53 protein-coding genes and 2 pseudogenes (2 of these 55 only partly in view) are annotated in these 56,529 nt (G+C 57.7%); 26 read left to right on the forward strand and 29 right to left on the reverse strand.

The genetic code is table 11. From position 1 onward, the window contains the following. On the reverse strand, nt 1–101 hold the start of the coding sequence (locus tag WJM78_RS19580; protein WP_339011175.1) for a ribonuclease T2 family protein. The gene continues 550 nt to the left of window position 1, outside the view; the window shows 101 of its 651 coding nt (coding positions 1–101); it begins with the start codon at nt 99–101; the stop codon falls past the left edge of the window. A gap of 235 nt (nt 102–336) precedes the next feature. Here WJM78_RS19580 and WJM78_RS19585 point away from each other — a divergent pair, with 235 nt between their 5' ends. Next, complete coding sequence (locus tag WJM78_RS19585) at nt 337–897, forward strand: carbonate dehydratase (protein WP_042038913.1); 561 nt, start codon at nt 337–339, stop codon at nt 895–897. A gap of 80 nt (nt 898–977) precedes the next feature. Here WJM78_RS19585 and WJM78_RS19590 read toward each other — a convergent pair whose 3' ends face one another. Beyond that, nucleotides 978–1,886 (reverse strand): S-adenosyl-l-methionine hydroxide adenosyltransferase family protein, encoded by a 909-nt coding sequence (locus WJM78_RS19590; protein ID WP_339011178.1) that lies wholly within the window; start codon nt 1,884–1,886, stop codon nt 978–980. Between the two features lie 448 nt (nt 1,887–2,334). Here WJM78_RS19590 and WJM78_RS19595 point away from each other — a divergent pair, with 448 nt between their 5' ends. From WJM78_RS19595 to WJM78_RS19610, 4 genes are all read left to right on the forward strand, one after another. Continuing rightward, nucleotides 2,335–2,490: a hypothetical protein gene (locus WJM78_RS19595; RefSeq protein WP_339011180.1), complete on the forward strand. Its 156-nt coding sequence runs from the start codon at nt 2,335–2,337 to the stop codon at nt 2,488–2,490. Between the two features lie 191 nt (nt 2,491–2,681). Further along, nucleotides 2,682–4,154, forward strand: a complete 1,473-nt coding sequence (locus WJM78_RS19600; protein ID WP_339011181.1) for a GGDEF domain-containing protein — start codon at nt 2,682–2,684, stop codon at nt 4,152–4,154. Between the two features lie 98 nt (nt 4,155–4,252). Beyond that, nucleotides 4,253–5,497: a DEAD/DEAH box helicase gene (locus WJM78_RS19605; protein ID WP_339011183.1), complete on the forward strand. Its 1,245-nt coding sequence runs from the start codon at nt 4,253–4,255 to the stop codon at nt 5,495–5,497. 441 nt (nt 5,498–5,938) lie between these two features. After that, a complete protein-coding gene (locus tag WJM78_RS19610) occupies nt 5,939–7,363 on the forward strand; it encodes a DASS family sodium-coupled anion symporter (protein WP_287147010.1) in 1,425 nt (474 codons plus the stop codon). Nucleotides 7,364–7,405: 42 nt separating this feature from the next. Here WJM78_RS19610 and WJM78_RS19615 read toward each other — a convergent pair whose 3' ends face one another. Further along, nucleotides 7,406–7,600 carry a hypothetical protein gene (locus WJM78_RS19615; protein WP_339011186.1) on the reverse strand — a complete coding sequence of 65 codons (195 nt, stop codon included), beginning with the start codon at nt 7,598–7,600 and terminating at the stop codon, nt 7,406–7,408. 809 nt (nt 7,601–8,409) lie between these two features. Between WJM78_RS19615 and WJM78_RS19620 the strand changes: the two genes are divergently transcribed. Next, the gene (locus WJM78_RS19620) at nt 8,410–9,558 is read left to right on the forward strand and encodes an AAA family ATPase (protein WP_339011188.1); all 1,149 of its coding nucleotides are present in this window, start codon (nt 8,410–8,412) and stop codon (nt 9,556–9,558) included. Next, complete coding sequence (locus WJM78_RS19625) at nt 9,555–10,046, forward strand: hypothetical protein (protein WP_339011190.1); 492 nt, start codon at nt 9,555–9,557, stop codon at nt 10,044–10,046. Before WJM78_RS19620 ends, WJM78_RS19625 begins: the two co-directional genes overlap by 4 nt. Nucleotides 10,047–10,307: 261 nt before the next feature. Here the strand turns inward: WJM78_RS19625 and WJM78_RS19630 are convergent, their stop codons facing one another. Together WJM78_RS19630 and aguA are read right to left on the reverse strand one after the other, a co-directional pair. Further along, on the reverse strand, nt 10,308–12,011 hold the full coding sequence (locus WJM78_RS19630; protein WP_339011192.1) for an amidase: 1,704 nt from the start codon (nt 12,009–12,011) through the stop codon (nt 10,308–10,310). Between the two features lie 269 nt (nt 12,012–12,280). Beyond that, on the reverse strand, nt 12,281–13,378 hold the full coding sequence (gene aguA / locus WJM78_RS19635) for an agmatine deiminase (RefSeq protein WP_339011194.1): 1,098 nt from the start codon (nt 13,376–13,378) through the stop codon (nt 12,281–12,283). Nucleotides 13,379–13,580: 202 nt separating this feature from the next. Between aguA and WJM78_RS19640 the strand changes: the two genes are divergently transcribed. Next, nucleotides 13,581–14,534: a LysR family transcriptional regulator gene (locus tag WJM78_RS19640; RefSeq protein WP_339011196.1), complete on the forward strand. Its 954-nt coding sequence runs from the start codon at nt 13,581–13,583 to the stop codon at nt 14,532–14,534. 203 nt (nt 14,535–14,737) lie between these two features. Here the strand turns inward: WJM78_RS19640 and WJM78_RS19645 are convergent, their stop codons facing one another. Then, nucleotides 14,738–15,304, reverse strand: a complete 567-nt coding sequence (locus WJM78_RS19645; protein WP_042038898.1) for a TetR/AcrR family transcriptional regulator — start codon at nt 15,302–15,304, stop codon at nt 14,738–14,740. A 187-nt stretch (nt 15,305–15,491) separates the two neighbouring features. Here WJM78_RS19645 and WJM78_RS19650 point away from each other — a divergent pair, with 187 nt between their 5' ends. Then, nucleotides 15,492–16,529, forward strand: a complete 1,038-nt coding sequence (locus tag WJM78_RS19650; RefSeq protein ID WP_339011200.1) for an alkene reductase — start codon at nt 15,492–15,494, stop codon at nt 16,527–16,529. A 141-nt stretch (nt 16,530–16,670) separates the two neighbouring features. Then, on the forward strand, nt 16,671–17,582 hold the full coding sequence (locus WJM78_RS19655) for a bifunctional helix-turn-helix transcriptional regulator/GNAT family N-acetyltransferase (protein ID WP_108537156.1): 912 nt from the start codon (nt 16,671–16,673) through the stop codon (nt 17,580–17,582). Nucleotides 17,583–17,629: 47 nt separating this feature from the next. On the opposite strand, the gene WJM78_RS19660 is transcribed toward WJM78_RS19655, so the two are convergent. The 3 genes from WJM78_RS19660 to WJM78_RS19670 all read right to left on the reverse strand — a co-directional run bounded on the left by WJM78_RS19660 (nt 17,630) and on the right by WJM78_RS19670 (nt 22,019). Further along, a complete protein-coding gene (locus WJM78_RS19660; RefSeq protein WP_108537155.1) occupies nt 17,630–18,073 on the reverse strand; it encodes a GNAT family N-acetyltransferase in 444 nt (147 codons plus the stop codon). A 178-nt stretch (nt 18,074–18,251) separates the two neighbouring features. Continuing rightward, a complete protein-coding gene (gene prfC, locus WJM78_RS19665; RefSeq protein ID WP_375134765.1) occupies nt 18,252–19,838 on the reverse strand; it encodes a peptide chain release factor 3 in 1,587 nt (528 codons plus the stop codon). Between the two features lie 300 nt (nt 19,839–20,138). After that, nucleotides 20,139–22,019 (reverse strand): diguanylate cyclase, encoded by a 1,881-nt coding sequence (locus WJM78_RS19670; RefSeq protein ID WP_339011205.1) that lies wholly within the window; start codon nt 22,017–22,019, stop codon nt 20,139–20,141. A gap of 225 nt (nt 22,020–22,244) precedes the next feature. On the opposite strand from WJM78_RS19670, the pseudogene WJM78_RS19675 reads away from it, so the two are divergent. Continuing rightward, a pseudogene (locus WJM78_RS19675) lies at nt 22,245–22,502 on the forward strand (hypothetical protein); the annotation flags it as partial. A 92-nt stretch (nt 22,503–22,594) separates the two neighbouring features. Here the strand turns inward: WJM78_RS19675 and viaA are convergent. Together viaA and WJM78_RS19685 are read right to left on the reverse strand one after the other, a co-directional pair. Further along, nucleotides 22,595–24,049, reverse strand: a complete 1,455-nt coding sequence (viaA, locus tag WJM78_RS19680; protein ID WP_212513385.1) for an ATPase RavA stimulator ViaA — start codon at nt 24,047–24,049, stop codon at nt 22,595–22,597. Beyond that, nucleotides 24,050–25,675: an ATPase RavA domain-containing protein gene (locus tag WJM78_RS19685; RefSeq protein WP_108535507.1), complete on the reverse strand. Its 1,626-nt coding sequence runs from the start codon at nt 25,673–25,675 to the stop codon at nt 24,050–24,052. Nucleotides 25,676–25,913: 238 nt separating this feature from the next. Between WJM78_RS19685 and WJM78_RS19690 the strand changes: the two genes are divergently transcribed. Then, nucleotides 25,914–26,402, forward strand: a complete 489-nt coding sequence (locus WJM78_RS19690) for a DNA polymerase III subunit psi (RefSeq protein WP_108535508.1) — start codon at nt 25,914–25,916, stop codon at nt 26,400–26,402. Between the two features lie 62 nt (nt 26,403–26,464). Next, nucleotides 26,465–26,914 carry a ribosomal protein S18-alanine N-acetyltransferase gene (gene rimI / locus WJM78_RS19695; protein WP_339011213.1) on the forward strand — a complete coding sequence of 150 codons (450 nt, stop codon included), beginning with the start codon at nt 26,465–26,467 and terminating at the stop codon, nt 26,912–26,914. A 7-nt stretch (nt 26,915–26,921) separates the two neighbouring features. On the opposite strand, the gene WJM78_RS19700 is transcribed toward rimI, so the two are convergent. Further along, the gene (locus WJM78_RS19700) at nt 26,922–27,467 is read right to left on the reverse strand and encodes a hypothetical protein (RefSeq protein ID WP_339015935.1); all 546 of its coding nucleotides are present in this window, start codon (nt 27,465–27,467) and stop codon (nt 26,922–26,924) included. 183 nt (nt 27,468–27,650) lie between these two features. Here WJM78_RS19700 and WJM78_RS19705 point away from each other — a divergent pair, with 183 nt between their 5' ends. After that, nucleotides 27,651–29,441 (forward strand): AMP-dependent synthetase/ligase, encoded by a 1,791-nt coding sequence (locus WJM78_RS19705; RefSeq protein WP_108535510.1) that lies wholly within the window; start codon nt 27,651–27,653, stop codon nt 29,439–29,441. An 85-nt stretch (nt 29,442–29,526) separates the two neighbouring features. Here the strand turns inward: WJM78_RS19705 and gshA are convergent, their stop codons facing one another. The 4 genes from gshA to WJM78_RS19725 are packed head-to-tail and all read right to left on the reverse strand — an operon-like array spanning nt 29,527 to nt 35,449. Beyond that, the gene (gene gshA, locus WJM78_RS19710; protein ID WP_042038877.1) at nt 29,527–31,125 is read right to left on the reverse strand and encodes a glutamate--cysteine ligase; all 1,599 of its coding nucleotides are present in this window, start codon (nt 31,123–31,125) and stop codon (nt 29,527–29,529) included. Between the two features lie 60 nt (nt 31,126–31,185). Further along, nucleotides 31,186–33,999, reverse strand: a complete 2,814-nt coding sequence (locus tag WJM78_RS19715; protein WP_339011219.1) for a pitrilysin family protein — start codon at nt 33,997–33,999, stop codon at nt 31,186–31,188. Between the two features lie 26 nt (nt 34,000–34,025). Beyond that, entirely contained in the window at nt 34,026–34,463 is a 438-nt protein-coding gene (locus tag WJM78_RS19720) for a YqaA family protein (protein WP_042038875.1), read from the reverse strand. Continuing rightward, entirely contained in the window at nt 34,460–35,449 is a 990-nt protein-coding gene (locus WJM78_RS19725; protein WP_339011222.1) for an NADP-dependent oxidoreductase, read from the reverse strand. The genes WJM78_RS19720 and WJM78_RS19725 overlap by 4 nt, the downstream gene beginning before the upstream one ends. A gap of 44 nt (nt 35,450–35,493) precedes the next feature. On the opposite strand from WJM78_RS19725, the gene WJM78_RS19730 reads away from it, so the two are divergent. Beyond that, nucleotides 35,494–35,661 carry a hypothetical protein gene (locus WJM78_RS19730; RefSeq protein ID WP_162265158.1) on the forward strand — a complete coding sequence of 56 codons (168 nt, stop codon included), beginning with the start codon at nt 35,494–35,496 and terminating at the stop codon, nt 35,659–35,661. Nucleotides 35,662–35,709: 48 nt separating this feature from the next. Here WJM78_RS19730 and WJM78_RS19735 read toward each other — a convergent pair. Then, nucleotides 35,710–36,691: pseudogene (locus tag WJM78_RS19735) on the reverse strand (Preprotein translocase subunit SecY). Between the two features lie 255 nt (nt 36,692–36,946). Here WJM78_RS19735 and WJM78_RS19740 point away from each other — a divergent pair. Both WJM78_RS19740 and WJM78_RS19745 read left to right on the forward strand, forming a co-directional pair. Further along, nucleotides 36,947–37,243, forward strand: coding sequence for a hypothetical protein (locus tag WJM78_RS19740; protein WP_339011225.1), 297 nt, complete (start codon nt 36,947–36,949; stop codon nt 37,241–37,243). Nucleotides 37,244–37,262: 19 nt separating this feature from the next. Continuing rightward, nucleotides 37,263–37,613: a hypothetical protein gene (locus WJM78_RS19745; RefSeq protein WP_339011228.1), complete on the forward strand. Its 351-nt coding sequence runs from the start codon at nt 37,263–37,265 to the stop codon at nt 37,611–37,613. A gap of 53 nt (nt 37,614–37,666) precedes the next feature. Here the strand turns inward: WJM78_RS19745 and WJM78_RS19750 are convergent, their stop codons facing one another. From WJM78_RS19750 to rpsF, 4 genes are all read right to left on the reverse strand, one after another. After that, nucleotides 37,667–38,410, reverse strand: coding sequence for a ferredoxin--NADP reductase (locus tag WJM78_RS19750; RefSeq protein WP_339011231.1), 744 nt, complete (start codon nt 38,408–38,410; stop codon nt 37,667–37,669). A gap of 100 nt (nt 38,411–38,510) precedes the next feature. Beyond that, nucleotides 38,511–38,957: a 50S ribosomal protein L9 gene (gene rplI, locus WJM78_RS19755; protein WP_042038867.1), complete on the reverse strand. Its 447-nt coding sequence runs from the start codon at nt 38,955–38,957 to the stop codon at nt 38,511–38,513. A 49-nt stretch (nt 38,958–39,006) separates the two neighbouring features. Then, entirely contained in the window at nt 39,007–39,237 is a 231-nt protein-coding gene (gene rpsR / locus WJM78_RS19760; RefSeq protein WP_005313392.1) for a 30S ribosomal protein S18, read from the reverse strand. 30 nt (nt 39,238–39,267) lie between these two features. Then, a complete protein-coding gene (gene rpsF, locus WJM78_RS19765) occupies nt 39,268–39,657 on the reverse strand; it encodes a 30S ribosomal protein S6 (protein ID WP_005313395.1) in 390 nt (129 codons plus the stop codon). Between the two features lie 222 nt (nt 39,658–39,879). Here rpsF and WJM78_RS19770 point away from each other — a divergent pair, with 222 nt between their 5' ends. Next, nucleotides 39,880–41,115 carry an Nramp family divalent metal transporter gene (locus WJM78_RS19770; protein WP_339011236.1) on the forward strand — a complete coding sequence of 412 codons (1,236 nt, stop codon included), beginning with the start codon at nt 39,880–39,882 and terminating at the stop codon, nt 41,113–41,115. A 110-nt stretch (nt 41,116–41,225) separates the two neighbouring features. Continuing rightward, a complete protein-coding gene (locus WJM78_RS19775) occupies nt 41,226–42,074 on the forward strand; it encodes a hypothetical protein (RefSeq protein ID WP_339011239.1) in 849 nt (282 codons plus the stop codon). A 45-nt stretch (nt 42,075–42,119) separates the two neighbouring features. On the opposite strand, the gene WJM78_RS19780 is transcribed toward WJM78_RS19775, so the two are convergent. The 5 genes from WJM78_RS19780 to rlmB form a co-directional block, all read right to left on the reverse strand. Further along, nucleotides 42,120–42,956 carry a DMT family transporter gene (locus WJM78_RS19780; protein WP_339011242.1) on the reverse strand — a complete coding sequence of 279 codons (837 nt, stop codon included), beginning with the start codon at nt 42,954–42,956 and terminating at the stop codon, nt 42,120–42,122. Between the two features lie 132 nt (nt 42,957–43,088). Further along, entirely contained in the window at nt 43,089–43,949 is an 861-nt protein-coding gene (locus tag WJM78_RS19785) for a DMT family transporter (protein WP_339011244.1), read from the reverse strand. A 217-nt stretch (nt 43,950–44,166) separates the two neighbouring features. Next, nucleotides 44,167–44,616 carry a GNAT family N-acetyltransferase gene (locus WJM78_RS19790; RefSeq protein WP_108535397.1) on the reverse strand — a complete coding sequence of 150 codons (450 nt, stop codon included), beginning with the start codon at nt 44,614–44,616 and terminating at the stop codon, nt 44,167–44,169. 57 nt (nt 44,617–44,673) lie between these two features. Then, on the reverse strand, nt 44,674–45,240 hold the full coding sequence (locus WJM78_RS19795; RefSeq protein ID WP_042038855.1) for a Crp/Fnr family transcriptional regulator: 567 nt from the start codon (nt 45,238–45,240) through the stop codon (nt 44,674–44,676). A 10-nt stretch (nt 45,241–45,250) separates the two neighbouring features. Next, entirely contained in the window at nt 45,251–46,000 is a 750-nt protein-coding gene (gene rlmB, locus WJM78_RS19800; protein WP_339011249.1) for a 23S rRNA (guanosine(2251)-2'-O)-methyltransferase RlmB, read from the reverse strand. A gap of 871 nt (nt 46,001–46,871) precedes the next feature. On the opposite strand from rlmB, the gene WJM78_RS19805 reads away from it, so the two are divergent. The 6 genes from WJM78_RS19805 (at nt 46,872) to WJM78_RS19830 (ending at nt 51,278) form a co-directional block, all read left to right on the forward strand. Further along, nucleotides 46,872–47,414, forward strand: a complete 543-nt coding sequence (locus WJM78_RS19805) for a hypothetical protein (RefSeq protein WP_339011253.1) — start codon at nt 46,872–46,874, stop codon at nt 47,412–47,414. Nucleotides 47,415–47,561: 147 nt separating this feature from the next. Next, entirely contained in the window at nt 47,562–48,596 is a 1,035-nt protein-coding gene (locus tag WJM78_RS19810) for a hypothetical protein (protein WP_339011256.1), read from the forward strand. A gap of 74 nt (nt 48,597–48,670) precedes the next feature. After that, nucleotides 48,671–48,913, forward strand: coding sequence for a hypothetical protein (locus WJM78_RS19815; protein WP_339011259.1), 243 nt, complete (start codon nt 48,671–48,673; stop codon nt 48,911–48,913). A gap of 138 nt (nt 48,914–49,051) precedes the next feature. Then, nucleotides 49,052–50,059 carry a hypothetical protein gene (locus tag WJM78_RS19820; protein ID WP_339011262.1) on the forward strand — a complete coding sequence of 336 codons (1,008 nt, stop codon included), beginning with the start codon at nt 49,052–49,054 and terminating at the stop codon, nt 50,057–50,059. Nucleotides 50,060–50,589: 530 nt separating this feature from the next. After that, entirely contained in the window at nt 50,590–50,922 is a 333-nt protein-coding gene (locus WJM78_RS19825; RefSeq protein ID WP_339011265.1) for a hypothetical protein, read from the forward strand. Between the two features lie 20 nt (nt 50,923–50,942). Then, on the forward strand, nt 50,943–51,278 hold the full coding sequence (locus tag WJM78_RS19830) for a hypothetical protein (protein ID WP_339011268.1): 336 nt from the start codon (nt 50,943–50,945) through the stop codon (nt 51,276–51,278). Between the two features lie 607 nt (nt 51,279–51,885). On the opposite strand, the gene rnr is transcribed toward WJM78_RS19830, so the two are convergent. Further along, nucleotides 51,886–54,252 carry a ribonuclease R gene (rnr, locus tag WJM78_RS19835; protein ID WP_339011271.1) on the reverse strand — a complete coding sequence of 789 codons (2,367 nt, stop codon included), beginning with the start codon at nt 54,250–54,252 and terminating at the stop codon, nt 51,886–51,888. A gap of 134 nt (nt 54,253–54,386) precedes the next feature. Here rnr and WJM78_RS19840 point away from each other — a divergent pair, with 134 nt between their 5' ends. Next, nucleotides 54,387–55,409, forward strand: a complete 1,023-nt coding sequence (locus WJM78_RS19840) for a GGDEF domain-containing protein (protein WP_339011274.1) — start codon at nt 54,387–54,389, stop codon at nt 55,407–55,409. A gap of 62 nt (nt 55,410–55,471) precedes the next feature. On the opposite strand, the gene luxS is transcribed toward WJM78_RS19840, so the two are convergent. Together luxS and WJM78_RS19850 are read right to left on the reverse strand one after the other, a co-directional pair. After that, on the reverse strand, nt 55,472–55,981 hold the full coding sequence (gene luxS, locus WJM78_RS19845) for an S-ribosylhomocysteine lyase (protein WP_042038845.1): 510 nt from the start codon (nt 55,979–55,981) through the stop codon (nt 55,472–55,474). A gap of 18 nt (nt 55,982–55,999) precedes the next feature. After that, a protein-coding gene (locus tag WJM78_RS19850) for a transglycosylase SLT domain-containing protein (RefSeq protein ID WP_339015937.1) crosses the window boundary here: on the reverse strand, nt 56,000–56,529 show its 3' portion. Its footprint extends 64 nt past the window's final position; the window shows 530 of its 594 coding nt (coding positions 65–594); its start codon lies off the right edge, out of view — the gene reads right to left on this strand; the stop codon is at nt 56,000–56,002.

Below are 56,529 nucleotides of genomic sequence, written 5' to 3' on the forward strand. Positions count from 1 at the left end.
GCATAATAGTCAAACTCGCCCGCCTCCCCCTTGGCCTGCACGGCAGAAGAGAACAAGGGGGAGAAAAGCAGGGTGCCGAGCAGGACAACAATCTTCTTCATCTTGGGTATCCAGCGTTATATCAACAGAGTACCAGGCGGGCCACACGGCCCGTTCGGCAGAAATCATGCTCCCATAATTTGCGCGTCGGGAACACCCCGACAAAATACGTGCACGACCCCTAGGGTCAGACCAGTCAGGGGTTCCCCCTCCCCGCCCACAGGCGTAAGCTGACCCACCGGCAGGCCTGTGGCCTCGCCCTTTCCCCATCCGATTTCATCTTCAACAGGATGCAACATGATCCGCAAGAATCCTTCCGGCCACCTGCCGGTCATCGACGAATCAGCCTATATCGACAAGACTGCCATCATCTGTGGCAAGGTGATCATCAAGGAAAATGTGTTTGTCGGCCCCTATGCGGTGATCCGCGCCGACGAGGTGGATGCCAACGGCGAGATGGAACCCATCGTCATAGGCGCCAACTCCAACATTCAGGACGGGGTGGTGATCCACTCCAAGTCCGGTGCCGCCGTCACCATCGGCGAGTACACCTCCATCGCCCATCGCTCAATCGTGCACGGCCCGTGCGAAGTCGGTAACCGGGTCTTCATCGGCTTCAACAGCGTACTGTTCAACTGTCACATAGGTGAAGGTTCAGTGGTACGCCACAACTCGGTGGTGGATGGTTGCGATCTGCCGCCCGGCTTCTATGTGCCCTCCACCACCCGCATCAACCAGCAGAGCGATCTGGCCGAGATCCCCAGAGTCACAGTGGATGCCACCGAGTTCTCCGAGGACGTGGCCCACACCAATATCGATCTGGTCAAAGGGTACAAGGCACTCTCGAACGAGTTCTGATCCGTTTCTTTATTATCAGACAACCAAACGGGCGCCGAAGCGCCCGTTGCTATTTCTATCTCTGCTTATATCTGTACGGATCAGGAGCACTTCTTCAGGCTGATATGCCAGTTGGCGCCCGACTGCACCTGATGCTTGGCGGCGAAGCTATCCATATTGAGAGCAACCGACACCTGCAGCAGGCTGTTGAGGTAGATCAGCGGCTGGCCTTCTGCTACATCGCCAAAGCTGCTGACATAGGGCGCCTTGCCGTCGAACTTGACCACATCCCCTTCGCTGATCTTGATGCAGGCGCTGTCTCCCTTGTTGATCCCCGCCTGGGTCAGCAGGGCATCATCGATATTGGTCCAGACATTGCCGTACTGCACATCGAGGATCGGGATGGTGCCCTTGAGGGTGCCATCCTTGTCAGCAACTGCTGGCTGATAGGGGATCTTCACCACTTCGGAGGGCAGTTTCGGGCCAACCTGCTCGTAGCTGATGGCACCGGAGGCAAGCCGTGCACCTGTGTAGGCATACACATCGCGGCCATGGAAGGTATAGGACTTCTCGGAGCCCTTGAGGCGATTGAGTTTCTCATCGATCTGGCGCACCGCCTCGATGCCAAAGTGCTCGGCCACCAGCGTCAAGGTGCCGTTATCCGGGGTGACGATGTAGTGGCCGCTCTTGGTCTTGAGCACCACCGAGTGGCGGTCGGTGCCCACACCAGGATCCACCACGCTGACAAACACAGTGCCTTTGGGCCAATACTGCAAGGTCTGGTAGAGACGGTAAGAGGCTTCCCAAATGTTGTAGGCCGGGATCTCGTGGGTCAGGTCATAGAGCGGCAAGTTGCGATCCACTCCGAAGGCGACTCCCTTCATAGCCGATACGGCGCCATCCTTGAGACCGAAATCGGTCTGGATCACCAGCGCTTCGTTGGCGGCGGCAATGCCGCTGGCCAGCATGAGGGCGAGCGCGATGGCGCGGGGAGCGGTGCGAATATCCATATCTGAACTCCTGAATCATCTGAGGATAGCGAAACGGCATCCGCCATTTGGACATCCAGACTGCCATCTGTGGATTTTTTTGCAAGGGGTTTGCATCAAAGTGAGCTGTGACGCGCAGAAAATGTGCTCACCCAACGGCAACGGCAACGGCAACGGCAACGGCAACGGCAACGGCAACGGCAACGGCAACGGCAACGGCAGAAGTATCAAGGGCAGAATGAGAACAGGTTTACAACACAGGAGCTCAGCATCATGGCACAGCCGCACCCGAGACGAGGACCCCGCTGCTGGAGATTGGTGAACAGAGCAGCCAAGTCTGGCTGAATCAGCCTGATACCGCCCTGTTACCATTCCAGCTGGCCTTCGGCACTCACGCCATCCAGCCCGGACCGTTTCGCAACGCGCAGCCAGCCGTCATTGGCCGAAGTGCTGGGGCAGCCGGGATCTGGTGGAGCAGGCCTTCGGCCAGCTGGCCGCCATGGAGGAAGGGGATCCCCTCGCCGCCAGCCAGTTGCCCCGCGACGAGCACTTCGCCGCCGTGCTGCGGATCGTCAGGGAGTGGCTGCCCCCTCTTGCGAGCGAGAGCGTGCTGATCGTCGAGTAGCTGGCCGCGCCATGGCTAATCAGGTCATGGCCCTCGGGAATAAGCGTCCGCCCATTGCCAGTGACAGACCCGGGTGTTGGCAATGACCGATGCCTGCCGATTCTCCCGGACTTGCTTTGACGTATACTCCAGCTAGTCTGGCGACCTACCAACCATATCCCCCCACGTTCACTCCGGAGACTCCCCTGAGAATGGCTTGGCATAAGGTTCGAATCGAACATCCCAAACTGACGCTGCTGGGGGCAACTCTGCTAATACTGACCGGATTGGGCGCCGTGTTCTATTACACCTATCAGAGTCTCCGGCACGATATGAATCTCATCACCGCCAAGCAGAAGAACGTGTTCGACGTTTTCTACCAGCGGGCCAAGATCCTTGAAGTGGAGAACATGATCCGCTACGCCGATCTGCACCTAGAGCAGGATATCCCCGCCCCGGTGAGCGGGCCAGACACCGACTACCTCTATGGCTTCGACCTGAAAACCCAACAGCGTTTTGCCAATATTCCGCTGCAATATCCGGCCGCCAACCTGCTCAATACCTTCCGTTATGCCCTCTCCGACCCGGAGGTAGACAACATCTATACCCTCTGGAATGACTATCGTTTGATCGGCATGGTGGGCAATGAACCGCTGATCCCGGATGAATTGCCGCCGATGAAGATTAATCTGATGACGATTCCGGCCTGGTACCATTATTTTGGCTGCATCAGCTTTGAGATTAAACGCACCCTTTGCAGCCAAGATGAGGCATTTGTTTCCGATATCAAGGTCAACAATTTCAGCAGGCGCCATACCATTGCAATGTTCTTTCCCTTTCTCTATCCATCAGGGCAAGGTGACTATAAATACGGGCTACTCGGGATCAACATCGTCGTCAACGAAGCGTTCGAAGATGTACTGTTACCCTTCACCAATATCAACCCGACCCGCACCGCCGTTTCATTCAACGTTGCCGAACCCTGTCGTCCCTTCCATCTCTGCCTGCAAAAGCCACTGATGCGCACCAAGACGGGGACAGATCTCTATCTGAAGTGGTCCTACTCCTGGCTCGACTTCATCAAACTGACACTGCACAGCGTCGCCTTCGATATCTATCTTATCGTCCTGCTGTTGCTGATGGTCACCTGGAAACAGCTCTACCTGCGGCTGCGCACTCTGGCTCACACCGACCACCTGACCCGACTGCCACGGCGAGACATCCTCAACCAGAGGCTGCTGCACGAGCACGACTACCTGATGATCCTCGATATTGACAACTTCAAGTCGATCAACGATCTGCATGGCCATAGCATCGGCGATGCCGCGCTCACCGCCTTTGCGCGTTACCTCAAGGGCAACATTCGCAAGATCGATACCGCCATTCGCTGGGGAGGGGAGGAGTTTATCGTGCTGTTTCGGGGGATGGGGAATGACGACATGATGAGCCAATCGGCCAAACGCTTGCTAACAAGGCCCCTGCAGATCCCCGAACTGCCTGATCCCATCACCTTTTCTGCCGGGGTGATCCGCATCCGCGACTACCTGACGGTCACAGAAGCGGTCCATCTGGCCGACGAACTGCTCTATCACGTCAAACAGCACGGCAAGCACAACATCGCCTGCTACGAGGGCACAACGATCCGGCTGATCCGCCCGTTGCCGGACGAAGCCGAGTCTGCATAGCCACCTTCTGCCGATCCCCCTGCATCTGTTACCATCGCGGCCACGATGACTGTTTCTGTCGTGGCCGATGGCCGCGATAACCCCACACTGGTGCCCCTATGTCCATTGCCTCCTTTGCCGAACTGGCCCTCTCCCCCCGTCTGCAGCAGACCCTGAGCGAGCTCGGCTATGCCGCGCCCACCCCCATTCAGGCCCGCGCTATTCCCACTATTTTGGCGGGGCGGGATCTGATGGCAGGTGCCCAGACCGGCACCGGCAAAACCGCCGCCTTTGTGCTGCCGCTGCTGGAACAGTTGCTGCAACAACCGCAAGAGGGATCCCCCCGCCCGATCCGCGCGCTGATACTGGTGCCGACCCGCGAGCTGGCGGTGCAGGTCTTTGATAGCGTGGCGCGCTACGGTCAGGGCACCAGCCTCACCAGCACCCTGGTCTACGGCGGGGTGAGCATTGCCGCCCAAGTGGAGGCGCTTCAACAAGGCGTGGATATCCTGATCGCCACCCCGGGGCGGCTGCTTGACCATCTGCGGCAAGGAGCCTTGAGCCTTGGGAGCCTCAGCCATCTGGTGTTTGACGAGGCGGATCGCATGCTCGACATGGGCTTTATGGACGAGATCAAGGCACTGCTGAAACAGATCCCGGCGGATCGCCAGACCCTGCTGTTTTCGGCCACCTGCGATGACAACCTGTTTGCCCTCTGCAAGGTGCTGCTGCGCGACCCTGAGCTGATTGAAGTGGCACCGCGCAACACCACGGCGGCCGAGGTGGAGCAGCGGGTCTATGCGGTGGATGGCGAGCGCAAGGTGGCGTTGGTGGAGCACCTGATCAAGGTGAAAGGGTGGGCGCCGGTGCTGATCTTCAGCCGCACCCGTCAGGGGGCCGACAAGCTGGCCCAGCAGCTCGGCAAGGCGGGCATCAATGCGCTCGCCTTCCACGGCGATTTGTCGCAAAGGGCGCGGGAAAAGGTGCTGCTGGCGTTTCGCGCCGGCACCCTGCAGGCGCTGGTGGCCACCGACGTGGCGGCCCGCGGCCTCGATATCTTGGATCTCAACTATGTGATTAACCTCGAATTCCCCTTTGTGGCCGAGGATTACGTCCATCGCATCGGTCGCACCGGCCGCGCCGGCAACAAAGGGCTCGCCATCACCTTGTTCAGCCCGGAAGATACGCCGCTGTTGGAGAAGGTGGAAGCGGTGCTCGACACTCGCCTGCCCCAGCAATGGTTCCCGGGCTTTGAGCCAGATCTGACCCGCTTTGAGCCCGAGCCGCGCCGCAACGGCAAGGCCGCCCAGAAGCAGCGCGCCAGAAAGCAAGCGCTCTCTGGCAACAAGGGTGGCAAGCGTTAAGCCGCATCAATACCCCCGACAAAAACGCCCGCACGGGCGTTTTTTGTTATTCGATACAAGCCAACTCCCCCTTGGCGACCCACTGCGCCAGCCACACCTTGAAGGCGAAACCGATAACGATGCTGACCAGCTAGGCCCACATCCCGGTGATAAAGGCCTGCTTCAGCCGAACGAGGGATTTATATTGCATATCAATTGCTTATTACTACAACGCCAGAGAGGAAAAGATCTTATGGGAGGATCCGCATTGATAACACCCCTCTTTAGGTCAGCCATCAAGCGCCCTCACATCGCTATTTATCAGGGCCACCCCCACCCTCTATGTCACCAGCAACTCCTTTGGCATGATTGTTACATTAGGAATCTTTCAACTCCCCTTTTATAGTGTGGGTTCAAATGCAACTTCAATCGCTAACCTCGATACATCAAATAAGAGATCTCATGAAAAAAATCACGCCCCCCCGGTTAGCCGCACTCTGCATAGTGTTGCTAGCGGCCCTCTGTTGGTCACTCCCCACTCCGACCGGGCTCGCTCCGGCGGCCTATCACACGGCCATTCTGTTTATCGCCACCATTCTGGTCATCGTGACCAACATAGCGCCGACCGGCTATATCGCCATTATCTCTCTGACCCTCTATGCCGTACTGCGCGCCGGTGGCGAAGCGACCCCCAAGGCGGCCATTGACGGTGCACTGGTCGATTTCAACCATCCGTTGATCTGGCTGATCGTGATCGCCTTCATGATCGCCAGCGCCTTTGCCAAGACCGGGCTCGGCAAGCGTATCGCCTTGTTGCTGCTCAGCCGCTTTGGCCAATCCACCCTGCGCTCCGCCTACTGTCTGGCGGTGGCCGACTTTATTCTGGCCCCTGCCACTCCGAGCAATACGGCGCGCGCGGCCATTGTCGCCCCCATTGCCAACTCGCTGGCCAAAACCATCAACAAGGATGACCGCAAGCTGGGCCAGTTCCTGCTCTCCAGCGTCAGCGCCATGAATGACGCCTCGGCGGTCGCCTTCAGCACCGGTTTTGCCGGTAATCTGGCACTGGTGGGCATTGCCGCCAGCGTCGCGGGCATGGCCATCGGATTTCGGGACTGGGCGCTCTACCTGCTGCCACCGGCCATCGGCCTGTTGCTGGTCATCCCATTTGTGCTCTATCTGGTGATCCGGCCCGAAACCCGTGACACGCCGGATGCCCCGCGCTTCGCCCGGGAAGAGCTGGCCAAAATGGGCCCCCTCTCCCGCCACGAGAAGAGCCTGCTGGGTGTGTTTGTCGGGCTGGTCGTGCTCTGGGTCGGTGGCAGCACGTTGGGACTGGATGCCACGACCGTCGCCTTTCTCGGTCTGGCCGCCCTGCTGCTGCTCGGCGTACTGAATTGGGATGATGTCAAAGGCAACAGCGCCGCCTTCGATACCCTGATCTGGTTCAGCGTGCTGATGGGGATGGCCGACAACCTGAAACGGGTTGGTTTCACCGGTTGGCTGGGTGATGAACTCTCCCACTTTATGCACAACATGCTGGGCGGTTTTGGCACCATCCCCATGCTACTGGTGGTGATGGGTCTCTACCTGTTTACCTCCTATGCCTTTGCCTCGGCCACCGCCAAGGTCGTTGCGCTGGCACCCGTGATTGCCGGTGCCCTGCTGGCGGTCGGCGTGCCCAAGGAGATGGTGATCTTCAGCATCGCCGCCATCACCAACGTGGGCTGTAACCTGGCAACCTACTCCCACGCCCGCATCCCGCTGTTGCTGGGGATGGGTTACCACACCAGCGCGGAGTGGATGCGCATCGGTCTGGTGATCGCCCTGGTGGGCTTTGCCGTGGTGATGTCTATCGGTTTGACCTGGTGGCAATTCCTGATCTGACACCATGAGGGCCCATCACGGGCCCTCATCCATTGATGCCTCTCAAGCTCCGGCATCCGCCTTGATGAGATCGTGGTAGTGATCAATCAGCTCGGGGCCGTGCAGCGGTGAGTCGTGACCACCGATCACCGTCTTGATCGGCAGCGTCATCCCTTTAAGCCGCGCCAGCGACCGGGGATAGATCTTCACATCGGTAAAGCCCAGATTGCCCAGCGTCTCCTTGAAGTAACCTTTCATCCTCTTGCTCCCTCGACAGATCCAGCCCCTTGCCCCCCAGTGGCAAACCGGGCCTTTTACGCAGTAAGCAGAAGATACGGGGGATGTGTGAGGGGAAAATCGGCTGCTGTGACGACAAGGTGAAGTCTGGAGGAAGTCAGGAGCGAACCAAGAAAAATTGCGGTTGGTAGTGCGAGGAATGGAGAGAGGTAAAGGCTCACCCCATACCATCACCGCCGTGATGTAGGGACGATTAGCGCAGCGTAATCGTCCGCATACCACCGCGCACCGAGTCATGGCAAAACAGGCAGGAAACTCTGGATATCAGCGGCTTCTCGAAGACCTCCCTTTCGCGATCGTCCGAATACGCTTCGCTATTCGAACCTACAACACAGATAGCGACTCCTCACCCTAACCCTCTCCCGAGGGAGAGGGGATGGCCCGAGCCAATTCCAAAGCCCCATCCCCACCCGTGCCTCGCACGTAAAGCACTGTCAGCTGAACCGTTTTGCTCCCTTCTCCCCTTGCGGGAGAAGGGTCGGGGATGAGGGGGAGGTAACAATAAGTCCCATCATGTAGGGTCGATTAGCGCAGCGTCATCGTCCGCATAACGCCGCGCACCTAGTCATGGCAAGCAAGGTAGGAAACTCTGGATGTCTACGGCTTCTCGGCCACCTTTCGCGATCGTCCAAATACGCTTCGCTATTCGAACCCACGCCACCTTAAGCAAGACTTTTGTCACGTTAAGACAAAAAAAAACAGATAAGACTTTATTGTTTCTTTGCACTCTGATATTTTATTAATAAATCTGATCAAATAGAGTCTACACAATGTTATTAGAATATGGCGTTAAAAATTTTTTCTGCTTCTACGAAGGAGTAAACGTATCCTTCAAATTGCCTGCAAACTGCCCTGATAATATATCAATGGGGAATGATATCTCTAATATTTTATGCTTAAAGGGTAAAAATGGATCGGGTAAAACCAACTTATTAAAAGGCTTATCTTTTCTAGGTGAGTTTTGTACAAACTCATTCTCCTATAAACCCGACGAAAAAATAATTTTAGAGAACTTTTATAATAATAATGAAGACACGGAGTTTTATATCGAATTCAGAGTAGATAACATCACTTACATTTATGAGTTGACTTTAAACAAAGAACATGTGGTTAAAGAGACTTTATTTAGAAAGGAAAGAAGAAAATCTAAAATAATAGAGAGAGATGGTGATAGGTTTTCTTTACTGACCTCTGAGTTCTCTCAACTAAAAAACATAAAACTCAGAAAGAATGCATCATTTATTAGTATTGCTAATCAATATGATTTTGATGAGTTAGAGGCACTCACAATTGTTTATATGTTCTTTAATAGCATTATAAGCAACGTTATTCATATTGGGCTTTCTGAGTGGAGTCCAAGCATTGATGTTGTGAGTGAAATGTATTTTCATGACCCCGACATGCTAGAGTTTGCAAAAAATATAATAATAGCTTGTGACACTGGGATATCAAACATTGAAATACTTAAGAAAAAAGATAGTAATGATGAAGAGCGATTTATACCGGTCTTTACTCATACAGTTAAAGGAATTAACAAGAAAATTTTATTCCAGACTGAATCAAGTGGAACGAAATCACTTTTCATCCAACTTGCAAAATATAAATGCATTCTAGATATAGGCGGCATTCTTTGTCTGGATGAGTTTGATATAAATCTTCACCCTCATATTTTACCGGTGCTATTATCTTTGTTCTTAGATAAGAAAACCAATACAAATCAATCTCAAATAATATTTACCACACATAACTCAGAAATAATAGACTTTTTGGGTAGATATAGAACCTATATTGTAGAAAAGACCGAGAATGAAAGTTTTGCATACAGATTAGATGAAATATCCGGTGATATTTTGAGAAATGACAGACCAATATTGCCTATCTATAACTCAGGGAAAATTGGTGGAGTCCCTAAGCTATGAGCTTCATAAATACAAGAAAGAATGCATTCCTAGAATCTATACCGAAGGTCAGCATTGAAGATAAATGTGACTATATCGCAAGGAAATGCAAATTTAATCTTTCTTATTTTGATCATACTCAAGAACCAGCACAAAACTTTTCTGACTGGTCAAATGAACAATTACTAAAGCTTTTATGGAAACTTCATGAGTATAGTAAAGAGTCTTTACTTCACTGGCAAAAAATGCCTGTTGGGAAGAAAAGCGGGCATGTTTTAGAAATATACGAAAGCTTTCCTAACAAATCTGATTTTTCACATCCCAAGCACGTTCCTCATCAAGCACAGTGGGGACGATTTAGACTAGAAGGAAGTGTTAGGCTAGTTGGTTTTACTATCCCTGATGATTTTAAAAACATAGAGCAAAACTCTTCAGGATTTAAATTTTGCACCAATACATTCTATGTTGTATTTTTAGATAAAGACCATCGCTTCTATAAAACAAAATAAAATGCCACATCATTTTGATATGTGAGCCACGCATCATTGACGGCTCACATATTATTGATATAAATGGCTATTTATAGTGAATGAAATGCACATTACTCAGAGCCAAATTCTATTTATGGATAGGTAAACACCTCTACATTTTTACCGATTATGACCCCAACATTTTCTCTGTCTTCTGACGCAAAAAAAGACCACCCGCATCACAAGTGGTCTTTTGGTTTATAGCGAGATAAGCCCAAAATAATTAATTACTAATGGCGATCACCCCAACGGCGGCGTACGCGGCGGCACCCTGCGCTTGCTGCCGGTGGACTCAAAGGCCGAGGCAACGCGCAGCAGGTTATTGTCGTCATAGGCGCGACCGGCGAAGGTCAGGCCCACCGGCATACCGATATCGGCCATGACGCCCATGGGGACGGTGACGGTCGGCACGCCGAGATGGCGAATGGCGAGGTTGCCGTTGGCAACCCAGATACCGTTGCTCCAGGCGATATCGGCGGAGGCCGGATTCACATCCGCATCAGCCGGGGCGACGTCAGCGACGGTCGGGAACAGCACGGCGTCGAGCTTGAGCCCGTCCATCCAATCTTCCAGATCCAGCTTGCGGGTCTGCTCCAGAGCGCGCAGGCCGTCCGGCACTGTGGGGATCTCGTCAAAGCGCTTGATGCCACGCTTGGCCATCTTGACGTACTCGTCCATGCCCGCCGCCAGATCGCCCTCGCGATTCGGCAGGGTGCCCGGATCGTGGGGGAAGATCTTCGGCCCATCCACATCGGCCAGCTTGTTGAGTTTGGGATCGCCGTTGGCGCGCAGGAAGTCATCGAACGCCCAGCCGGAGAGCTCCCACAGCTCGTCGTTGAGAAACTCCGGGCTCACGATGCCGCGATTGAACACGGTCGGCGCGCCGGGTCGGTCCCCTTCGCAGTTGGAAACCAGCGGGAAGTCCACTTCGACGACGATGGCGCCAGCCGCTTCCAGCGCCTGACGGGCCTGCTCCCACAGGGCGATCACGGCCTCGCGGGTATGGATACGCTGACCGGTCGGGCCACCGATGCCGGGATTTTCGCTGGTGCCGGCCAGTTCATCCTTGTTGATAAACATGCGCGGCACGCCGAGGCGCTTGCCCTTGAGGGCATCGGGCTTGGCAGCCAGCTCCAGATAGGAAGCCGGACGCACCTCTGAGGCCTTGGGCAGCTGCACCCAGGGCTGCAGGCGCCACAGATCGCCACGGGGATCGCTATCGTCGGCCACCACTACATCCAGCACTTCCAGCAGATCACTCATGGTGCGGGCATAAGGCACCACCACGTCCATGGTCGGGGTCAGCGGCCAGTTGCCGCGCACCGAGATGACGCCACGTGATGGTGTGTAGGCACACAGACCGTTGTTGGAAGCAGGTCCTCGGCCGCTTGACCAGGTCTCTTCAGCCAGACCAAAGGCGGAGAAGCTGGCGGCGGTGGCAGTACCAGCACCGTTGGAAGAACCAGAAGCAAACGGCGCGGTCAGGTAGTCGGCGTTATAGGGACTCTCGGCACGGCCATAGACGCCGCGCTGCATGCCGCCATTGGCCATCGGCGGCATATTGGTTTTGCCGAGGCAGATGGCACCGGCAGCACGCAGCCGCTCAACGGTAAAGGCATCGCGCTGGGCCACCAGATCCTTGAAGGCCGGGCTGCCGGAGGCGGCAGTCAGCCCCTTGACCAGATAGCTGTCTTTGGCGGTGTAGGGGATGCCGTCGAGCGGGCTCAGGGTCTCGCCACGGGCGCGGCGAGCATCGGACGCTTGCGCCTCTTTCAGCGCATCGGGATTGTGCACCACCACGGCATTGAGGCGGGTTTGTGTCTCGGGGCCGTTGTAGGCCTCGATACGGGCCAGATAGGCCTTGACCAGTTCGACCGCTGTGGTGCGGCCTGATCCGAGCGCGCCGCGCAGCTCGGCAATGGAAACCTCTGTCACTTCGATCATGGGGATCTCCTGTAAAAGGGTGACTGTTTGTCATGATGATCGCCGCATCAGCGCCTTCGACCATCACACCATCAAGAGAGAAAACCCCACAGTGTGGGGTTTTGAATACCAACTGGAACCGGTTTACGACCCGTCGCGAGAGGCTGTCAGCAAGGTGAAGAGCAGCACAGGAACCGGAGCGTATAAACATACGTGAGCCCTCGGTTTCACATAAGCGAGCAGCACATGAGCCTTGATCACGGCCTCGCAGCAGGATCGTCATCCGGTTCTTACTGGCCGGAGGGGATCTGTTGTGTAATGCAGTGGATATTGCCACCGCCCAGCAGGATCTCGCGAGCCGGTACGCCGATCACTGTGTGCTCCGGAAAGATCTCTTCCAGCATGCGCTGGGCTTCGCCATCGGTGGCGGCATCCAGCAGCGGGTAGACGATGCGATCGTTGGTGATGAGGAAGTTCACATAAGAACCGGCCAGGCGGCCTTCTGCTTCGCGCGGCACACCGCTGCCGCTCTCGACACCGGCAGACTCCTCTTCGGTGCAGTAGAGCGGGCCCGGCTGGGGCAGCTTCCACACTTTCAGCTTGCGACCCTTGGCATCGACCGCTGCTTCCAGCACCTTGAGGGCGGCCACGGAGCGGGCGTACTGGGGATCGTTCTCATCGTCAGTCCAGTGCAGGGCCACTTCACCCGGACGCACGAAGCAGCACATGTTGTCGATGTGGCCGTCGGTTTCATCCATATAGACGCCTTCATCCAGCCAGATAAAGCTGGTGACGCCCAGATAGTCGCGCAGGTGGGCTTCGATCTGCGCTTTGCTCAGGTGCGGGTTGCGGTTTTCATTGAGCAGGCACTCGGCGCTGGTCAGGCAGGTGCCTTCGCCATCGACGTGGATGGAGCCCCCTTCCAGAATGAGCGGCGCGTCGTAACGCGCCATCTCGTGCTGTGCCAGCATCTGGGCCGCCACTTTTTCGTCCTGATCCCAGGGGTAATAGAGCCCCCCCTTGTGGCCGCCCCAGGCGTTGAAGCCCCAATCCACCCCACGGCACTCCCCTGCGGCGTTGGTGACTATGGTCGGGCCTGTATCGCGGGCCCAGCAGTCATCGCTGTTCATTTCGACCAGGGTCACGTGGGCGGGCATGATGGCGCGGGCCTGCGCCATAAACTGCGCGGGCACCCCCATAAAGACCGGGGTGGCTTGCCCAATGGCATCCGCCACCTTGGCGAAGGTGGCTTGCGCGAAGCGACCGGCCTCACGCCAGTTGTCAGGGCGAAACGGCCAGATCATCCAGACGGCCTGCTGGTGCGCCCACTCGGCGGGCATGGTGAAGCCGTCGGCAACTGGGGTGGAGTTGATCGTCTTGATGCTCATCGCAATATCCTTGCGGGCCTGTGATGGCGATGCACGCCTCACAGGGCCGGTAAGAGGGAAAACGGGCGGGCCCCACCCCGGCAGCGTGCCGAACGGGCGCCCCCTGGAAAAAATAAGCGTGGCCCGCAGTGTAAGAAGTTGCGCACCCATCCATCAAATGAATAGGATGGATTGTCCCATAAACACTGCCAATGACCCCACCATGAAACTACACCAGCTCGACCTCAATCTGCTGCTCGCCTTTGACGCCCTGATGGCACACGGCAGCGTCACCCGCGCCGCCGAGACACTTTTTATCAGCCAGCCCGCCATGAGCCACGCCCTCGGTCGGCTGCGCACCTTCTTCGGCGATCCGCTGCTGGTGCGTACCCCGCAGGGGATGCTGCCCACCCCACGTGCCCAGCGGCTGCATCTGGGGGTGCAGCAGGCACTGCGACTGCTGGAGCAGCAGCTCTCCGACGAGGAGGTGTTCGAGCCGATCAAGTCCAAACGGCGCTTCGTGCTCTGCACCACGGATTACGTGGAGTGCGTGCTGATCCCGCCCCTCATTCAGCGTCTCAAGGGGCTGGCGCCGGGGGTCACCATCGAGATCCGCATCCTGCGCGATACCTTGCCGGAGGCGGAGCTGGCGAGCGGCGAAATCGATCTGGTGCTGGGCTTTGACGAATACATGCAGGTGCCGGGGTATCTGGGCAAGGAGACCTGGCTCACCGAGCCGCTGGCCGGGCTGGTGCGCGCCGATCTGCCGATTGCCAAGTCGGCCCCCGCCGGGACCGAGGGTGACCCCTCCCAGTGGCTGGAGCGCATCACCCTGCAGCAGCTTATCGCCATGCCCCATGTGTTCCACTCGCCCCTTGGCACCTCGGAGGCGAGCCTGGACCGCTATTTGCAGGGCCTCGGCCACGGCCGCACCATCTCGGTCAACAGCCAGAGCTATATGTCCGCCGCCGCCATCGTCAGCCAAAGCGACCACCTGCTGGTGCTGCCCAGCATGGTGGCCGATCTGCTCGCCAACCACTGGCCGCTCAAAAGCCTGCCCTTGCCTGCGGATGTGCCCGACTACCACCTCAACTGCGTCTGGCATCCCGTTCACGCGCAACAGCCCGCACTGGTGTGGCTCAAAGATTTGATGAAAGAGCTGGTGGGGCCGCGGTGACACTGCTGCGTCTGGCATGCCCCATCGGCATGCCCAACAACCCGCGCTGGTGTGGCTGAAAGATGTGATGAAGGAGCTGGTGAGCCCGAGATAGACACATTCCCCCTCTGATGGAATCGGGTAATCCAAAGGGGAGGGTAGCGCCCCTCATCCCCCCCCTTCTCCCGCGAGGGGAGAAGGATACACACAACCCAGCGGCTGGCTTATGCCCGCAGGGCCGTCATCAGCTGGGTGACGACGCCATCGAGCAGGGCGCGGTCGGGGCGGCACTGGGCGAAGGTGACCAGGCCCTGAATGTTGATCAGCAGGAAGGCGGTCAGGGTCGGGATGTCGCGGTCGGCCATCAACTCCCCGCGCTGCCGGGCAAGATTCAGGAGCTGCGCCAGATCGGCCTCCAGCTCGGCATAGATAGCCTTGAGGCGCAGGTGCAGCTCTTCGTCCTGCTCCGCCAGCTCCATCAGGGTGCGCGTCACCAGACAGGTGCCACACAGAGCATCGTTCACTATCTGGCTGAGGTAGGCCTGTATCCCCGCCAGCGGGCTCTGGCCAGCAAAGAAGCCACGACGCAGCGCGCTTTTTTCCTGCACATAGTGATCGACCGCCGCCAGCAGCAGGCCGCGTTTGTTGCCAAACGCCGCGTAGAGGCTGCCCGGATGCAATCCGGTCGCCGCCACCAGCTCCTGCATGGTGGTCTTGGCGTAACCCTTGGCCCGAAATGCCTCCATGGCATTTCGCAAGACGTCGTCCCGGTTGAACTCGGCGCTGCGCATGGTTTCTCCGTTGAACAAGCGATCACCGGCGAAAGGCCGATGAGAGGGAAACAAAAAGGGCGGCAAGTTTACCCCAGCGGGCAGGCAAGACCAACCCATCTTGAATGCTTGTTCAAAAAAGACTTGCACACAAAACAAAAAACGTCTTGAATGCTCGTTCAAGAATCACTCCCTCAGGACGACGCTCATGAATACCCTGTTTCAAGCCTATCGCCTCAACGACACCCTCACGCTCGCGAATCGCTTCATGATGGCCCCCCTCACCCGTTGCATGGCAGGCCCGGGCCTGGTGCCCACCGAGCAGATGGCCGCCTATTACGCCCGGCGTGCCGATATCGGCCTCATCATCTCCGAAGCGACCATCATTCGTCCCGATGGCCAGGGCTATCCCAACACCCCGGGGATCTACAGCCCGGAGCAGATCGCAGGCTGGAAAAACGTCACCCGCGCCGTGCACGCCAAGGGCGGCAAGATCTTCGCCCAGCTGTGGCACGTGGGTCGCCTCTCCCACCCCTTCTTCCACCATGGCGAGGTGCTGGCACCATCCGCCGTCGCCCATAAGGGCACAGTACCGCGCATGCGCGAGCTGGAGTATCAGGTGCCCCGTTCCCTGACAGTGGCCGAGATAGGCCAGCTGGCCGAGGATTATGCCCAGGCCGCCGCCAACGCTATCGAGGCGGGCTTCGACGGGGTGGAGATCCACGGCGCCAACGGCTACCTCATCGACCAGTTCCTGCATCACACCACCAACCTGCGCACCGACAATTACGGTGGCAGCCCGGAGAAGATGAGCCGTTTCGCACTGGGCGTCGTGGATGCGGTCAACGCCCGCATCGGATCCGAGCGGGTGGGCCTGCGCCTCTCCCCCGGTGCCTATGTGCACCTTGAGGGTGACCAGCGGGATCGCGCCGTGTTCGATTATCTGCTGGCCGAGCTGAACCAGCGTGCCCTGGCCTATGTGCACCTGGGCATCTTCGATGACAGCCTCACCTTCGACTATCTGGATGGTCGCGCCTCCGACTACCTGCGCGCCCACTACGACGGTCATCTGGTGGGCGTCGGCAACTACAACGCCGACACTGCCCTGGATGCCATCAAGGCCAACCGCTTCGATCTCGTCGCCATCGGCCGCCCGCTGATCGCCAACCCGGACTACCTCGCCAAAGTGCAGAAGGGCGAGGCATTGATCCCCTATGCCGACGCCATGCTGGCAGAGCTGGTGTAAGCAGGCCAACCCTGCATTCTGGTTATCCAACGCACTGTTTGGGGCCTTTTGGGCCCCTTTTTTATGTGCAAAAAAAAGGTTGCGCATTACAACCAATTGGTTGTTTTAGTTGTCAATGACAACCAAATAGGAAACCCTGATATGGATCCCCGTCCCCTGCGCGCCCTGTCGCGCGATCTGGTGCGCGAACTCGGCATGCTCTCTCAACAGTGCGGCGAGCTGGCATTGACCCCGCTCGAAGCCCATCTGCTGATCGAGCTGGAGAGCGGCCCCGCCACCAACCAGCAGCTGGCAGAACGGCTGCGCATCGACAAATCCAACGCCAGCCGTCCGCTGGCGCGACTCGCCGAGCGCGAGCTCATCAGCTGGCACCCGCACCCCTCCGACGGACGCAGCAAGGAGGCGCGCCTCACTATCGCCGGCCAGGCCCAGCTGCGGGACCTGCACCAGGAGATGGACAACGCCATGGAAGAGACCCTGGCCCAGCTCACCCTGAGCGAACGCGAGCAGCTGTGGGCCGGCCTGCACCTCTACCGCAGCGCCCTCTCCCGCACCCGCCGTCAGCAGGGCTACCGCATCCGTCCCATCACCGCCGCCGACAACCCCCATATCGCCAACGTGGTGCGCGCCGTCTCCGCCGAATACGGCCTCACCGCCGACAAGGGCTATGGCGTGGCCGACCCTGACCTCGATCGGCTGCACGAGACCTACCAAGGGGAGAAGAGCCGCTACTGGGTGATTGAAGGGCCCGATGGCACCATTCTGGGCGGCGGCGGTATCGCGCCGCTGGCGGGGGAAGAGGATCAGGTCTGCGAACTGCAGAAGATGTACTTCATGCCTTCCCTGCGCGGACTGGGGCTGGGACGACGACTGGTGTTGCAGGCACTGGACGAGGCACGCACCCTGGGTTACCAGCGCTGCTATCTGGAAACCACCGAGGTATTGCGCGAGGCGACCACGCTCTACGAATCCCTCGGCTTCGCACACCTGCCGGGGCCGCTCGGCCGCACCGGCCACGGGGATTGCGAGATCTGTATGGCCAAGGCGCTGTAGCGGCGGTCGCCTCCTTCTTAGACCTTCTCCCGTCAGGGGAGAAGTACCTAAACCCGTTGGGCATAGTGGTCAAAGGCAGTGATCTTTTGATACCCCTCTGATTCATAGAGTAATTTAGCGGGATGATTAGATATGCCCGTGGCCAGCTTTACGGTCAGCGCATCTGTCTCTTTGGCAAAACTTGCTACCCGTTTTAGCAGGGCCCTCGCCACTCCCTGCTGACGGGCCGACTCGACAACATAGAGATCGTTGAGATACCACATCCGCTTCATTGCAACGGAAGAGAATGCGGGATAAAGCTGGGTAAAACCGATGCTTTTCCCCATCTCATTGCGAGCAAGAAAGATGACCGAATCGGCGGCGGTGAGGCGCTCGGCAATGAAGCCGGTCGCGGCACTATGATCCGGTACCTGCCCATAAAACTGGCGGTAGGCATCAAACAACTGACTGGTTTCTTCAAGATGGGCCGGGGTGGCTTGGAGAATGTGCATGCTATGTCCTTATTGCTGATCTTTCCGAAATCTTCATGACGAAGCGAAATCCTATGTTGGTTTCGTATGGAAAAACAATGGGATATTGTGATCAGGAAGGGAATGATGGCCATGTAAAAAGAGACCCCGCCGAAGCGGGGTCTCTTTTATCGTCAACCGACAGGCCAGCAAGCCGTTATCAGTGCTCGCGAGTCTGACGGAAGTGAACGTCCGGGTGACGCTCCTGAGACAGACGCAGGTTGACCATGGTCGGGGCTATGTAGGTGAGGTTGTCACCGCCATCCAGCGCCAGGTTCAGCTCGTTCTTGCGCTTGAACTCCTCGAACTTCTTGACGTCGGTCCCTTCCACCCAGCGGGCGGTGGAGACGTTGACGGCTTCGTAAATAGCTTCGACGTTGTACTCGCTCTTCAGACGCGACACCACCACGTCAAACTGCAGCACACCGACCGCGCCAACGATCAGATCGTTGCTGATGAGCGGACGGAACACCTGCACCGCCCCCTCTTCGGAAAGCTGAACCAGTCCCTTGAGCAGCTGCTTCTGCTTGAGCGGATCGCGCAGGCGAATGCGGCGGAACAGCTCGGGGGCGAAGTTCGGGATACCGGTGAACTTGAGATCTTCACCCTGAGTGAAGGTGTCACCGATCTGGATGGTGCCGTGGTTGTGCAGACCTATGATGTCACCGGCACAGGCTTCAACAGCCTGCTCGCGATCACCGGCCATAAAGGTCACGGCATCGGAGATGTTCACATCCTTGCCGATCCGCACATGGCGCATCTTCATGCCCTTGGAGTAGGTGCCTGACACGATGCGCATAAAGGCGATACGGTCGCGGTGTTTCGGATCCATGTTTGCCTGGATCTTGAACACGAAGCCGGAGAATTTCTCCTCGGTCGCCTCAACCAGACGGCTCTCGGCCTTGCGCGGCATAGGCGCAGGGGCCCAGTCGGTCAGGCCATCCAGCATGTGGTCGACGCCGAAGTTACCGAGCGCAGTACCGAAGAACACCGGCGTCATCTCGCCGGCGATAAAAGCCTCGTGATCGAACTCGGGAGAGGCGCCCTGCACCAGCTCCAGTTCGCCACGCAGTTGGGCGGCCAGGTCTTCGCCGATGGCGGCGTCCAGCTCGGGGTTATGCAGCCCCTTGACTACCCGCTTCTCCTGAATGGTGTGGCCCTGACCAGTCTGATACAGATAGGTCTCGTCCTTGTAGAGGTGATAGACACCCTTGAAGGATTTACCACAGCTGATAGGCCAGGTAATGGGGGCGCACATGATCTTCAGCTCACGCTCCACCTCGTCCATCACTTCCATCGGGTCGCGTACTTCGCGGTCCATCTTGTTCATGAAAGTGAGGATCGGGGTGTCACGCAGCCGGGTCACTTCCATCAGCTTGCGGGTCCGGTCTTCAACACCTTTGGCGGCATCAATGACCATCAGGCAGCAGTCGACCGCCGTCAGGGTACGGTAGGTATCTTCGGAGAAGTCCTCGTGACCCGGGGTGTCGAGCAGGTTGACCAGGCAGTTGGAGTAGGGGAACTGCATCACCGAGGTGGTGATGGAGATACCGCGCTGCTTCTCCATCTCCATCCAGTCGGATTTGGCGTGCTGACCTGAGCCACGGCCCTTGACGGTACCGGCGCGCTGAATGGCCTGTCCGAACAGCAGGACTTTTTCGGTGATGGTGGTTTTACCCGCATCCGGGTGCGAGATGATCGCAAAAGTGCGTCTCTTGGAGACTTCACTCAGAAATTCAGCTGACATAATTCAACGTTCTTCTATTGAGCGATGGCATTTGCCACCGTGGGAATACATCCGGGATGCCGCATTCGACTCACGGCACATTTGCATGTATGCGGCATCGAGTCCGCCGGCATACACAGGACTGCAAGCAACTAACGCCACGCGGGCTGACATCGAGGTCAACCGGGTGGAACAGGGGAGGCTGGTTGCATTACATGGGTCTTCTCGCCTGAGTCAAAGCAAAATTGCGCGACATTATACCCGCGCGAGTGAAAAATACCCAGCCCGGCTTAGGGCCGTTCGCAAAGGGTGCCGGGCGACCTACTCGGCCCGCATCACCCGGTTGCGGCCAGCCTGTTTGGCCCTGTACATGGCCTCGTCGGCTCGCTGGATCAGCCCCCCCAGGCTGTCGTCGAGGGGGTGGTATTGGGCACAGCCTATGCTGACGTGCACCGGATGCGCCTGTGGCATCCCCTCGATGCGCAGCTGGGAGACCCGATGGCGGATCCGCTCCGCGACCTCGGCCGCTTCCGCCATGCAGATGTCGGGCAACAGAACCAGAAATTCCTCGCCACCATTGCGCCCCACCCTGTCCAGGGGGCGCAGCTGGGCGGCGATGCACCTGGCAACGGCTGCCAGCACCTGATCCCCCATGTGGTGGCCCAGCCTGTCGTTCACCTGCTTGAAGTGGTCTATGTCCAGGAGCAGCACGCTGAGCGGCTTGCCATTGTCTCTGGCCTGCCTGAACCACTCCTCACCCTTGGCCTGGATCTGACGGCGGTTGTGGATGCCGGTGAGGTCATCGGTCATGGCGAGCTGGCGCAGCTTGCGAGAGCGCTTGAAAAGATACAGCACCAGCATGCCCATAATCACCAGTAACAGTATCACCACTGCATATTGCCATTGCCGCCGCTCCTGAAGCTGCTTTAACTGCTCGGCCTGAAGCAGCTGCCGGGTCTTGAGGGTCTGATTCTCCAGATCCTTGCGCGCCAGATCGAACTCCAGGCGGATCTGGGCCGAACGCTGTTCGTTAAGCAAATCATCCAGCTCGCTCTTTACCCGCACATACTGCTGGAGCGCCGCCAATGCACCATTCACCTGGCCCTGCTGCTCAAGAATTCTGGCCCTGGCCTGATAGATCCAGGCAAGAAAGCGCTGGTTCTGTTCCTGACTGAAGATGGATTCAGCCCGTGCCAGATAGTGCAGTGCCTGGTCGCCCTCCTTTTTGGCCTCCAGTGTCAATCCCATCACCAGTTGCCAGAGCCCCAACGTAGCTTCATCCGTATCTTCTTCATATCGATAGAGGACGGGCTTGGCCTGCTCCAACTTGATCAGCGCCTCGTCAATCCGGTTTAGATTCAGCAGGCTCCAAGCCAACTCGACCCTGATCCAGGCCAGATCCATTTCCCGTTGCTCCTGACGGTAATAACGTTCAGCCGCTTCGAGCAGAGGCAGGGCCTGTGCATAACGGTCCTCATCGGTATAAAGAATGGCCAGTAGGGTACCCACATCGATGAGGCTGTTCTGATCGTGTCGCTGCTGATAAGCCTGCATCACCTCTTCAAAATACTCGTGGGCACGCACGTATATCCCCATGCGCCGATAGGTGTTGGCAATCTGTGCCAGCACCTTCAATCTCAACCCCTCCTGCCCCAGCGAGACATACCCATCATAGGCGGCAAGCAGGTCTATCAACCCCTGCGACAGCACCCCCTGATAGGCAAACATGTCACCCCGATAGCTGAGCGCATCGCTTTTCAGACGGGGGTCATCAAGTGCCTCGGCCAGTCGCAGGGCAGCATCATAATCTGCCTTGGCTTGTGTCATATTGCCCAGCATCTGCTGATTGAAGCCCCGACAGATAAAGAGCCCGGCCTCCGTCTGTCTGTCATCCTGTCTACGAGCCACCGCCAGTTGCTGACTGGCGAAGGCGATGGTCATCTCATATTCGCTGGTGCGCTCGGCATCACGCGCCCAGCACTGCAAACGGGTGATACGACCCTGCAACGGTTGTGAGTAGCTGTCCCGATGGGCGGCCAACGCGGCTACCCGCAGCCGGAACACGCGCGGGGGAAGCGCATCATTTTCCAACTGGCTCAACTCCCCGACCAGTGCAGGCTCAGGCAAAGGGCCCCGGGCCGCCCACACAGGTGTCATCCACCCTGCGAGCAAGAGCAGCGGTATCAGACAAAGTGAAGCCATTGTATGAATCATGAGAAGAAACAAGCTCATTGCGGCGCAAACGTGGACTCATCATATCGCTCCTTGGGGGGCTCGCCAGCAAAACCTGTTGATACAGCCCGACCCGGGTCAGAAACCTGCCCGATGCAAGACGAGAGGCGGACAGCAATATCATTTTGTCGCTCTTTACAGGCCCACAGCCAGCATCGACTATAAGCGGCATTTATCACCGGGAAGAGTGCCCTCATGACACACGAAGAGCTGCAGGCTGCCTATGACAAGCTGCTGCAGGAGAATGGGCGACTGAAGCGGCTGGCCGAGGATGCGCGGGAGAAGCTGGATGCCGCCATGGATGGCACAGGCCTGTGCATCTGGCAGAATCACGTCCTCACCGGCAAGCTCATCATCTTCAACCGGCGCTGGGGCTCGTCCATCAGCCCGGTGTCTGAACATGGTCAAATGGGCTGCGGCCCCATCACCTTGACCGCGCGAATAGCGACGTGGCTGCGGGGGAAACCGTCACGCCGCCGGTGTGGCTGGCGCTTGGCCTTCTGTGTGTCGGGATAGTGCTGGCCAGTCTGCCAGCACGGTGCGTGTCAGCTACGCTGCCAGCGGCGCAACAGGCGACCGCGCAGACCGCAGTCGAGTAGCCAGCTTTTATCGAACACCCGCAGCAACGCCGGCTTGGCGTGGCGTGACATGGCAACGGCGTTGAACCGGGTACCGCGGCCACGCTGACGGTCCATCAGCTCCACCAGCGAGGCAGGCAGGCGCTGAGCAATAAAGTCGGAGATCACCAGTACATCCGCCAGCTCGAAACCGGGTGCCTGTAACTGGTGCAGGGATGCGCTCAGGCAGGGCAGCAGATCCGTGCCGCCATTGAAGGTCATGGCCAGAAAACGCTGCGCCTCATCGAGGCCATCGGCATCGGTCAACTCGAAGGTCGCCACATCGGTGGAGAAGAGCATCACAAAGCAGCGCCGCTGCTCGGTCAGGGCAAGCTGCAACAGCGCCAGTGCCAGCGCCTTGGCGCACTGCTCAGGGTAACCGCCCATGGAGCCGGACGTATCGATACAGACAATCACTGGCCCCATGGGCTGCAGCTCCTGATCACCCCGGGCCGTGGTACGGGGCAGCAACTGATGCCTCGGCAAGGTGCCCCTGGTCTGATAACTGAGCAGGCGGCGCTCCAGATAGCGGCGGTAGAACTCCAGCTCCAGTTCGGGAACCCCCAGCATCACGGCTTCACTCGGCAGCATCCTCATCAGATCATTGGCCGGGTGGATCCCGACCAGATCATCGGGCACATCGTCACTTAACACCGGCTCCTGGATCAGGGTGGGCTGGGGTGGCTGGGGTCGTTGCAACTGCTCGTTATCGTGCAAACTGCGCCCCATGCTGTCGGCGATCTCCTGCAACATGGGCTCTTTACCCAACATGGCGGCGTATTGACGGATCAGCACCAGAGAAGCAGGCTGCCAGCGCCCCTGAGCCAGGTTCCACAAACCACCGGCCGTGCGCCGCTGGGGATCCAGCACTTGCTCCAACTCCTCGCTGGCGCCAATCTGATCTTCCAGCTCCTGCTGCAACCTGAGCCGCTCCGCCTCGGCCAGCTCCTGCTGCAAGCGCAGCAAGGCCCCCACCAGACTGGTTCGCCACCGATCAAGCAGCAATCGTCTGGCCCCTTCAGTGGGATGGTCCACCAACTGATGAGCCAGCTGACGTCCCTCGTCGGCAAAATCACTGCCCCGCTCCAGAGCACTGAGCAGGGTGGGCAACTCGGTCACCAGCTGGGCGAGATAAAGGGAAATGAAGTGCTGGTAGAGCAGAAATTCCTGCTCCAGCGTCGAAGGCACAGGGGTATGGGCTATGGTGTCATTCACCTGATGGCGCCAGCGCTGCAGCCGCTGTTTCAGGGAACGGCCCTGTGCCTTGCCTACCCGGATAAAACGGGAGATCTGGGTGCTCGCCAACAGGGCAACCACCATTTCAGTCACCATCTCCCCTTCCGAGAGCGCCAGCAGGGCGCTCATGGTGCCAATCTCGATCATTTACCCCGGCTCCCCGCACAACAGTGGCAAGCGCTGTTGCCACTGAGCCAGCAGATCGGCGGTTTGGTCAAGTTCACGGGCCTGGGTGAAAAAGCCTTCCTCAATGGTCACCAGCCAATGCGAGCCAAGAAAATGGTGAGGCTGGTGATCATCAAAGCGATGACGCTGACGGCGCAACTCGGTGCGCAGGGCCACCAGTTGTTCACTCAGAGTGGCCAGCGTCTGGTACCAGGGAGCGCTTATCAGCCCGGGCAAAGGCTCACGGCACACCAGCACCAGAGGAATGGGATGACGCTGGCTGTCGAGCAGGTTGAGACGCTGGCTGCTGTCGAGCTCAAGCTCCAGGGTCAACCCTGTCTTGCTGCCCGCGGGATGAAAGAGCACCTTGTCGCCACCAAACTGCCAGTGACCCAGTACCACTTTGTCACACTCCAGTGTCTCTACCAGCAGATCCGGCTCCTCCGGGCTAAGCCGGGCAGGGGTGAGCAGGTGCAACTGGATTTGCAAGCCACGCGCCCCTTCCTTGCGGGCCTCATCCAGCGGCAATTGCCACCCCTTGCTGCGCTTGCCCAGCATCCCCCTGTGGGGCTCGGCCTTGAGTGCCAACCGGGCACTTATTTGTTGTTGCAACGCCTGTAAGGCCGAGGTGATGGCCATATGACGGGCAATCAGTGACTGCTGCCGGTAACAGTGCAGACGGGCAAACTCTTCCATCAGCGTCAGCAAGGCGGTACGACTCTCTGCGTTATGCCAGAGACAATCTTTCAGCAACAGCAGATCCAGCGGTGCCACCTCCCGCCTGCCATGGAAGAAAGCACTGGCCTTGCACAGGCGTACCGCCTTTTTCCAACGCCGATCCGAAACGTAGCAAGGCTCATCGCCCATGCTGTCGAGCCGCTGCCGCAATTGATAGACAAGTTCGAACACCTCGTCGGGCAGCACCACTTGCTCTATCTGCTGTTGCCACAACTCATACTCCTCACTCCTGACTTGCAGGGCGGGAGAGAGGTGACGGGGAGAGACGCCATCACTGGACAACATGGCCTGGAAGTTGGCCTTCTCCTGCACCCTGTCCATCCAGACGCGCACCAGCATGCGATCGTAGAGAGCTTCCAGCCCGCTGTCCGGCGCCGGCAGCTCGTTGGAGGCGGTCACCAGCAGCCGCATGGGGATGGGGTGCTGGCTGTCGCCGTTGCGAAACTGTCGCTCGTTGATGGCGGTGAGCAGGGTGTTGAGGATGGCGGGGCCCGCCTTCCAGATCTCGTCGAGGAACACCACCTCGGCTTCCGGCAGGTAGCCCGTGGTCAAGCGCAGGTACTTGCCATCCTCCTTCAGCGCCTGAATGGAGAGGGGGCCGAACACCTCCTCCGGCGTACTGAAGCGGGTCATCAGGTATTCGAAGTGACGCGCCTCGTGGAAGGCCAGCTTGAGACGGCGGGCGATCAGGCTCTTGGCGATACCGGGTGGGCCCAGCAGGAAGACACTCTCGCCGCTGAGGGCAGCCAGCAGACCGAGCCGCAGGGCATCCTGGCGCTCATACAATCCTTCTCCGAGTGCCGACAGCAGGCCTGGCAAGCGTTCATGAATGGGGGCAAGGCAAAGATTCTGTTGTGCTAAAGGTGGCATAAGCGCACTTCCGATACTGGGGTTGTCTGGAACCGGCACACCCGCAACTCGGTCGAATGTTCCCTGTTCTGCTGATTGTATTGTGTCGAGGCCACCTGCGGACAAAACCGTCTGGCGCATAGGCGCTGGGCCACCACTCCTGGCTAAAACATACCGCAAAAGATGCAGCAAAACGCGTTCGAGTGTACCCTGCGCAGAGCTTTTTTCACCAATGCAAATCAAGACAGAGCCACAGCCCATGCAAGATCCCGTGCGTCAGAGCACACATCAGGCGCCATCCCTTGAGCCAAGCGGCCTCACGCCCGATCTGATGCGTCAAACCCTGTTGGCCCGTATGGGGATACAGAGCTGGCAACTGCGCCGCCCGGCCCTGCTGGGGGTCCATACAGCCCCAGACAAGCAGGAAACCGTCGCGCCAGCCCCTGCTCGGGATACGCCTTCCGTCGCACTGGCCCAATCTGAGCTCGACACGCCGCCGGCCGGCAAGCTCTGGATCCTGGCCCCTCGCCTGCCCGCCCCGACCCTGCTGGCAGATCTGTGCCAGTTGCTCGGCATCACCGTCGACGAGGTGACGCTGCTGACCAGGCTGCCCACCGGGCACAAGCCACCCCAGCTCTGGCTGGAACTGGCCGATCCCGCCTGGCCCGATGCGCTGGTCTGCCCGCTCACGCCGACACCGGCCCAGAAACGGGCGCTGTGGCAGCAACTCAGATCGCGCCTCGGTTAAGCAACCCTGTTGCCCGGATCTGCCCCTTTCCTTCCGCCGCCCCGACCCAACCCGGAGTCACCATGCCTGAGTTTCGTCCCCTGCTCGAGACAGATTTCGAGCTGATTTACCCCATAGAACAGGCCGCCCACAAGGAGCCCTGGAGCCAGGCCAACCTGATCTCCTGCTTCGGGCCGCGCTATCTCAATGGCTTGATGCTGCTGGATGGCCGCCCCGCCGGTTTCTACATCTCGGATCTGGTGGCGGGCGACAGCTCGCTGATGAACATCTGCGTGCACCCCGACTTTCAGGGCAAGGGGCTGGGACGGGCGCTGTTGAAGGAATATCTGGCGCGCAGCAAGGCGAAGGGGGCCGAGGCCTGGTTCCTGGAGGTACGCGACAGCAACCGGACCGCCATCGGCCTCTATGAGAGCGCAGGCTTTGCCGAGTATTGCCGCCGGGCCGACTACTACGGTACTGGCCAGGATCGGGAAGACGCCGTGCTCATGTCACGCCTGTTCGACTTCGGCTAGGCCCCCCTCACAGCAGCGGCGCATTGTCGAGAGCCGGATCCTGCAGACTCTGGGTGGTGTGCAGCACGGCTTCAAAGCCAGCCGCCGACAACGGCATGAAGAAGCCGCGCTGCCAGGTGACACCCGGCATCCAGATCTGCTGGAGATCCACCACTATCTTGATGGGCTTGAGCGGTTCCCCCGGCTGCTGCACATAGATGCCGGGCAGGGTCACCACCTGCGGGAAGCTGCGCAGTATGTGCTCGCTGCCATCCCCCGCATCCGGATTAAGCCGTACCTTGACCAGCCTGGCCAGCACGGGCGCCATCTCCTGTGACTGCCACAATGTGGCGTCCAGCAGCATGCAGCGTCGGCACTTGGCACGCTCGATCACATAGAGCAGTGGATAGCCCTTGAGCTGGGCCAGCTGCTGCGCCCTGGCGTATCCGTCGGCGCCGCTCAGCCAGGGGCTCTCTTCCTCGCTGGCCATATCCCCCAGCGCAAACCAGAGCCCGCCAGCCCCGGCCAGCAACAGCAATACCCCTGTGACCACCCCCTTGATCCCGACACTCATGGCAACCCCCAAACGAATCCAATTCATCACCCCCCATCATGCCTCAAGTTTGCCCTGATTGCTGACTTTGTGATCCAAGACAAACGGCGCACACTTGTAAGCTGTAATCTTAGAGTTTAAACTCCAGCGCAATTTTTTGGTGCCCCTGCGGGCGTACAACTGTTACTTGAGGATGTTTGACTGATGCCGAAACTCCATCTGGTTCGACTGATGCGTGAACGTATCGCCCGGCTTGGCAACAAGGCCGCCCTGCGCGTACAACAGGATGGCCAATGGCGTGCCATCGGCTGGCGTACTCTGGGACAGGCCATGGACTACTGCGCTCAGGCGCTGATCCGCGCTGGCCACCAGCCCACCGAAATGGTCGGCCTCTACGCCCGCAACATGCCGGAGTGGACCCAGGCCGATCTCGGCATCCTCGCCGCCCGCGGTGTCAGCGTGCCAATCTACCCCACCAGCACCCTTGAGCAACTGCGCTATATCGTACGCGATGCCAACATAGGTCTGCTGTTCGTCGGTGAACAGGCCCAGTTCGATCAGGCGCTCACGCTGTTGAAAGATGGCGAGATCCGCCAGATCGTCGCCCTCGATGGCAAGGTCAACCTGCGTGACTGCCCAGAGGCCAGCCACTTCCAGGCCTTTCTGGTCTCCGGCAACCATCAGGCCAGCGAGCAGGAGTTGCGGATACGGGAAACCCAGTACCGGATGGATGACTTGCTGACCCTGATCTACACCTCGGGCACCACGGGTGAACCCAAGGGGGTTATGCTCGATTTTGCCAACATCGCCGCCTGCTTCGAGATGCACAACAGCCGCCTCGATCTCAACGAGCAGGATGTGTCGCTGTGCATGTTGCCGCTCAGCCACGTGTTCGAGCGAGCCTGGACCTACTACGTGCTCTACTGCGGCGCCGAGAACGTCTATATCCGCGATCCGCAGAAGGTGATGGATGTCATCGGTGAAGTGCAGCCGACCGTCATGTGCGCCGTGCCGCGCCTCTACGAGAAGGCCTACGCCATGATCCAGGCCAAGGTGGCTCAGGCGCCACGCCTGCGTCGTGCCCTGTTCGGCTGGGCCACCGGCGTCGGCAAGCAGCTGGTCACCAGCCGTCAGGCTGGCAAGGCGACCTCGCCGCTGCTTTACGCCCAGCTCTGGCTGGCGGAGCGGCTGGTGTTTCGCAAGCTGCGCGCCCGCTTCGGTGGTCGCACCCGCTTCCTGCCGGTGGCAGGCGCCCGTCTGGCCGACGACGTGAACTTCTTCTTCCAGGCCATGGGGCTCAACCTCAAGTACGGCTACGGCATGACTGAGACCACGGCCACCGTCTGCTGTTACGAAGACAACCAGTTCAAGCTGGGTTCCATCGGCACGGCCCTCAACGGCATAGAAGTGAAGCTGGGTGAGAGCAACGAGCTGCTGGTGCGCTCCCCGACCGTGATGCGCGGCTACTACAACAAGCCCGATGCCACAGCCGAGGTGATGACCGAAGACGGCTTCCTGCGTACCGGCGATGCGGGCGAACTCGACAGCGACGGCAACATCTACTTCACCGAGCGTCTCAAAGAGCTGATGAAGACCTCAAACGGCAAATACGTGGCACCGCAACTGGTAGAGGGGACCATCGGCAAGGATCGCTTCATCGAGCAGATCGCTATCGTCGCCGATGCCCGTCACTTCGTCTCGGCGCTGATCGTGCCCTGCTTCGAGTCGCTGGAGGAGTACGCCCGCTCCATCAACCTGCAATACCAGTGCAAGACCGAGCTGCTGCGCCACTCCCGGGTGATGGAGTTCTTCGATGCCCGCATCCAGGATCTGCAAAAGGAGCTGGCCAAGTTCGAGCAGGTGAAGAAGTTCACCCTGCTGCCAAGCGCCTTCTCCATGGAGCTGGGGGAGATCACCCCCACCATGAAACTGCGCCGCAAGATCATCGAATCCAAATACCAGAGCGAGATCGAGGCCATGTATAACCATGTCTGAGTACAACCACGCCTGATCCCGCACAGGTTCAAGGAAATAAAAAAGCCGCTCACTCGAGCGGCTTTTTGTTTGTGCATGCCTGGCATCAGGCTGTCGTCGTGCTGGTACCGAAATAATCGGCCAGGAAATCATCAAACGACAGGCTGTCGCTGCGTTCCCGCTCCCGCTGCTTGGCGAGGGACTCGCGCGCCTCGGCGGCGAAGTAGGCCGGATCCCAGTACTGCAAGTCGCCTGCCAGCATCTCTTCCCGATAGCGGCTCGCCAGCTCGTCGCCGAAGCAGCCGTTGTCCTGACCGCTCTCCAGCAACTGCTTGAGCAGGCGGGCTGAGTAGGTCAGCTCCGGGTTGAGCAGCTTCTCCCTGTGCATGGCCAAGGTCTCGCGGTAGCCGTTGCGGCCACAGCAGCGATCCAGCAGATCGGCCACCTGAGCCAATTCGTCGAACAGCTTGACGCCGTGCTCCTTGAGGCCGATGGCGTTGCCCTGCTCATCTTCCAGCTCCAGGCCGGGGCGACGCCCCTCCAGCACCACTTTGTTCTGGTTGCGGCGATTGCGGGCCATCTCCTCGTCACTCAACACGGGGGACGGGCGCAACAGGCACCAGACCAGGAACAGATCGAAGAAGCGGATCTGATCCACATCTATGCCGAACGGGGTGAAGGGGTTCACGTCCACGGTGCGCAGCTCTATGTATTCGATGCCGCGCTGCTCCAGCGCATCCGAGGGTTTCTCGCCGCTGCGCGGGGTGCGTTTGGGCCGGATCGGTGCATACAGCTCGTTCTCAAGCTGCAGCACGTTGTCGTTGAGCTGACGGTACTCGCCATTCACCTTGACCCCTATCTTGGCGAAATCGGGATCATGGGTGTTGATGGCACGACGCAGGCTGCTCACATAAGCGGGCAGGTTGTCGTGGCTGATCTTGAGACCCGCCTGCGCGCTGTTGGTGTAACCAAGATCGGACAGGCGCAGCGCGGTAGCATAGGGCAGATAGAGGGTGCCCTTGCCGATCTTCTGGAACGGCAGGTTGCTCTTGCGCCCCTTGAGGAAGGAGTCGCAGATGGCCGGCGAGGCGCCGAACAGATAGGGCACCAGCCAGCCGAAGCGGTAGACGTTGCGAATCAGCCCCATGTACTTGTCAGAAATGAAGCGCTGGCTGCAACAACCCTCGCACACCAGATCCTGCCACTCGCTCCAGAAGCTGTCCGGCATGGAGAAGTTGAAGTGCACACCGGCGATCACCTGCATCAGGCTGCCGTAGCGGTTCTTCAGTCCCTGCCGGTAGAGGGTCTTCATTTTGCCGATGTTGGAGCTGCCGTATTGGGCCAGCCGTATGCTCTCCTCATCACCAACGAAGCAGGGCATGGAGAGCGGCCAGATACGCTCGTCACCAAGATGATGGATGGCGTGGCGATGGATGTCGCCCAGCTGTTCGAGCAGGCTGTCGATAGAGTCGGTGGCCGGGGTAATGAACTCCAGCAGGCTCTCCGAGTAGTCGGTGGTGATGTTGGCATGGGTCAGGGCCGAGCCCAGACTCCTGGGGTGATCCCTCTGGGAGAGGGTCCCTTCCGGCGTGATGCGCAGACATTCACGTTCGATCCCGCGCCGGATCCCCTTGAGGGCCGTCAGCCGTTCCGGCGAACCCAGGGCGGTCAACAATTCGGTGAGTGACAAGCTAGTCGTGGTCATATTCACAGCTCAAATGTGTGGCCGCCCCACAGGGGGGCGGCACTATTTTATGAAGCGCCCTCAGGGCAGCTGCAGCGGATAGATGGGAAGATGAAGCTCCTTCAGGGGTTTTTCAAGCTTTTGCTTGTCGCCCACCACCACAATCACCATGTCGGCCGGATCGAGCCAACGGGCGGCGCTGGCTTTGAGCACCTCGGGTGACACCGTTTTGATCAGCTGATTCTGGGCCTGCACATAGTCAGGCTTCAGGTCATACATGATCATCTGCAGCAGGAAGCCAGCCTTCTGGCTCAGGGTTTCGTAAGAGAGTGCATCCTGCTGGGAGACGGCGCTGCGCATGTAGTCCAGCTCCACCGGGGTCGGGCCGGTCGTGCGATAGCCCTCCATCTCGTTGAGGAACTGACGGATGGCATCCACGGTCGCATCAGCCCGCACATTGGCGCCGGTGGCGAAAGTGCCCACCTCGCGATTAGCGGAGAAGCCCGAGCTGGCACCGTAGGTGTAGCCCTTGTCTTCCCGCAGGTTGAGGTTGATGCGGCTGTTGAAGTTGCCCCCCAGGTTGAAGTTCATCAGCCCTGCGGTGAAGTAATCTCCCGTGGTATCGAACGGCATGGCGCGGCGGCCGATGCGGATCACCGACTGGGGCGCCCCCGGCTTGTCCACCAGGTAGATGCCCGGCTTGGCCTGTTCACCCTTGGGCTTGAGGCTGCCAAGGGTTGGCGCGGACCCCGTCCACTGGGTCAGGAAGCCGAGTTGCTCCTCCACCTGGGACTGGGCCACGTCCCCCACCACCACCACCTTGGCGTTGGTCGGGTTGTAGTAGTTCTGATAGAAGCGCTTCACGTCCGCCAGGGTCAGCTTCTCGATATCAGCCAGCACGCCATCACTGGGCTGGCCGAGGCGGTTTTCCTTGCCATAGACCAGCTCGCGGAACGCCTGGCTGGCTAGCCACTCGGGCTGCTGCTCGCTCTGCTTCATCCCCTGCAGCAGCTGCGCCTTGACCCGTTCGAAGTCGGCCTCGCGCATGCCGGGCCGCTCATACATCTCGCGCACCAGCGCCAGGGTCTGCGGCAGCTTGTCGGCCAACGAGCTGATGGTGATGAGGTTGCTGTACTGGGCACTGGAGACGCTGACACTGGAGCCGAGCTTTTGCAGCTCGTCGCTGAGCTGGGCCTCGGTCAGGCGCACCGAGCCCTGCCCCATCATGCTGGCGGTGAGGTTGGCGAGCCCCAGCTCTCCCTTGCCTTCGGCCCGTATACCGCCCGGCAGGGCGATCATGATGGAAACGGCCGGGATCTCGTCACTCTGGGTACCGATGATCTCGATCCCCTTGTCGAGCTTACCGTGCCAGATGGCGGGCACCTTGACGCTGACGGCATCCGCCGCCTTGGGCTGCACGCTGCGATCGAAAGTGTCCTTGACCGGGCGCAGCGCCAGCGGCTCCCCATGCTGGCTGTAATCGGGCAGCTCGCGCTTGGCGGGGGTGAAGTTCGGCTTGGCCACCTGCCAATCCGTCTTGCCCTTGGGCACCACGCTCAGCACCACGGCCGGCTTGTCCACGATGAACTTTTCATAAGCCGCCTTGACCTGCTCCGGGGTCACCTTGCCGATGGCATCCAGTCGCTTGAATACGTAGTTGGGATCCTGGGCAAACACCTGGCCCATGGCAAGCTGGCTCACCTTGCCGGAGACGCTGTCGAGCCCCCAGATGGCCGAGGCGCGATAGCTGTTGATGGCTTTTTCCAGATCCTCTGGCTTGAGGCCGCGACCGGCAAACTCGCCGATCACCTTGTCCACTTCCCCCTTGAGGGTCTTGAGGCTGCCATCCACCGCCGGGTTGGGATAGGCGTAGACGGTCAGGGTGCAGGCCAGCTCCTCGCAGTAATGGGAGGCGCCAACGTCGATGGCCTTGCCGGTTTTCACCAGCGACTGGTAGAGCATGGAGCTGGCGGAGCCGCCGAGCACGTCGGCAAACATGTCCAGCGCCGGCTCCTGCGGATCACCAAGGGCAACGGTCGGATAGCTGATGTAGAGCAGCGGCAGATGGACCTTGTCCTCCAGCGTCAGGTAGCGTGTTTCGGGCAGGGTCACCGGCTCAGGCGTCGGCTCGGCCACGTCAGGGCCACGCGGGATGGAGCCGAAGTACTGTTCGATCCAAGCCAGTGCCTGTTTGGTATCGAAATCGCCGCCCAGGGTCAGGGTCGCGTTATTCGGACCATACCAGCGCAGGAAGAACTGCTTGAGGTCATCCACCCCGACCCGGTCAAGGTCCTCTACATAGCCGATAGGCTGCCAGGAGTAGGGGTGGGTGCGCGGGTAGAGCGCCTCCCCCACCTTCTCGCTCACCAGCCCGTATGGCTGGTTATCGACCCGCTGGGCGCGCTCGTTCTTGACGGTGGCGCGCTGGATCTCAAACTTCTTCTGGCTCACCGCATCGAGCAGGAAGCCCATGCGATCCGCCTCCAGCCAGAGCACCTTCTCCAGCTGATTGGCTGGCACCGTCTCGTAGTAATTGGTGCGATCCTTGTTGGTGGTGCCGTTCATGTCGCCACCCGCCTCGTTGATGATCCGCATGTGCTCCTGATCGCCAACGTGTTTTGAGCCCTGGAACATCATGTGTTCGAAGAAGTGGGCGAACCCGGACTTGCCCACCTGCTCGCGGGCCGAGCCCACATGATAGGTGACATCGAGATGCACCAGGGGATCTGACTTGTCAGGCGCCAGGATCACGGTCAGACCGTTGTCCAGCCTGAACATCTGGTAAGGGATGCCAAGCTTGCCCTCTTCCTTGACCTGCTCGGACACCAGGATGGGGGCGGCCAGCACAGGCAGGGTGAAACCCAGCAGAATACTTAATGGAATGAGTTTGTTCACGGTTACCTCGTGAGTGAAGAAAAGGGCTAGAAAATATGACTGGCCAACAGAAAAACCAGGGCATAACGCAATAATTTGCCGACCCCGATCAGGATGATAGAGCGCCAGAAGGAGAGACGTAGCCAACCGGCCAGCAGGCAGAGGCCATCACCAACAACAGGCGTCCAGGCCAGCAGCAGACACCAGTGACCATGTTGTTTGAGCCAGCCGAGGGCTTTTTGTTCCCCACGGCCTTGAAAATCTTCCGGCTTTTTCTTGAAGGTGGCGAGCCAGCCGAGCCACCAGGTGGTCATGGAGCCGAGGGTATTGCCGAGCGTCGCCCACAGCAGCAAGCTGGTCATGCTCCACTCTCCCTTAACCGCCATGGCGCCCAGCAGCACTTCCGAGCTGCCAGGCAGCAAGGTGGCGGAGGTGAAGGCGCTCAGAAACAGCCAGCCCAGCCCCATCTCGGCAATGCCATTCATCCGGGCAGGCCATCGGCGGCAGGCATGCGCAGCACCAGCTTGCCACGGACATGACCACCCTCGATGGCCTGATGGGCCTGCGCCCCCTCGGCCAGGGCAAACTCGCCACCGACTGTGATGTGCACATCCCCCTGGCGCAGCAGGTTCAGCATCTGGGCCAGCTGTTTGCTGTCGGGGTGCACCAGCATGCCGAGCACCTCTATGCCGGTATCGGCCGCCGCATCCTTGATCTGCTGGGCCGTGATGGTGGGCACTGTCACCAGACGGCCACCGGGCTTGACGCAAGCAAGCGCCGCCTTGCCGCTCTCGCCGCCCACCAGATCCAGCACCAGATCGACCTGCCCCCCCTGGGCCAGGATCTGCGCGGCCCAGTCAGCGTCGTGGTAATCCACCCACTGGTCAGCCCCCAGTCTATGGAGAAAATCGTGATTGTCACGACTGGCCGTAGCGACCACCTCGGCGCCATAAGCGCTGGCAAACTGCACCGCCAGATGGCCAACACCACCGGCACCGGCCAGGATCAGCACCCGCTGCCCGGCTTTGAGGCCGCCATGTTCAAACAGCCCCTGCCAGGCGGTGAGACCGGCCAGCGGCAGGGCTGCGCCCTGCTTGAGGCTGATGCCATCGAGCTTGACCAGCGCCTCTTCGCTCACCACTGTACTGTCGGCATAGGCGCCACCCGCCAACGGAAAGCCCACCATGCCGCACACTTGATCCCCCTCTGCCAGCGCCGTGACACCCGGGCCCACCGCCTCAATCACCCCAGCCACATCATAACCCGGTGTCCAGGGCAGATTGTCCTTGTTCTGGGCCGCCGCCCAGCCGAGGCCGGCCCGGGTCTTGGCATCAATGGGATTGACTCCCGCAAAGCAGATGCGCACCCGGACTTCCCCCTCCGCGGGCACCTTATCCTGCGAAGGGTTGAGCTTGAGTACCGAGGGGTCGCCGAATGCGGTAATCTGTAGCTGCGTCATTGCACAATCCATCCTGTTGACTGATCAAGGGTCAACAGAATAACAGCGAGGACACCATGGCTCGAATGTTTCTTATTCCTCTGTTGCTGGCACTGGGATGGTGGGCATTGCTGCTCTACTTCCGCATCCCGCTCAAACAGGGGGCCAAGGGGTTTTACTGGATCATCGGCATAGGTGGGGGGCTAGCCGCCTTCCTCAGCCTGATGATGGTGCTGACTCACTAACGCTGCCGCTCGCGGCAATAAAAAGGCCACCCAGAGGTGGCCTGGCTCTCAACCCGCTTGTCCACTGAGGTGGTAGTGGCGATTGCTGCCCTGCCCCAGCACCCCTTGGGCCAGCAGATGCTGAAATACCCTGTCTACCTCTTCCAACGAGAGCGAAAGGGCCAGTGCCACCGAGCGCTTGCTGCACTTGAGCTCGCCGCTCTCCAACACGGAACGCACCTGGGCCACCACTGCAGGCTCGGGTTCCGGCCTGCTCGCCTCCGGGGGAGTGGCCGCAGACGCAGCCTGCTCCCGCGCCTGCTGCCACAGCCACATGCGGCGAAAGCGGTTCTCCTCGCCAATCAGACTGACGAAGAAGGCGCCAAACACATCCAGCAGTACGGAGAGGAAGCAGACTAACAGGAACTGCACCTGGCTGATGCTCATGCCCACGCCGTCCGCCAGACTGCTCATCAGCCCCAGCATGGAGGACTGCTCATTGACCGGCTTGGCATCCCGCTCCTGGCGCAACTCATCCTGCTGCAACCTGAGCTTGGTGTTGGCCTGCTGCAAGCCGCTGACACCGCTGGAGATACGTGCCATTTCTATGTACTTGCGGGCCGCCTCCTCGTTGAGCTGGATCTGGCGCTCTATGCTGGCGATCTGCTCGTCGAAACGGGCCAGTTCCCGCTCGTGATGCGCCTGCTGGCTCAGTATGGTGTTGGTGGCGCTATTGATGCCGCCGATACTGCCGCCGATGGAGATGGCGGCCAGCACGCTGTAGAACAGCAGCGACCAGAAGGCCCCCCCCCAGATCCCGCCGCGCCTTGCACTCCCCATACTCGTACCAGACGTAGAACTTGCCCAGTTCAAAGATGATGGCCAGCCCGCCGAACAGCCACTTCATCAGCGGGTTGTCATCGATGGAGAGGAACAGCAGCAGGGAGAAGATGATGGAGGCCAGAATGGCCAGCCCGGTGAAACTGTATACCGTCGTCAGAGCAAACCACCCCTTGGGGTAGCGCAGCGCGGAGGAGTCCTGTGTGGTCATGATGAAGGGGTGTGCTGTGCAGGAAAAGTTGGCTGCCGATTATAGTCGCCAGACTCGCACAGAGAAGGGCAAATGACTGAATTCCTTCAGATTGACAACCAGCTGCCCAGAGTGCGACCAAAACGGACAAATCGGCAGCAGAAAAGCGATACAATCCCTGCCTGACTTGATCATGTGGTGAGATGGAGTACGGTTCCGCTCAGGTTCAGCCCCGGTCTGTAGACTCATCCACCGTTGCAATTATCAGAGGCCATCATGAACAGTAAGACCACTTTGCTACTCTCCCTTCTTCTGGTTACCGGCAACGCCGCAGCGACACAGCAATATCAAGAGAGCAGTGCCTCCGAATTCTCCGTCGATGAGCTTACATTCAATCTGAACTGGGATGACACGCAGTTCGGCTGGCCCCAGAACGACTGCCTCGATCTGGGGGGCGGCGAAACCGCCCCGGCCGACTGCGAGGCGGTCAAATTCAATCTGAAAGATGAAGAGAACCGCAACCAGCCACCGAAAACCAACCAGATCCCTGCCAATTCGCAGAGTGGCCAGTAACGACAGGAGTACCCTTGCGATGACCCAAACCAAACACAACCCCATTATCCATCGCGGCGCCCTGCTGCTCTCCCTGCTCATGGCGCACGGCATCGCGTTTGCGGCCCCCCCCAGCAAGCATGGCGATGGCATCAAGATCTCCGGTGATGGCATCAAGATCAATCTCGACTGGGATGACAAAGAGTACGACTGGTGGCAGAACAACTGCCTGGATCTTGGTATTGGCGACAGCCGGATCAAATTCAACTGTGACAAGATGGATGGCAAGTACCGGGATCACTACAACCGCAGCATTCACAGCGGCAATAATCCGGGTCAGGGCCATAACAAGCAGAAGGGCAATGGCAACGGGAACGGCAAGCACAACTAACCGCCACCACCGCAGTAATCACACAGGGGCACTAGGCCCCTGTGTTCGTTGGACTACCAGTAATTCTCCGCACTGATATTGCCCGGCGCCCGGCGCAGGTTCTTGGCCAGTCCCAATGCCAGCAAGGTCTGTTGAGTCTCCTTCACCATGGCCGGATTGCCACAGATAAGCACCTGACTCGACTCCGCTGAAAAACCCAGCCCCACCCGTTCCTGCAACTGGCCGTTGGCGATGGCCGCCGGGATCCGCCCTGTCATCGCATCGGGCCAGGTCTCACGGCTGACGAAGGGCACGTAGCGAAAGCGTGCCCCCTGCTGCTCGGTAAAACTGGCGATAAGCGGCTGATAGCTCAGCTCCTCCCCTTTGCGTCCCCCATGCACCAGCACCAGGTTCTCGAAGCTGTCGAAGGCCTCGCCGTCCGCCAGCATGGAGAGGAAGGGACCGATGGCGGTACCGGTAGAGAGCAGCCAGAGATCGCGGCCGGGCGGGAGCTCATCCAGAGTCAGAAAACCGGTCGCCTGGGATTGCACCAACAGAGTGTCGCCCGCTTGCAGGGAACCGAGAGTGGGGGTCAGCTCGCCATCGGGGATCTCGACGAAATAAAACTCGTGGTACGGCGCAGAAGGCGGATTGACGAAGGAGTAGGCCCGCTGGATGCGGCGATCACCCTGAACAAGGGCCAGTTTGGTAAATTGCCCTGCCTTGTAGGGGGCCAGTTCGGCCTCCACACGCAGGGAAAACAGGGTGGGGGTCCATTCGATACGCTCAATGACCCTACCTTCGACCCAGGCTGCCATAAGGCTCTCCTCCAGAGGAACAGAGCCTCACTTTACCCCTCGTTCCCAAAATAAAAAACCCGCGCAAATGCGCGGGTTTTTTTGCAACAGCGAAACGCTATTACAGGGCAACAACCTGAACTTGTACGGTTGCTTTAACGTCAGCGTGCAGCTGAACAACAACTTCGTACTCGCCGGTGTTACGCAGAACGTTGCCCATGCGGACCTCGCTCTTGGCAACAGCAACGCCGGCAGCAGTGATGGCATCAGCCACGTCACGGGTACCGATGGAACCAAACAGCTTGCCTTCGTCGCCAGATTTGGAGGCGATGACAACAGCAGCCAGTTCACCCAGCTTGGCAGCGCGCTCTTCAGCGGCAGCTTTACCGGCAGCCAGTTTGGCTTCCAGGTCAGCACGGCGAGCATCGAAAGTCTCGATGTTGGCCTTGGTAGCCATAACGGCTTTGCCTTGCGGGATCAGATAGTTACGGGCGTAGCCAGCTTTAACAGCGACTTGATCACCCAGACCGCCCAGTTTGGCGATTTTGTCGAGCAGGATAACTTGCATTACCTTTCCTCTATAAAAGTTGAGTTAGGCTTAAGTGCCGGGCCGATTCTTACTTGTTGTGCAGATCGGTGTACGGCAGCAGAGCCAGGTAACGAGCACGCTTGATGGCGCGTGCCAGCTGACGCTGATACTTGGCGCGGGTACCGGTGATACGGCTCGGTACGATCTTGCCAGATTCAGTGACGTAGTTTTTCAGAGTAACGATATCTTTGTAGTCGATCTCGGTAACGTTCTCGGCAGTGAAGCGGCAGAACTTACGACGACGGAAATAACGTGCCATGGCCTTTATCCTCTATTCAGTGATCCAGAATTACTCTTCGGAAGACGCTGCTTCAACAGTATCTTCGCGGCGCTCGTCGTCACGACGGACGAAGCGCTCTTCCTTGGCCTTGGCCATCGGAGAAACTTCAGTCACGGCGTGCTTGGTGCGCATGATCATGTTGCGGATAACGGCATCGTTGAAACGGAAGTTGGTTTCCAGTTCATCGATAACGGCTTGCTCTGCTTCCACGTTCATCAGAACGTAGTGAGCTTTGTGCAGCTTGTCGATCGGGTAAGCCAGTTGACGACGGCCCCAATCTTCCATGCGATGGATAGTACCACCCGCGGTGGTGATAGCGCCGGTGTAACGCTCGATCATGCCGGGTACTTGCTCGCTCTGGTCCGGATGAACCATGAAGACGATTTCGTAATGACGCATTTTAGCTCCTTACGGATTAATTCAGCCTCCGCCCAGGTGCAGCCAGACCTCGGAGGCAAGGAACGTATGGTGTGTTTAGACACTGCTTTCTAGGGCGGCGTATTGTACGAAATCACATCCCCCACTGCAACTGGCCGCCGCAGATGTTTTTATCTATGGGTATGATACAACACAACAATTGATAATAATTATCATTTAGATCTATTCTCTCTCCATCACCTTATGGAGAGTGTTGCCATGCAACCCGCGCTGACCACGGCCATTCCGGCCCGTAAATTCAAACTGACCTTGCTTGGCCCCGCCTTTATCGCCGCCATCGGCTATATAGACCCGGGCAACTTCGCCACCAATATCCAGGCTGGCTCCACCTTCGGCTATCAACTGCTGTGGGTGGTGGTATGGGCCAATCTGATGGCCATGCTGGTGCAGACCCTCTCGGCCAAGCTCGGCATAGTCACCGGCAAGAACCTGGCGGAGCACATCCGCGACCGGCTGCCCAAACCGGCGGTCTGGGCCTACTGGGTACAGGCGGAGATCATCGCCATGGCCACGGATCTCGCCGAGTTCATCGGTGCGGCCGTGGGCTTCAAGCTGCTGCTCGGCATCACTCTGCTGGAGGGTGCCGGCATCACGGCCGTGGTCACCTGGGGCATTCTGATGCTGCAATCCCGCGGTCAGAAGCCGCTGGAGTTCGTGGTTGGCGGCCTGTTGCTGTTCGTGGCAGCGGCCTATATCGTCGAGCTGGTGCTCTCCCGCCCTCATCTGCCGAGCCTGCTGGAAGGCGCCCTCTTCCCCGGCCTACCCAACAGCGACGCCGTCTACCTGGCCGCTGGCGTGCTCGGTGCAACAGTCATGCCTCACGTCATCTACCTGCACTCTGCGCTGACCCAGCACACCCTGGATCAAGGCACAGTGCCCCAGCGACTGCACACCACCCGGGTGGACGTCGCCATTGCCATGACCATAGCCGGCTTCGTCAACCTGGCCATGATGGCCGTGGCGGCCGCCGCCTTCCACGGCGCTCACCAGCCAGTGGCCGAACTCGAAACCGCCTACCAGACGCTCACTCCCTTGCTCGGGCAGGCCGCCGCCACCCTGTTCGGTCTGTCACTGGTGGCCTCCGGCATCTCCTCCACCGTGGTGGGTACGCTCGCCGGTCAAGTGGTGATGCAAGGCTTCGTGCGCTTCGCCATACCGCTCTGGCTGCGCCGCGCCATCACCATGGCCCCCGCCTTTGTGGTGATCGCCATGGGGCTCAACACCACCGAAATATTGGTGCTGAGCCAGGTGGTGCTGAGCTTCGGCATCGCGCTCGCGCTCATTCCACTGCTGATCCTGACCGGCGATCGGGCGCTGATGGGAGAGTATCGCAACCATCCGGTGACTCAGGCAGTCGGCCGCCTCATCGTCGCACTGGTGATCGGGCTCAACGCCTACCTGCTGGTCGCCATGATCTAGCGCTCACAACCCGCTATTGAGGCCGGCTTATTAACCCAGGTTAATGAGCCGGTCTGCACTTTGGCGTATGCTGCGGCTCTCTCTTCCTCTTCGATTCGCAGGAGCCATCCATGGAACACACTCGAGCCAGTTTCGTACTGGGCCACCATCATGAACAGGCCAGCGTGGTCTTCTGCCAGAGCGGCGACACCAGCCTGCTGGTGACCGACCTCACCCCTTTCCATCCCCAGAGCCACCTCTGGCCCGATCAGCCAGGCGATGTGGGCACGGTTTGCTGGGATGGCGGCAACGCCAGCGTGGGCCCCTGCCGCATGGGGGCCATCAGCCCCGAAGGAGCACTGTTCGTGGACACCGATATTCCGGTCAAGCGTGGCGCCGAAGGCTGGGCCTTCGTGGTGGTACATCCCCTGGCAGGCCAGCACTCTCTGGCGGTGGGCTCCAGGGTTGAACTGAAGGTAGATGCCGCTGCCCGCGATGCCCTGAGCCTGGGCCACAGCGGCTGCCATCTGGCGGCGCTGGCCCTCAATCGGGTGCTGGTTCCCTACTGGCGCAAAGAGGTGAGCGAGCGCGACTCGCTGGATCAGCCCGACTTTGACCGCCTCGCCATCCAGAGCTCACGGGTCGAGCCCATGGGCTCCCAAGAGCAGTACCGCATCGGCAAGAGCCTGCGCAAGAAGGGAGTCAACAGCGAGGCGCTGCTGGCGGAGCTGGCGCAGATAGAAGAGAGGATCAACCAGCAGCTGGCCGACTGGCTGGCAGCCGGTGGCGAGATCCGCCGCAGCCGGACCGGCGAGGCCATCATAGATTCGCGCTACTGGCACTGCATGCTGGCAGGAGCGGAGGTCACCATCCCCTGCGGCGGCACCCACGTCAGCAACCTGGCAGAACTGGACCAGGTTCGGGTGCAACTGGCCCCCTGCGAGGAAGGCTTCACCCTGGTCACCCAGGTCACTCCTTAAGTCAAACGTCAGGCCGGACGTGTCCCGGCCTGACGTCGTCACCAATCAGCCGAGGCGGATCAGCAGGATACCGCAGAGGATCACCAGCGCGGCCCACAGCCGCACCCGCCCCAACGGCTCCCCCAGCCAGCACCAGGAGAGCAGCACAGCAAACAGCACGCTGCTCTCGCGCAGCGCCGCCACCAGCCCGATGGGCGCCTGGGTCATGGCCCAGATGACGATGCCGTAGGCAAGCAGTGACAGGGCGCCGCCGAGCGCACCGGTTCGCCATGCCGCGAGATCGTGCGCGTGCCAGGCGGTGCGACTCTGCCAGCGCATCAGCAACGGCATCATCAAGGCCGTCAGGGCAAACAACCAGAGGGTGTAGCGCACAGGCGCCCCGGCCGAACGGGCGCCAGCGCCATCGGATAGGGTATAGGCGGCGGTGAACAGCGCCGTGATCAGCACGGCACGCAGGGCTGCAGGCACCAGCCTGATGCCGCCACGCCAGGCCATCAGCAACACCCCGCTGACCAGCACCACAGCCCCCACTACCGCCACTCCACCTGGCACCTCCCCCAGTAGTAGCACCCCGAGCAAGAGGGTCACCAGGGGGGCACTGCCACGGGCCAGCGGATAGATCTGGCCGAACTCCCCCAACCGATAGGCCCGACCGAGAAACAGGCAATAACCGCAATGTAGCAGGATGGATAGCGCCAGCCAGGGATATTCGGCAGGCACAGGCAGTCCCACCAGCGGCAAGAAGGGGGCGGCAAACAGCCCGGAGCAGAGGGAGACCAGCAATACGCTGACGCGCCCCTCGGCTTGGCGCTTGGCCAGCGCATTCCAGAGGGCGTGCAACAGCGCGGCCAGCAGGATGGCCGCAAAGAGGGTGGGTGTCACGACGGGTTCCTGTCACTAAGAGCGGGACAGACTACCCTACTTTCGGTGCAACAACCGAGATCGGCTTCATAAGATGCCCATATGACAAACCGGCCAACAGCCGGTTTGTCATATGGAGGAGAGCAGAGTGACCTAGCTCAGGCGACGCTGCCAATGGATGGCCAGCAGGATAAAGCCCATCCCGACCCAGAGGTTCCAGACCGGGATCTCGCCAAACAGCCAGATCCCCAGCAACACCACGAACATCAGGCCTGAATATTCGGTTGCCGCAATACGGTTGGCCTCCACCTGCCGATAGGCGTAGATGCAGCTGGCATGGTAGAGCAGTTGCATCACCGCGCTGCCACCGATCAGCGCCAGCAGACGCCAGTCCACCGGCTGCCATTGATTCACCGCCAACCCCGCCGTCAACGGCAACGCCAGCAGGTTGGCCCAGAACAGGGTTGCCACCACAGAGATACCCGCTGGCAACTTGCGGCCGGTCACGTTGAACAGCGCCAGGGTGAAGGCGGTCACCAAGGCACCCAGTCCCGCCAGATGAAAATCCCCCGGCTTGAGCACGAACACGACCCCGAGCAGGCCCATGCCCCCCAACAGCCAGACCCGGGAGTGGATCTTCTCCTTGAGCAACCAGGCCGCCAGCGGCAGGGTCAGCAGCGGAGAGACATAGAAGATGGCGTTGGCCGTGGCCAGCGGCAGCTGGGTCAGGGCCAGCATCATGCCTCCCCCGCCGAGCAGACAGAGGTGACCGCGCAGCAGGTGCCATTTCCAGGCACCCAGTCCCCAAGCCGCTCTCGGCACCCGCAGCATGAAGGGCAGCAGCACCAGCAGGGTCAGCAGCTGGCGCAGGACCATGTATTGGAAGGGGCTGAAACCGGGGCCGATCAGCTTGACCAGCACATCGGAGAAGGCCTGGGCCAGATTGCCCAGCACCAGAGTGATGATGGCGACGGTTTGCAGGTCCAGAGCGAACCGCTTGCGCAACAGCTCCATCAGCGACAGCCACTCGTGTGGCGAACGCAGATAAAATGGCTCAACGGCTCAATCGCTGAATCTTGTTCAGTATTAATGGGGTAAAAAACCATTTTTAAACATATCCATCAACAGTTGCCGATTAATCATTCAGAGGGTACCCAGTAATATGGCGGCGAGCACCCGTTTTCTTTACTACCTCAAGACATAATAATTTCATTGTTATGCCTAAAAGATATTAAAAGGAGGTCATACCGATGTGGGGAATGTCATCTTCCAGATAGGGCTCGCCCACGGCGGTGAAGCCATGACGACCATAGAAACCCTGCAGGTGCGCCTGAGCGCCCAGATAGATGCTGATCCCGGGCCACAGCAGTTCGCATTCTTGCAGCGCCTGTTGCATCAGCTGGTGACCCAGACCGTCGCCTCTGGCCTCGGGCGCCGTCACCACCCGGCCGATCACCACCTGATGCGACTTGGCCACGCCGGGCGCCATCAGTCTGGCGTAGGCCACCAGCACGCCATTCTGCCAGCCGAGCAGGTGCTGCACATCGGGACGCTTGTCGACCCCGTCCATATCGAGGAAGACACAAGTCTGCTCCACCACGAAGACGCGGGATCTCAGGGTGAGCAGTTCATACAGTTCGTTGACGTCGAGTTGTTCAAAAGACTTGAGGGACCAGTTCATGGAAGTTCCTTGCTCATGATGAGAAGGGCAGCATAGCCAGCCGCGCAGGCGCAGGCATTAACTTTTGTTAAGATCCTTCAACCGTTTGCGAATACGGCTCAGACTGATGGGGGTGATGCCCAGATAAGCGGCGATCTGGTGATCCGGCACCCTGGCGTCCAGCTCGGGAAAGCGTTGCAGAAAGTGCTGATAACGGGCCTGAGGGCTCTCGGTCAGCAAGAGCAACTCCTTCTCTTCTTTGATCCGCAACTGCACCGCCAGCAGGTGGTGATACCAGGCGGGCCAGCAAGAGAGCTGACGCAAGTCGCCAAGGTTGAAGAGTTGCAAACGGCAGGGCTCCAGCGCCTCCACGCTGTAGCGGGCAGGTTCACCACTGAGCAGATGGTGGAAATCGATAAACTCGTCCCCCTCCCAGTAGAACTCCTTGATGTACTCACGGCCATCCGCCAGCACCACCTTGGCCCGCAGCAGCCCCTGCTCAACCCTGACCAGCAGGTCGGGCCTGTCGCCCGCATGCCAGAGACAAGTGCGGGGGGTTAATGTCAGCGGACGGGCAAAAGAGAGGAGGCGCGCGGCCTCCTGCTCATTCATGACCCGATCCCGGCTAAACGGGGGTCTGTCCATCCCGTTCGCCTCAGGCGCGACGCTGACGCACGGCTTCAAACAGGCAGACGCCCGTTGCCACCGACACGTTGAGGCTGGAGACGGCCCCGGCCATCGGGATGCTCACCAGCTCGTCGCAATGCTCGCGGGTCAAACGGCGCATCCCCTTGCCTTCGGCACCCATAACAAGTGCCATGGGGCCGGTCAGTTTGGCCTGATAGAGATCGTGATCCGCCTCGCCAGCAGTACCAACCAGCCAGATGCCGCGCTCCTGCAATTCACGCAGGGTGCGAGCCAGGTTGGTGACCTGGATGAGCGGCACCACTTCGGCGGCGCCACAGGCGACCTTGCGCACCACTGAGGTCAGGCCGCTGGCCTTGTCCCGCGGCACTATCACCGCATGGACCCCGGCCGCATCGGCGCTGCGCAGGCAGGCACCGAGGTTGTGCGGGTCAGTCACCCCGTCCAGCACCAACAGGAAGGGCTGGCTCTGTTGTGCAGCCAGCTCGTCCAGCAGGCTGGCCAGATCGTGCTCGGCCAGCTTGGGCGCTTCGATCACCTTGGCCATGATGCCCTGGTGATTGTTGCCTTCCGCTTTGTCATCAAGGGTCTTGCGGTTCACGCTCTGCACCTTGAGGCCGAGGGACTCCAGCTCGGCCAGCAGGGGTTGCAGCCGGTCGTCATCCCGCCCCTTGAGGGCCCACACTTCGATGAAACGCTCCGGGGTGCGCTCCAGCAGCGCGGATACAGCGTGAATGCCGTAGATCAGTTCAGTACTCATGTTCAAAATCCGTGGTGTCGGGTCGCATGAATGCGCCCCGAAGAAAAATGGCCGTACCGGCAGCCTGACCCCCATGATGCTGGCGTCGTCACCGGTCGCTAAATGATGACGCATCATACCAGAGAGACCGGCATCTAGGGAGGAGGAAGCTGCTCGGCCAAGCGCCTGCCGCTATATCGAGCTCTTCAGTGGCTCGTGGCGACAAGCCAATCATGGCCTGTTAGCCGCTGCGCGGTGCGCAAAACGGTGGGTGTCCCAATTTCATCCCAATTTCAGTTTGTGGGTGTCCCAATTTCAGTTTCCCAATTTCAGTTCATTGAAGATCAGCCCTTGCGTTGTTGATGTTCGACTTCAACACAGCTCAGAACGATTAATTTATTGATCTTGCTCAGGAAACCATCATCGCCCGCTTCCCTCTCCTGCATCGCTCGCTAACATAGCCGTTTGGCAACAGCCTCGTCGGAGTCACCCATGGGTCAGGCCAACGAAACCGCGCAGGTAAAAAGCAGCAGGCTGGAGGCTGAAATTCAGGGGCGGTAGCCTTGCCTGATGGAATGGATAAGCGAGTGGCGTGATCACTGAACATGGTGACGGCCTTATATTTATTTCTGAGCTGTTCACGCAGGCGTGATGAGGCGACGCTTTCCAAGACTGATCTGCGAACTGTTTTTTTATACAGTGCTGATAGTGGCGCAAAAAGAGGAAGTCAAGCGAATACGCTCGGCACGAGAAGCAAGCTGGTAATATTATGATTTAATGATAATTTTCACTTGGCGGCGATAAAGATGTTACGGAGTTATATGGAGTGCTCTGCTAACGGATTAGTACCGCCTTCCATCTAATCACTGTTAGGTTTTCTGGAGATGGGCAATTGAGCAGAGAAATATACGATTTGGAAAGACGTTGTGTTGATAGGCACAATGATTTAGCTGGTCATATTAATAGAATGAGTCAGCAGCAAGCTCGTATGATGACAAATGAAAATATTGCGGCAACAAAAGAAGTAGTTGCCCACGTATACGGAAAAGCTAACTCTTATAGCAATGTAATTATTGCGGCTGGTTACGTGGGTTTCTTTACTTTATGGTCAAGTCTAAAAAGTGATTTACCTCAATGGGCAATGTTAAGCTCCGGCGCACTTATATTGATATCACTGATGACATTTATAGGTTTTGAACTATATAAAATGATCAGTGTTTCAGTGCAAATGCACAGAGTCTCAAAACGGCTTCAAAAACCCGATATGTCGACTCTAAATGAAATTCAGCGTATTGAGCAAAAAAGCGCACTGATTAGCGCTCGGGTCTGGTTTTTTACAGTTATCCCAACAGTTTTGTCGGGATTTGGAGCGGGTCTTATATTGTTATATTGCTTTCTAATTGACTTTATAGCACCATATTTACAACAAACCTAACAAACTGTTTAAGAGTGATTCGCAACGCGTGGCATTTTTACTATGCGTTGCGTTTAGTGTTTAAGGTGGTATGCGCTAGCCTCGGTATTGCGTTGCTCACACCTTAACAGGGCGTTAGGCTCCAATATAGGTATCGAGAAATAATACATGTACAAAATGATTGATGGTTCTGATGATGAGCTTTTTGGTCAAATGACTATAGATTGCCCAAGTAAGGATCGCTTAAATCAGATTTTTATGCGTCAGAATATTTATGGAAAAAGGTTAGATTTAGTCCACAAAGTATGTGGAAAACATATGAATGAAGTCCATCATCAAAATGAATTGCTGAATAGACATCGTCTTTCTCCTGCTGGTTGGACATTAGAGTATCGCCCTATGAGTCAAGATAACTTCTATGCTCACGCGAGTAAAATTGATCATGGTGAAAATAATCATGAGATCAGCTTTAGTTTGGGTATTCCGGCAATTCTACTTTCAATTGCAATAGAGCTGAGTTCTGAAGTTCACATTCAAGAATATAAAAACAACAATCGTAACTCAATCGACGATTGGTTCCCACATGTCGACGACCAAACCGATATTTCTGAAGAAACCATAAATTGGGTTCTAGATGCTTGCCTTTTACTTTACTTCCACGAAGTGTGTCACGTTATTTTTGGTCACTGCAAATATCAAGAAAATAGTAACGATGAGACCAGAGCGCTGGAAATGGATGCTGATTTTAATGCTGGTTCTATGTTTGGGTTATGTTTGAAAGGATTCTCAGAGCCAGGGAGGAGGTTTGTTTCTAGTGTTGATACTTTGACAAGGGTTATTAAAGCAGGATTTTTGGCAGGTATTGCACTTAAAGCTCTGTCAGGGAAAAGCGAAAAGTATCATTATCCTACAACTAGAATAATGAGCTTTTATGGGGGATGTATATTTCCCCTTACAAGGCTCGGCGATCTGAAAGACTTTAAAAACATAAGTGAAGGCGATGACTGCTATGGCCAGTTCGTTACAAGCGTTAGAGAGCCTTTACTAGAATCATTGAGAAACTCATCGCTTAAATATTATGCCGGCACAGAGCAGGAAATAGAGAGTGACTATCAAGAATTAATTAATTTAACCTCACCTCTAAGACACGAACTTAAAGATGGTCCTTTGAAAGATTTGGCTGTTCCAGTAATAAGAGCCTAACAAGTTGCTGCACGCGGATAAATTACTCGCTTCGCTCCCAATTTTCCGGTGAGCAAAGCGTTATGTGTAAAAGTATGCAGATTACGATTATCCATCTTGAAGACGGTATGCTCATATCGAAAGATAAATACGAGTCTTGGCGACAAATTCAAGATGAATATGAGACCTATAAAGCTTCCTTAGGACCTTGGGAGGTTGAGGAAACTATTGAATACCTAAGTGATGAGTACGCCAACATGTCTCCAAGTGCTAGCGTTCAAGTAGGGGCTTTATTACAAGGTAATCATACAGCCATGAAGCTTACATTTAATGAATAATTATCAACACATAACAAACAAAGGCAGCCTCGCCCTGCGGGCTGGACGCGCTAACGCGCGCCGCTGCTTTGGGCATTAGCTGTCACAAGTTAAAGTAAAATACAGATACAAAAAATAATTGATTCAACAGTATCTGAGTTGATAAAAATCATCGACTCAAAACAAGATAGTAAAAAAGTAGCATGGCAGTTTGTGTTGGAAGAACTGGATGCAGCAAGACATGGTTCAGACTTTGTGCAAGACCGAGTGAAACGTTTTTACATAAACGAATCTGAATATATCGGTGCTATGTTAAGAAGTTGGGATGATGTTGATGGTCCTGATGGTCCGCAACAATTTTTAATTTCACTAAGCATGATGCTTTCCGAGCGGGTTGGTATTGAGACTGCAGCTGCAGTACGGATATCGATAGTTGAGTACATTTTACATCACTATAAACTTGGATGCTTTTTTATAAATGATTGGTCGCAAGCTGCAAGAAAACCATTGAATTTATTTGAAATAATCGCAGATGAGAAAAAACTTAACCCTAATTTATCCGTGTTATTATCTGAAGAATATAAGCCAGTTCGAGAGGTGATTAATAGATGGGCTAGTGGCTTTGAAGATAGAGATAATAAGTTCAATTATGAGTTTCAGACGACTTTTAATTCCTCGTTTTGGGAAGTGTATCTATATCAATGTTTCAAATATCTAAATCTTACAGTAGATTTTTCAAAAGCAAGTCCTGATTTTACTCTTGTTTCAAAGAATTCTGATGGTTTAAAAAGTATTGTAAATGTTGAGGCTGTAACCGCTAACCATGCTTACGACTCTGAACCTGAATGGTCGCAGAACAATACCAAAATAGAGCATGATAAGTTTCTAGGTTTTGCCTGTGTGAGAGTTCTAAATGCAATAAAGAGTAAGCACGAAAAATTCTTTAAAACATATGCTAAATTTGAGCATGTAAAGAATGCTCCTTATGTGATAGCAATAGCCCCCTTTGAGCAAAAGCACTCTTGGATGCAAAACAATGAAGCTATTATTCGTGTGCTATACGGGCAAGGTGTAGTAAAAACTAGTAATGGTTTTGAAGAGGTGAAAGTTCCATACGTCATGAAGAATGATACCGTATCGCTTGATACTTGGATTATTTACAAATGATAAATTCAAGGAAGTTAGCGCGGTTATATTTTCTACAACAACAATGATTGGAAAAGCAATCACGCAAAGTGAATTGAGCCGAGATATAAGGGTAAGTAGATTTCATGAGGTAAATGGTTTACTGGTAGATATAAAGCCGAACATTAAACATTTTGAAACACACCTCGACGGTCTACAAATACACCACAATCCATATGCAGTAACTAAGTTAGATCCTGAATTGTTTAAAAACTATGAAATCACACATTACTACTATGATATTGAAAATGAAAAAATAGATAACCAGTAAAAAAGTTACACTATTATATCAAGAAATATCCTTCCTCCCTCGGATAATGACAGCTAACAAACAGTTTAAGAGGGATTCGCAACGCGTGGCATTTTCACTATGCGTTGATTTTAGTGTTTAAGGTGGTATGCGGCAGCATCGGTATTGCGTTGCTCACCCCTTAACAGGGAGTTATATCGTTCTACAGTCCGATGGCTGTATTAAAATAGCTGAATTCGCTAAATAGCTTATAGGGAACAAAATGATAGATTGGCTCAATGAGAATGTCGGAGCAGATGCGGCAACATATTTGGGAACCTTTGTTGGTATTATCGGGCTCTTTTGGGGTGGGTCGAAAGTTTTTAACTTTAAGTTTAATAATCAAGTTAATGAAATTGATAACAGTAAGAATCATAACCAGACTTTAACTGTTGGCTCAGGGAATGGGTTTCAATCTGGTGGGGATATGAATGTAACGATTGGCCGTATTAACTCATCTGAGCATGAGGAAGAACAAGCAAAAAAGTCACATGATCTTCGTATTATAGAAAAATTGTTGAGCTACTGCCTTACGAAAATACGTTACACCTTGTAGATCTTTCATACATCTCTGGTATGCCATATGAATTTGCTAGATCTCTTGATAGGGCAGAATACTTAAATGGACCAAAATACAAGATTTACAATCCAAAAGTGGAAGCGGCAAAGGAAGAATTCCTAAATGCAGTGTATAGCTTTAACGAAATCTGTATTTCTTTTTTGTCAGTCGACCATCCGCAACGTAAGCCTTTGATGGTTGTCCCTCCATTTGACTGGAGAAATGGACCCTCAGAAGCACGTTACAGAGAATTGCTATCAAACCTAAGTGATCATGCGGCGATGCTAATCAACAAATACAAATTATTTGTGGAAGTGTATAAGTCAGAAGGGTTCATTAGCGACAAGATATAACAAACAATTTAAGAGAACCGAAAAGAGACTCCCACCATTCTGAGCGCCGCGTAGCAGCCAACAGCCCAACAGCCTGCCAACCCAGTCACAGGCGGGCACGGTATTGGTTCCCCCTCTGATTCGCCGAGACGAAGGCACGCTACCAGGCCGCGAGACAGGGATGTCGAGCGAGCGGCGGCGGGCCAGGGAAGGCCCGTCGGCGCGTGCCGTCAGCATCATGGCGGAGGCGAGGGGACTCGACGCAGGAGAGCGAATCAGCGGGGTTGGCCTTTCTTTTGGTGACTTTTCTTTGGCCACGCAAAGAAAAGTCACTCGCCATAGGCACGGAGCTTGACTGAGCTCCGCCGAGTGGGCGGGCGAAATGCCCTCGCATCCCATGCGGCGCAGCCGCATCAAGATGCTCGCCATAGGCGCGGAGCTTAGCCGAACTCCGCCGAAGGGCTGAGCCCCTCCCCTTTTCGCTGACCATAAAAAATCCGAACCCCGGTAACAGGGTTCGGATTTTTTTCGTCTCCGGGACTATCGGGCTCTGGAGGAGATCACCCGGGGCCATCAGCTCCTTACGGCCTCAGCCCAGGTCGCCGGACCCAAGACATGAGCCGAGGGCTTACCCCTTGGCCTTCACCTTGTCGCGAGCGTTTTTGCTCGGTCGTCTGTTGCTGGGCTTGGCGCGGCCACCCTTGTCGGATTTGCCGGTCTCCTTTCCCTCTTTGCGTTTTTCGTGACGCTGGCCCCCCTTGGCAGGCTTGCGCACCACCTCTTTGCCATCCTTGCCGGTGAGTGGCGCTTCCACCATCACGAAGTCGATCTTGCGATCGTCCAGATTCACGCCCATCACCTTGACCCGCACCTTGTCGCCCAGACGGTAGCGACGGCGGAAGTTCTCGCCGATCAGCTGCATGTGCAGGGGATCAAACTGGTAGTAGTCGTTGGTGAGGGTGCTGACGTGCACCAGACCATCGATGTGGATCTCCGCCAGACGGACGAAGAAACCAAAGCCGGTGACGCTGGCGATGACGCCGTCAAACTCGTCACCCACGTGATCCAGCATGTACTCGCACTTGAGCCAGTCGGCCACGTCGCGGGTCGCATCGTCGGCACGGCGCTCTGTCATGGAGCAGTGCTCGCCCATCGGATCCACTTCTTCCAGCTGGTAGTGATAACCACCGCTCGGGGTCCACTTGTGGCGCAGATTGCCCTGCTGCTCCTTGGCCGTCTGGTACTTGATGGCGCGGTGCAGGATAAGGTCGGGGTAACGACGGATCGGCGAGGTGAAGTGGGCGTAGGACTTCAATGCCAGACCGAAGTGGCCGATATTGTCGGCCTGATAAACCGCCTGACGCATGGAACGCAGCAGCATGGTGGAGAGCAGCTCCGCATCGGGGCGCCCTTCAAACTTGGCAGCCAGCTCGGCAAAGTCTTTCGGCTCGGGTTCAAGGCCACCCTTGAGCTCCAGACCCAGCTCGGCCAGGAAATCGCGGAAACCAGTCAGACGCTCTTCGCCCGGACGATCGTGAACCCGGAACAGGGCAAAGGCTTCGTTCTTCTCGATGTAACGGGCTGCGGCCACGTTGGCCTGGATCATGCACTCTTCAATGATCTTGTGGGCGTCGTTGCGCACCAGCGGCACTATCTGGTCAATCTTGCGCTGGGCGTTGAAGATGAAACGGGTCTCTTCGCTCTCGAACTCCACGGCGCCACGCTGGTGACGGGCGTGCTTGAGCGCCTTGTAGAGGTTGTTGAGCTCCTCGATATGGCCCACCAGCGGCTCGTACTGCTGACGCAGCTTGGGCTCGCCACCCAGGATCGCCGCCACCTTGCTGTAGGTCATGCGCGCGTGGGAGTTCATCACGGCTTCGTAGAACTTGTAACCGGACATGCGGCCGGCGGCTGAGATGGTCATCTCGCACACCATGCACAGGCGGTCGACCTGCGGGTTCAGGGAGCAGAGACCGTTGGAGAGCACCTCCGGCAGCATGGGCACCACGAACTCGGGGAAGTAGACAGAGTTACCGCGCTGATACGCTTCGGCATCCAGCGCTGTGCCGGGCTTCACATAGGAGGAGACATCCGCGATGGCCACCCACAAGCGCCAGCCGCCACCGCGCTTGGCTTCACAGAAGACAGCGTCATCGAAGTCGCGGGCATCTTCCCCGTCTATGGTGACCAACGGCAGGGCACGCAGGTCGATACGACCCTCTTTGGCCTTCTCTGGTACCTGTTCGCCCAGACCGGCAACCTCCTTGGTCACCTCTTCCGGCCAGGTATGTGGAATACCGTGGGTACGCAGGGCGATCTCAATCTCCATGCCTGGCGCCATGTTCTCGCCCAGCACGTCCAGCACGGTACCGACCGCGTTGATGCGGGAGGTGGCGCGCTGATTGATGCGCACAACCACCACCTGGCTCTGGCGGGCACCCTTGTTTTCCCCTTCGGGGATGATGATGTCCTGGCCGATACGGCTGTCATCCGGCACCACGAAACCGACGCCATTCTCGACGAAGTAACGGCCGACGATATCCGCCTCGCGGGACTTGAGCAGACGTACCAGACGCGCTTCCTGACGACCCTTGCGGTCAATCTCGGTCGGCTGCACCAGCACGTAGTCGCCATGCATCAGGCGCTGCATCTCGCGGTTGTTCAAATAGAGATCCGGTCCACCACCTTCCGGGCGCAGAAAACCGAAACCATCTTTGTGGCCGAGTACATACCCCTTCACCAGATTCAGACGATCCGGCAGGGCATAACATTGGTTGCGAGTGAATACCAGTTGCCCATCACGCTCCATGGCGCGCAGACGACGGCGCAATGCTTCCAACGGCTCTTCGTCGGTCAGCTTGAGTGCCTTGGCCAGCTCTTCCCGGGACATGGGTTTTTCATGGCCCTTGATGAGCTCCAGCAGCATCTCGCGACTGGCGATGGGGTTTTCGTATTTTTCGGCCTCGCGTTGGAGGAAAGGATCTTTTTGAGACATAAGCAGGCCTTAGGGTAGGTAATAACGCAGACATTATATCGAAGGGGGGAGCTAATGGCATCCATCGGCTGCCTTTTGGCCAATCTCTCTGTCATACTATGCAAAGTTTGCAGTCATGATGAGACACGGAACTCATGAGCAAGGACTCGTTTGCCCAATCTGCCGCCTATCTGAAGCAGGCGGTTCCCCTGATGATCAAGTATCAAATTCCCACGACACCTGATAATTACACCCTTTGGTATAACTATGTGGCCGCCAGCATGCCCGAGCTCAATCAGGCTATCGAACAGGCCATCAAGCTACAGGGCACCTGCTCTCTCATCACCTGTGAACGGCTCTATCACCAGCATCTCGCCGCCCAGGACGAGCAGCAGATGGAAGCGATGAAACTCAGTCTGGCCGCCATGGCCAACGAGCTCGGCCATACCATGCAGGACGCCATCTCCGACACCGGCATGTTCCAGGAGATACTCGACAAGAGCTTCGATCGACTAAGCCTCATCGACGATGAGGGGCTTAGCCTGGAGGATACCATGGGTATCTTGCGGGATCTGGTACGGGAGTCGCGAGATATTCGCATGTCGACCATGCATTTTCGCAATCAGCTCAGTAACGCCGAGAAGGAGATCAAGGAGCTGCGTGAGACACTGAATGAGACTCGCAAGCTGGCCAACGAGGATGCCCTCACCTCACTGCTCAATCGGCGCGCCTTCGATCTGGAGATAGACGGCCTGATCCGCAGCAAGCGGCCCTTCTCGCTCATTTTGTCAGACATAGACCGCTTCAAGAACTTCAACGACGAATATGGCCACCTGCTGGGGGATCAGGTATTGCGCGCCTTCAGCAAGCGACTGCGGGAAACCTGCAAGGAGGGCGTCACCGCCTACCGGCTCGGTGGCGAGGAGTTTGCCCTGCTGGTACCCATGCGTAGCCTGGCCCTGAGCCGCCAAATGGCCGAGAGCCTGCGCCGGGCCATCGAGAAAATGTCCATTCTGGATCGCAAGTCCGGCCGCCGCATCGACCATATCACGGCATCGTTCGGGGTAGGCGAGTACAATGGCCAGGAGACGGGCAATGCCCTGGTCGAACGTACCGACAAGCTGCTCTACAAGGCCAAGGAGCTGGGCCGCAACCGCGTGATGCCACTGCCTTCCTAATCCTTCCTGGCAACAAAAAAGCCGGTCAATGACCAGCCTTTTTCATCGTTGCAACACCAACCTCAGAGGCTTTTCAACTTCTCTTCCGGCAGGGCCAACTCGTCGTTGTGGTTGACGCCAACGCCGCGCTCCAGCACATGGCGAGCAATGGCGTGGGCCTCTTCCAGTGAGTGCATGCTGTAGGTGCCGCACTGATACTCGTTCAGCTCGGGGATCTTGGCCTGATCCTGCACAGTCAGTACGTCGCTCATGGCGGCCTGCCAGGCTGCGCCGACACGAGCTTCGTCCGGTGCACCAATCAGACTCATGTAGAAGCCGGTACGGCAACCCATGGGGGAGATGTCGATGATCTCCACGCCGTTGCCGTTCAGGTGATCCCGCATAAAACCGGCGAACAGGTGCTCCAGCGTATGGATACCGCGCTCGGAGAGGATCTCCTGGTTCGGCACGCAGAAACGCAGATCGAACACGGTAATGGTGTCCTTGTTCGGGGTCTGCATGGTCTTGGCCACGCGTACCGCAGGGGCTTCCATGCGGGTGTGGTCAACGGTAAAACTGTCCAATAACGGCATTTCTGACTCCTGATTTGGTTACCAGAACCAGCCCCCGCTGGAGAGCTGATCCTTGCATTGTCGATACTGGGCGCCGTAGCGCTGGGCACGAGCCTCTACCTTGCGGGAGGTCTTCATCAACCACCCCTTGCTGCGGTAGCTGCCGCGCCGGTAGCCACCCCACCCTTCGTGATAGTTGAGGTACTGGCCATAGGCATCCCACTTGGAGGTGCCGTTCAGCCGCTGGGCCTTGTTAGTGTACCAGCCCATGAAATCGATGGCGTCAGCAAAGTCGTCGCGGCTGCTCCAGCGATTGCCGGTTTCCCGCTGGTAATCGTCCCATGTTTCATCTTTCACCTGGGCATAACCATACGCGGAACTGGCCCGCCCGGTCGGGATGAAGAGGAAATACCCCATCGGCGGCTGGGCGTCATGCACGAAGGAGGACTCCTGATACATAATGGCCATCACCACCGGGATCGGTGTGCCCCACGTCTCGTTCATCTTGAGCGCCGCCTTGTGCCACTCGGGTTTTTCCCGAAAGATCTGGCACAGGTTCTCTGGCTGGG

The sequence above is a fragment of the Aeromonas popoffii genome, from assembly GCF_037818705.1.
Taxonomy (GTDB): domain Bacteria; phylum Pseudomonadota; class Gammaproteobacteria; order Enterobacterales; family Aeromonadaceae; genus Aeromonas; species Aeromonas popoffii.

Excerpts from the sequence above, each read along its gene's own strand:
- WJM78_RS19790 (WP_108535397.1), bottom strand. The coding sequence starts at position 44,616 with ATGAACTGGTCCCTCAAGTCTTTTGAACAACTCGACGTCAACGAACTG.
- WJM78_RS19630 (WP_339011192.1), bottom strand. The coding sequence starts at position 12,011 with ATGATCGAAGTGACAGAGGTTTCCATTGCCGAGCTGCGCGGCGCGCTC.
- rlmB (WP_339011249.1), bottom strand. The coding sequence starts at position 46,000 with ATGAGTACTGAACTGATCTACGGCATTCACGCTGTATCCGCGCTGCTG.
- WJM78_RS19705 (WP_108535510.1), top strand. The coding sequence starts at position 27,651 with ATGCCGAAACTCCATCTGGTTCGACTGATGCGTGAACGTATCGCCCGG.
- WJM78_RS19610 (WP_287147010.1), top strand. The coding sequence starts at position 5,939 with ATGAAAAAAATCACGCCCCCCCGGTTAGCCGCACTCTGCATAGTGTTG.
- WJM78_RS19640 (WP_339011196.1), top strand. The coding sequence starts at position 13,581 with ATGAAACTACACCAGCTCGACCTCAATCTGCTGCTCGCCTTTGACGCC.
- WJM78_RS19670 (WP_339011205.1), bottom strand. The coding sequence starts at position 22,019 with ATGGCTTCACTTTGTCTGATACCGCTGCTCTTGCTCGCAGGGTGGATG.
- WJM78_RS19600 (WP_339011181.1), top strand. The coding sequence starts at position 2,682 with ATGGCTTGGCATAAGGTTCGAATCGAACATCCCAAACTGACGCTGCTG.
- rnr (WP_339011271.1), bottom strand. The coding sequence starts at position 54,252 with ATGTCTCAAAAAGATCCTTTCCTCCAACGCGAGGCCGAAAAATACGAA.
- WJM78_RS19840 (WP_339011274.1), top strand. The coding sequence starts at position 54,387 with ATGAGCAAGGACTCGTTTGCCCAATCTGCCGCCTATCTGAAGCAGGCG.
- WJM78_RS19655 (WP_108537156.1), top strand. The coding sequence starts at position 16,671 with ATGGATCCCCGTCCCCTGCGCGCCCTGTCGCGCGATCTGGTGCGCGAA.
- aguA (WP_339011194.1), bottom strand. The coding sequence starts at position 13,378 with ATGAGCATCAAGACGATCAACTCCACCCCAGTTGCCGACGGCTTCACC.
- WJM78_RS19700 (WP_339015935.1), bottom strand. The coding sequence starts at position 27,467 with ATGAGTGTCGGGATCAAGGGGGTGGTCACAGGGGTATTGCTGTTGCTG.
- WJM78_RS19745 (WP_339011228.1), top strand. The coding sequence starts at position 37,263 with ATGACCCAAACCAAACACAACCCCATTATCCATCGCGGCGCCCTGCTG.
- WJM78_RS19830 (WP_339011268.1), top strand. The coding sequence starts at position 50,943 with ATGCCATATGAATTTGCTAGATCTCTTGATAGGGCAGAATACTTAAAT.
- rpsF (WP_005313395.1), bottom strand. The coding sequence starts at position 39,657 with ATGCGTCATTACGAAATCGTCTTCATGGTTCATCCGGACCAGAGCGAG.
- rplI (WP_042038867.1), bottom strand. The coding sequence starts at position 38,957 with ATGCAAGTTATCCTGCTCGACAAAATCGCCAAACTGGGCGGTCTGGGT.
- WJM78_RS19815 (WP_339011259.1), top strand. The coding sequence starts at position 48,671 with ATGCAGATTACGATTATCCATCTTGAAGACGGTATGCTCATATCGAAA.
- WJM78_RS19785 (WP_339011244.1), bottom strand. The coding sequence starts at position 43,949 with ATGGAGCTGTTGCGCAAGCGGTTCGCTCTGGACCTGCAAACCGTCGCC.
- WJM78_RS19650 (WP_339011200.1), top strand. The coding sequence starts at position 15,492 with ATGAATACCCTGTTTCAAGCCTATCGCCTCAACGACACCCTCACGCTC.
- WJM78_RS19690 (WP_108535508.1), top strand. The coding sequence starts at position 25,914 with ATGCAAGATCCCGTGCGTCAGAGCACACATCAGGCGCCATCCCTTGAG.
- WJM78_RS19585 (WP_042038913.1), top strand. The coding sequence starts at position 337 with ATGATCCGCAAGAATCCTTCCGGCCACCTGCCGGTCATCGACGAATCA.
- WJM78_RS19685 (WP_108535507.1), bottom strand. The coding sequence starts at position 25,675 with ATGCCACCTTTAGCACAACAGAATCTTTGCCTTGCCCCCATTCATGAA.
- WJM78_RS19625 (WP_339011190.1), top strand. The coding sequence starts at position 9,555 with ATGAGCTTCATAAATACAAGAAAGAATGCATTCCTAGAATCTATACCG.
- WJM78_RS19730 (WP_162265158.1), top strand. The coding sequence starts at position 35,494 with ATGGCTCGAATGTTTCTTATTCCTCTGTTGCTGGCACTGGGATGGTGG.
- WJM78_RS19590 (WP_339011178.1), bottom strand. The coding sequence starts at position 1,886 with ATGGATATTCGCACCGCTCCCCGCGCCATCGCGCTCGCCCTCATGCTG.
- rpsR (WP_005313392.1), bottom strand. The coding sequence starts at position 39,237 with ATGGCACGTTATTTCCGTCGTCGTAAGTTCTGCCGCTTCACTGCCGAG.
- prfC (WP_375134765.1), bottom strand. The coding sequence starts at position 19,838 with ATGTCAGCTGAATTTCTGAGTGAAGTCTCCAAGAGACGCACTTTTGCG.
- WJM78_RS19620 (WP_339011188.1), top strand. The coding sequence starts at position 8,410 with ATGTTATTAGAATATGGCGTTAAAAATTTTTTCTGCTTCTACGAAGGA.
- WJM78_RS19810 (WP_339011256.1), top strand. The coding sequence starts at position 47,562 with ATGTACAAAATGATTGATGGTTCTGATGATGAGCTTTTTGGTCAAATG.
- rimI (WP_339011213.1), top strand. The coding sequence starts at position 26,465 with ATGCCTGAGTTTCGTCCCCTGCTCGAGACAGATTTCGAGCTGATTTAC.
- WJM78_RS19795 (WP_042038855.1), bottom strand. The coding sequence starts at position 45,240 with ATGGACAGACCCCCGTTTAGCCGGGATCGGGTCATGAATGAGCAGGAG.
- WJM78_RS19615 (WP_339011186.1), bottom strand. The coding sequence starts at position 7,600 with ATGAAAGGTTACTTCAAGGAGACGCTGGGCAATCTGGGCTTTACCGAT.
- WJM78_RS19770 (WP_339011236.1), top strand. The coding sequence starts at position 39,880 with ATGGAGAGTGTTGCCATGCAACCCGCGCTGACCACGGCCATTCCGGCC.
- WJM78_RS19775 (WP_339011239.1), top strand. The coding sequence starts at position 41,226 with ATGGAACACACTCGAGCCAGTTTCGTACTGGGCCACCATCATGAACAG.
- viaA (WP_212513385.1), bottom strand. The coding sequence starts at position 24,049 with ATGATCGAGATTGGCACCATGAGCGCCCTGCTGGCGCTCTCGGAAGGG.
- WJM78_RS19645 (WP_042038898.1), bottom strand. The coding sequence starts at position 15,304 with ATGCGCAGCGCCGAGTTCAACCGGGACGACGTCTTGCGAAATGCCATG.
- WJM78_RS19605 (WP_339011183.1), top strand. The coding sequence starts at position 4,253 with ATGTCCATTGCCTCCTTTGCCGAACTGGCCCTCTCCCCCCGTCTGCAG.
- WJM78_RS19720 (WP_042038875.1), bottom strand. The coding sequence starts at position 34,463 with ATGAATGGCATTGCCGAGATGGGGCTGGGCTGGCTGTTTCTGAGCGCC.
- WJM78_RS19660 (WP_108537155.1), bottom strand. The coding sequence starts at position 18,073 with ATGCACATTCTCCAAGCCACCCCGGCCCATCTTGAAGAAACCAGTCAG.
- WJM78_RS19740 (WP_339011225.1), top strand. The coding sequence starts at position 36,947 with ATGAACAGTAAGACCACTTTGCTACTCTCCCTTCTTCTGGTTACCGGC.
- WJM78_RS19750 (WP_339011231.1), bottom strand. The coding sequence starts at position 38,410 with ATGGCAGCCTGGGTCGAAGGTAGGGTCATTGAGCGTATCGAATGGACC.
- WJM78_RS19825 (WP_339011265.1), top strand. The coding sequence starts at position 50,590 with ATGATAGATTGGCTCAATGAGAATGTCGGAGCAGATGCGGCAACATAT.
- WJM78_RS19725 (WP_339011222.1), bottom strand. The coding sequence starts at position 35,449 with ATGGATTGTGCAATGACGCAGCTACAGATTACCGCATTCGGCGACCCC.
- gshA (WP_042038877.1), bottom strand. The coding sequence starts at position 31,125 with ATGACCACGACTAGCTTGTCACTCACCGAATTGTTGACCGCCCTGGGT.
- luxS (WP_042038845.1), bottom strand. The coding sequence starts at position 55,981 with ATGCCGTTATTGGACAGTTTTACCGTTGACCACACCCGCATGGAAGCC.